Source organism: Cupriavidus yeoncheonensis (assembly GCF_905397275.1).
Classification (GTDB): Bacteria; Pseudomonadota; Gammaproteobacteria; order Burkholderiales; family Burkholderiaceae; genus Cupriavidus; species Cupriavidus yeoncheonensis.
On record NZ_CAJPUY010000006.1, the window covers coordinates 55325 to 109606 of the forward strand.

Below are 54282 nucleotides of genomic sequence, written 5' to 3' on the forward strand. Positions count from 1 at the left end.
TCGAAATCGAAGCGGCGGGTGTCGAGCACATTCGCGGCCGGGACCTTGCCGAAGCTCGCCGGGATGACTTCCGCGCGCGGGTTGAACGCGCGCAGGACGGCTTCGAGCCGTGCCAGCGCGTCCGCGCCGACGAGGTCCGCCTTGTTCAGCACGATCACGTCGGCGAACTCGACCTGGGCGATCAGCACGTCGACCACCGTGCGGTCGTCCTCATCGCTGTCATCGGCATGCGGCTGGACGCGGTCACGCAGGAATTCGGCGTCGTTGACGTCGCGCAGGAATGTCGACGCATCCACCACGGTGACCAGCGTGTCCAGGCGCAGCGCCGTGCCCGCGCCATGCTCGTCCTCGAACAGCACGGCCTCGGCGATTGCCATCGGATCTTCCGTGCCCTCGGCTTCCAGCAGCAGATGATCGAAACTGCCGCTGCCCGCCAGCCCGATGGCCTCCGGCAAATTGCCGGCCACCCCCACGCGCCTGTCGGCGCTGGCGGCAAGGAGATGCTGCAGCAAAGTGGACTTGCCGGCACCGGTGAATCCGGACAGCACGGTAACGGGCAGGCGATTGACCATGGGAAGGAACGCGCAAAGGGCGCGCCGTCTGGCGCTCCCGGTGTTAATGCAACAAAGTTGCGACTGTACCAGAAAGGCACTGCCGCCGACAGCCGGCAGGCCTACACCATAGTAATGTCGTCGTCGCGCCGCGACAAAGCAAAACGGCCCGGAGATCCGGGCCGTCAGGGTGCTGAGGGGCGGTGGGGCTCAGTCGCCGAACAGCTTCTGGCGCAGTTCGCGGCGCTGCTGCGCTTCGAGCGACAGCGTGGCGGTCGGACGGGCCAGCAGGCGCGGCACGCCGATCGGCTCGCCGGTTTCCTCGCACCAGCCGTAATCGCCGGACTCGATCCGGGTCAGCGACTGCTCGACCTTCTTGAGCAGCTTGCGCTCGCGGTCGCGGGTGCGCAGTTCCAGCGCGTGCTCTTCCTCGATCGTGGCGCGGTCCGCCGGATCCGGCACGATGACCGTTTCGCGCAGGTGTTCCGTGGTCTGATCAGCGTTCTTCAGGATTTCGTCACGCAGCTGCTCAAGGCGATGCTTGAAGAAGGCGAGCTGCGCTTCGTTCATGTAATCCTTGTCGCTCATCTTCAGGATTTCAGCTTCAGTCAGAAGTTTGTTGCTGCTCATGGTTGCTGCTGATTCTCTTGTTGATCCGACCGGCGGCGTCTGGGTCCGCTCGGGTGCTGTGTCCACGTGCTTGCGCGGGGCGGACGTTTCACTCTGGCTGGCTGCAGCCTTGCTGCTTCGCGGGCCTCCCTTGGCCTCAACCGCGCCGGCGTGAGCCGTACCGCCGCGGGGAGCCGGCGCAGCCTTCACAGACTGCGCCTTGAGCGTCTCTGCCGCGGCACTACCTGTCTTGCTGCGGCTTTCTTTCGTCTTTGTTGCGGCTGTCATGGGGACACCTCTCTCTCGCGTCGGTATGGAACGGCGCGTGCCAGGTACCCCAAGCGGAGGGCGGTCTCCGCACGAAGCCCTGCGACCGCACCTGCCGGCGGCCTGCCTCGTGCTGACGACAACCGCCGCCCTGCAGACACCGGCGGCGGGAAAAAGGTGCGCCGCCAGTATCAAATCCGGCCTATTGTACTTGAACAAATTTTTCCAAGATACGGAAAAGGCCTTGCCATAACTTCGGTGTTTCCCCGGTACCCCGAATGGGGGAGATGCCGGAGCCGACATGTAGCGAGGAGCCGCCATGATGCGGCTGCCGCACTCAGGCCAGGCAGTTGGCCAGGCCTTTCAGAATCGCATCCCGCGGCAGGTCCACGCCGATGAACACCATCTTGGTGCCGGGAGTCTCGTCCTCCCACTTGGCGCCGACGTCGCTGCCCATCAACTGGTGGACCCCCTGGAATACGACTTTCCGGTCCACACCCTCCATATATAGTACGCCCTTGTAGCGCAAGAGTTTTTCGCCATAGACGGCCAGGATTCCCGACAGGAATTCCTCCAGCTTGCCGTAGTGGAACGGCTTGTCGCTGCGGAAGACGAACGAAGCGATGTGGTCGGTGTGGTGGTGGTGATGGTGGTGGTCGTGGCTGTGGTCATGGCCACAATCGGTACCGCAGTGCTCGTCGTGCTCGTGGTTGTGATCATGGCCGTGGTCATGATCGTCGTCGTGGTCGTGATCGTCGGCGCTGAGGAATTCCGGGTCGATCTCCAGCTTGGCGTTCAGGTTGAAGCCGCGCAGGTCGAAGATGGTGTCGATCGGCGTATCGCCGAAGTTCGCCTGGCGAATCGGCGCGCGCGGGTTCATATGCAGCAGGCGGTGGCGCAGGTCGGCCACTTCGGCTTCGCTCACCAGATCCGACTTGGTGATGAAGATCGCGTCGGCAAAGCCGACCTGGCGCTGGGCTTCTTCCTGCTTGTCGAGCTGCAGGTGGGCGTGCTTGGCGTCGACCAGCGTGATCACCGCGTCCAGCAGGTAACGCGAGGCGATCTCGTCATCCATGAAGAAGGTCTGCGCCACCGGGCCCGGATTGGCCACGCCCGTGGTTTCGATGACCACGCGGTCGAAATTGACCTCACCGGCGTCGCGCCGGGTCATCAGGTCCGACAGCGCCTGTACCAGGTCGCCTCGGATGGTGCAGCAGATGCAGCCGTTGCTCATCTGCACGATCTGCTCGCGGCCGTCCTGCACCAGGATCTCGTTGTCGATGTTTTCTTCGCCGAATTCGTTCTCGATGACGGCGATCTTCATGCCGTGCTGCTCGGTGAGGATGCGCTTGAGCAGCGTGGTCTTGCCGCTGCCGAGGAAGCCGGTCAGGATCGTGACCGGGATCAGTTTGGACATGGGTGGGTTCTCCGGGGGAATAGGGGTCGTCTCAGGACGTGCTGCCTGGCGGCCGCGGCAAGCGCGCGCCGCAGTCGGCGCACACGCCGTTCACGGTCAGTTCGACATGTTCGATGGCGAAGCCGCTGGGCACGCGCGGCGGGGCGGGCTGTGCCGGCATGCTGGCGTCGTCCAGGCAGAATGTGCGGTCGCAGCGCGTGCAATGGAAATGGCTGTGCTGGCGATGCACCTCGGCGCGCGCCGCCTCATGCTCGATCAGGCTGAAGCGGAACACGCGGTCGTTGCCGGCGCGCTTCTGCGCGACGCCTTGTTCTACCAGCCAGTCCAGGACGCGGTACACCGTGACGCGGTCGATCGCCTCGCCCTGTCCGGGCAGGCGGTCGATCACGGCCTGGTGGGTCAGGGCCTCGTCGCTGCCGATCAGGCAGGCAAGGATGCACAGCCGCGGCTGCGTCACGCGGGCGCCGAGCCGGCGCAGGCGTTCCTGGGCTGCTTCGAAGATGGCCGGCGCCGGCGGGGTGTCGGGCTGGCTCGGGATGAGGCGGGTCATGCGGAGGATTTAACCATAGGCCCCGCGCTGTTGCAATTCAGTTGCGTGTGGACGGCCGGGCCGCGCGCAGGCATGGCAGGGTTGCCTGCGGCGCACACCGGACGCGAAGTTTGCGCCTATGATCGGCAAGGTCGTACGCCGCCACCAGTCCGCGCCCGCGGGCACAGAACGGAGACAAGCGATGCTGAACGATGCGAGCGCGCTGCTGTTCCCCAACTTCGAACCCTTCCGGCGACGGGTGGGCGAGATCGAGATCGCCGGCGTGCAGGGCGGCTCCGGGCCGCCGCTGCTGCTTCTGCACGGGCATCCGCAGAGCCACCTGATCTGGCACAAGGTTGCGCCCGCGCTGGCCGATCATTTCACCGTCATCGCCACCGACCTGCGCGGCTATGGCAGCAGTTCCGCGCCGGCCGGCAACGCCGGGCACGAGAACTACAGCAAGCGCGCCATGGCCCGGGACCAGGTCGACGTCATGGCCGCGTTCGGCTTCCATCGCTTCGCGTTGTGCGGCCACGACCGCGGCGCGCGCGTGGCGCATCGCCTGGCCGTGGACCATCCGCAGGCGGTCGAACGGCTGATGCTGCTCGACATTGCCCCGACGCTGGACATGTACGAGCGCACCAGCATGGCGTTTGCCTCCGCCTACTGGCACTGGTTCTTCCTGATCCAGCCCGCGCCGTTCCCCGAGACGCTGCTCAACGCGGAACCCGATTTCTATCTCGACAAGCTGCTCGGGCTGCGCCAGGCCGGCGCGTCGCCGTTCTCGCCGGACGCGATGGCGGCCTATGCCGCAGCCATGCGCGAGCCGGCGCGCGTGCATGCGATGTGCGAGGACTATCGCGCGGCGGCGAGCATCGACCTCGAGCACGACCGCGCCGACCGCGAGTCCGGGAGCCGGCTGGAAATGCCGCTGCGCGTGCTGTGGGGCGAACACGGCGTGGTGGCGCGCCACTTCGAGCCGCTGGCGCTGTGGGAGGCGCTCGGCAAGCGCGTCAGCGGCAAGGCGCTGGACTGCGGCCACTACATCCCCGAGGAGGCGCCGCAGCCCTTGCTCGAGGAGATGCTGGCCTTCTTGCGCTAGCCTCGTCCGCTCCTCCCACCGGTTGCATCAGGATGCAGGCGGGTTAGCCCTGATTCCGTTCGGATGTCTGCAATTGCTAACATCAACGCCCGGCCCGGGCCGCCATTCAGGCGAACAGGGCCGCGCTGCCAAAGCCATGGTCGATCGCGCAACGGGACCACCCCGCCTGATTGCGCACGGACCGCGTCATGACATGCGGCATCCGGCACCGGCGGCGCTTTGCAGACGGAACAGGAGAGCACTATGAATCGAGTTGCAAAATTGGTCGCCGCAGTCGCGGCAGTGGGCGCAATGGGCGCGTTTTCCGGCGCGCAGGCCCAGGAATATCCGGGCAGCAAGCCCGTTTCGGCAGTCGTGCCGTTCGCCGCCGGGGGACCGACCGACAAGGTCGCGCGCGAACTGACCATGATCATGTCCAAGCACCTGGGCACCCAGATCGTCATCGAGAACCTCGGCGGCGCGGGCGGCACCATCGGTGCCAAGAAGGTGGTGCAGGCCAGGAATGATGGCTACACCATCCTGATCCACCACATCGGCATGTCGACGGCGCCCGCGCTGTACCGCAACCTGGGCTTCGACCCGCTGAAGGACTTCGAGATGATCGGCGAGATCGCCGACGTGCCGATGGTGATGGTCGGCAACAAGCAGCTGCCGCCGAACACCTTCAAGGACCTGCTGCCGTACATCAAGACCAATGCCGCCAAGCTGTCGCTGGCCAATGCCGGCATCGGCTCGGCCTCTCATCTGTGCGGCCTGCTGTTCCAGAGCGCGATCCAGACCGAGCTGACCACCGTGCCGTACAAGGGCACCGCGCCGGCGCTGACCGACATCCTGGGCGGCCAGGTCAACCTGATGTGCGACCAGACCACCAACATCGCGGGCCAGCTGAAGGCCGGCGCGCTCAAGCCGTACGCCGCCATGCAAGCGCGCCGCGTCGAGGCGTTCAAGGACATCCCGACCGCGGGCGAGCAAGGCCTGCCGGGCGTCGAAGTGAAGATCTGGCACGCCATGTACGCGCCCAAGGGCACGCCCAAGCCGGTGATCGACAAGCTGTCGGCCGCCCTGCAGAAGGCCGTGGCCGACCCGAACTTCCGCGCCAAGATGGCCGAACTGGGCGCGGAAGCCGTGCCGGCGCAGCGCGCCACACCGGATTCGCTGCGCACGTTCCTGAGCGCGGAAATCAACAAGTGGACCCCGGTGATCAAGAAGGCCGGCGTCTATGCCGACTGAGTGATGCGAGAGGCCAGGGGCGCCGGTCGGTGCCTCCTGCCTCGAACCAGCAAAAAGGCCATGCCGCTGTGCATGGCCTTTTTGTTTTGCGGGCGACCGAACCGCACCGGGCGTGGCGGCGTCCTATATTTGTCTGACTGCGTTGATCCGGCTGCGCATCTGCCGGCCCGGTGGCGTGGCCGACGACCGGCCCTTGAAACCCGCCTGATGCGTCGCCACCTACCGTCCTGACATATTCACGGAAGCCACCATGGAACAGTATCACGGCACTACCATCGTCAGCGTCCGTCGCGGCAATCAGGTCGCGCTCGGCGGTGATGGTCAGGTCACTCTCGGCAATATCGTGATGAAGGGCACCGCCCGCAAGGTGCGCCGCATCTACAACGGCAAGGTGCTGGTGGGGTTTGCCGGCAGCACGGCCGACGCGTTCTCGCTGCTCGACCGCTTCGAGGCCAAGCTGGAAAAGTACCAGGGCAACCTGACCCGCGCCGCGGTCGACCTCGCCAAGGACTGGCGTTCGGACCGCGCGCTGCGCCGGCTGGAGGCCATGCTGATTACCGCCGACCGCGACACGACGCTGGTCATCACCGGCAACGGCGACGTGCTGGATCCCGAGGGCGGCATCGCCGCGATCGGTTCGGGTGGCGCGTACGCGCAGTCGGCCGCCAAGGCGCTGGTGGAGAACACCGAGCTCGCGCCCAAAGACGTGGTCGAGAAAGCGCTGACCATTGCCGGCGAACTCTGCATCTACACCAACACCAACTTCGTCATCGAAACGCTGGAATAAGCGCCGGCCGGCCCGCGCACGGGCCGGCACGCCCCCACTGAACGGATACCATGTCGCATACCATGACCCCGTCGGAAATCGTTTCCGAACTCGACAAGCACATCATCGGCCAGAACAAGGCCAAGAAGGCCGTGGCCGTGGCGCTGCGCAACCGCTGGCGCCGCCAGCAGGTGGAAGAGCCGCTGCGCCAGGAAATCACGCCCAAGAACATCCTGATGATCGGACCGACCGGTGTCGGCAAGACCGAGATCGCGCGCCGCCTGGCCAAGCTGGCCGACGCGCCTTTCATCAAGATCGAGGCCACCAAGTTCACGGAAGTCGGCTACGTCGGCCGCGACGTGGACACCATCGTGCGCGACCTGGCCGAGATGGCCATCAAGCAGACGCGCGAATCCGAGATGAAGAAGGTGCGCACCAAGGCCGAAGACGCGGCCGAGGACCGCATGCTCGACGTGCTGCTGCCGCCGCCGCGCGACATCGGCTTCTCGCAGCCGGAAGAGAAGGATTCCAACACGCGCCAGGCGTTCCGCAAGAAGCTGCGCGAAGGCCAGCTCGACGACAAGGACATCGAGCTGGAACTGGCCGCCGGCCTGCCGAGCATGGACATCATGGGTCCGCCGGGCATGGAGGAAATGACCGAGCAGATCCGCTCGATGTTCGCCGGCATGGGGCAGGGCAAGAAGCATCGCCGCAAGATGAAGGTGAAGGAAGCCTTCAAGCTGCTGATCGACGAAGAGGCCGCCAAGCTCGTCAATGACGAAGAGCTCAAGCACAAGGCCATCACCAACGTCGAGCAGAACGGCATCGTGTTCCTGGACGAGATCGACAAGATCGCCAACCGCAGCGAGCTGGGCGGCGGCGAAGTGTCGCGCCAGGGCGTGCAGCGCGACCTGCTGCCGCTGGTGGAGGGCACCACGGTGAGCACGAAGTACGGGATGATCAAGACCGACCACATCCTGTTCATCGCCTCGGGCGCGTTCCACCTGTCCAAGCCGAGCGACCTGATCCCGGAACTGCAGGGCCGCTTCCCGATCCGCGTCGAGCTGGAATCGCTGTCCGTGCAGGACTTCGAGGCGATCCTGACGCAGACCGACGCGAGCCTGACCAAGCAGTACCAGGCGCTGCTGAAGACCGAAGAGGTCGAGCTGCAGTTCGCGCCGGACGGCATCCGCCGCCTGGCCGAGATCGCGTTCTCGGTCAACGAGAAGGTCGAGAACATCGGCGCACGCCGGCTGTACACGGTGATGGAGAGGCTGCTGGAAGACCTGTCGTTCCACGCGACCAGGTCGTCGGGCGAGACGGTGACGATTGATGCCGCCTACGTGAACGAGCGGCTGGGCGAACTTGCTGTCAACGAGGATCTGTCCAGGTACGTGCTGTAAGCGGTTAGCCGGACGGCCATCGGAGAAGGGGCGCACGGAAGTGCGCCCTTTCTTCTTTGTGACGCATCTGGATCATGCCGGCCGGACCTTTCCTCGCGGCATTTCCTATGATGGAAAGGCGCCCGATCTCCGACACAGTGACGGCGCAGGCAATTGGGTCCAGCGGCAACCGGCCCGCCGGTAGCGTCGGGGTTCGCGAACGATGCATCCAGGGTCGGCAGTGCCGGGTGGCTCCCTCTTCTTGCGGAGCCTGGAAAATGACGGAAAGGCCGTTCTCCAGGCGTGTTGGGAGAATTCCATGGACGTCAATCAGAAACAAACCGTGATCGCCCTGAACCAGTTGATCGAGGTCGACAGGGACAGCGAACTGGCCTGCATGGCCGGTGCCCGCGAGGTGCGCAATGCGGAGCTTCGCGACATCCTTGCCAGTACCGCGGAAACCTGCCGCAGCTCGGCCAGGGAACTGCAATCGATGGTCAGCGCCATGGGCGGAGAACCATCGGACCGGGGCAGCATGAACGGCATGTTCGCGCGCAGCTGGATGGCCTTGCGCCATATGCTTTCGCCAAACGATGACGATGCGGTGCTGGGGCTGTGCGAACGTGAGGAAGAAGCGGCCAGGCGCCAGTACCAGTCCGTGCTGATGAAGGCGCTCCCGCCGGATGCTACGGCCGCGGTGCAGCGCCAGTATGACGCGCTGCGGCAGCACCACGACCGGCTTCATGCCATGCGCGGCATGCAGATCCATTAGCACCGGCACTACCGGCGGATACGGTCGTTCCAAATCGATATCTGGATGAAGAAGGGGCAGCCGGATGCTACGGCTGCCCCTTTTCATTTCGTGTGGAGCCCAAGCTGGGGGCCTGTTCACATCGGCGGGCGGACCCTAGTGCGAGTGTCCATGCGCATGTCCCGCCGGCGGCAGCACCTCCAGTTCGGCCGCGGGCGATTTCAGGTCGCGCGTGGTCTGCCCCTCTGCCGGCACCTGGGTCCATTCGGTCGTGCCGTTCTCGCACTCCTGCACCACCGGGAAATACAGCTTGCCGCCTTGCTCGGGCAGCTTCATCAGCATCACGAATTCATCGAAATGCGCGTCGGCCAGCGTGCCGCCGAACCAGCGCAGCGTGCGTACATCCTCGGTCATCAGCTTGCCGTGCGACTGGACGGGCCGGGCCAGCGGCGCGCGCCTGACCTCCAGTTGCCAGCCGGCCTTGGGCTGCGGGTGCGCGCCCTGCACGCCTTCGGGAATGGTGACGGTGATGGCGCGCGTGGCGCTGCCGTTGCAGCCGTGGCCGACCATCAGCGCGCCCTTGTAGTAGCTGCCGGCCGCGGCCTGCTTCTGTTCGAAGACGATGTGGGCCGATGCGGTGGCGGACAGCGCCATCAGTGCCGCGGGCAGCAGCCACTGGCGTGCATGCCGGCACGGGGAAAGCGGGAAATGCATGGAGTGCTCCTTGTCAGCCCGCCAGTCTAGCGTTGCGCGCGGCGCCGCGCGCCGAAGCCCGATGCGGCTTAGTGCCGCAGCCTGGTGCCGCGGCCGCATAGGACAGGGCTTCATGTCAGGGCGTATCGGGGTGCCACCTGCCGGTAAGGTTGGTAAGCATTGGTAAGCACACTGGCGCACACCCGTCGCGCAATGAGACGCTTGCGCACCTTGAGCCCAATGGCCGATGCGGGAGCCACCGCATTTCGAACTACCAACTGGCAGGAGGAAAATTTGGTGAAGACACAATTCAGCCGCGTCATGATCGCTACTGCCGGTCTGCTGGCCACGCTGGCAGCGGCAACTGCCTTCCTGTGCATGCGTCCGGCGGCCGCGGCCGCGCACTCCCACAAGCACGGCAGCCTGGGCGCCGCGGCGGTCGCCGCGGCCACCCTGGCACTGCAGTCCGGAGAGCTTTTCACGCTGGCGGACCGCCACGCGAGCGATGCCTTGCGCGTTGTCGCGCAGGGCGACGGCCCCGACGGCGACGCGCTCGAGTGGGACTACGTTCAGCTTCGCCTGTAACGGACCGCCGCCGGCTTAGGGATCGCCGCTGGTTTTTGGGGATCGCCGCTGGCTTTAGCGCGACACCGGGCGCTTGCCCAGCTTGCGCTGCAATGTGCGCCGATGCATGTTGAGCGCGCGCGCGGTAGCGGAGATATTGCCACCGTGTTCGTTCAGGACGCGCTGGATATGCTCCCATTCGAGCCTGGCTACGGACAGTGGCACCGGCTCTTCCAGCGCGGCTTCCGCAGCATCTTCCGAGATACCCGCCATCAGGGCCGTGAGGATCGAATCCACGTTCGCGGGCTTGGCCAGGTATTCATCCGCCCCTTGCTTGACCGCGGCGACCGCCGTCGCAATGCTCGCGTAGCCGGTCAGGACCAGGATGCGCGCGTCCGGCAGGGCCTGGCGCAGCGGCCCCACCAGTTGCAGCCCGGATTCTGCCGCGGCCGTGCTGCCCGCCTCGGGCGGCGGACCCAGGTGCAGGTCCAGCGTGACGTATGCGAACGCCGTGCGCGCGGCCAGCGCCAGCGCCGTGCTGGTGTTGTGCGCGACCTGCACGGCGTAGCCGCGGCGTGTCAGCGCGCGGGCCAGTGTGCCGGAGAAGACGGCATCGTCGTCGATGACCAGGAAGGGCGAGCCTGCCGGCGCGATCGACTCCGGAACCGGATGGTGGGTAACGGTCATGACGGATTGACTGCAAGGGAAGGAGAGGCCGGCACGTGCAGCTCGGCGATGGTGCCGCCGCCGGGGCGGTCCCGCCACGCGAGCCCGCCGCCCATCTGACGCGCACCGCTCTGCGCCAGGTACAGGCCAATGCCCTGGCCGCCATGCGGGCTGGCCACGGGCGCTTCGCCCAACTGCGCGCGCAGCACGGGCGGAATGCCGTCGCCGTGGTCGCTGACGCGGAACGCGAGGCCGCCCTGCTCGATTGCAATATCCAGCCGCAGCGGCATCTGCGCGTGTCCGGCCGATTGCTGGCTGCGCGCGGCGTTGTCGAGCAGGATGGTCAGGATCTGTCCCACGCGGGCGGGCTCGATGGCGAGTTCGCCCGCCTGCGGCGAGGCGCTGGCTTGCAGCGTGGCACTGGGGTGGCGCAGCTGCCAGCGCTCGGCGAAGCTGCCCAGCCAGGCGTCGATGCGCTGCGGCTCCAGCGTGGCCGGATCCTCGCGCAGGCGCGCCAGGATCGTGCGGCACAGGTCAAGTTGCTGCTCGACCGTCAGCAGGTCCGGCAGGTAGTCGGCCACCGGCGTGGCGCCGCGCGCGCGGTCCGAGGCATCGCCGCGCAGTTCGCCGGCGATGACGGCCAGCGTCGCCAGCGGCGTGCCGATCTCGTGGGCGACGGCCGCCGCCTGGGCATTGAGGTCTTCCACGCGCGCTTCGCGCAGCAGCTGCTCGCGCGCCAGGTGCAGTTGCGCCTCGCGTTGCCGCAGCACGCCGGAAAGCCGTGCCACGAACAACGCGATCATCACCGCGCTGGCCACGAAGTTCAGCCACATGCCGGCGAGGTGGTAGTTCACCGCCTTGTCCGGGTCGTGCAGGTCCAGCGGCAGGTACTCGAACAGCAGCACCGTGTAGCAGGCCAGCGCGTAGCACGCGAGCGCCACCACCTGCCGCCACGGCAGGATGGCCGCGGCGATGGCCAGGCCCGGCAAGTAGAACGAGACGAACGGGTTGGTGGCGCCGCCGGTATAGAACAGGATCGCCGACAGCGCGGTCAGGTCCACGAGGAACTGGCCCATCAGCTCGGCTTCGCGGGGCGCCGAGCCCTGGCGGGTGTGCAGCCGCAGGCGCAGGCCGGTCAGCACGTTGAACAGTGCCTGCAGGGCGAAGACCACCAGCAGCGGGCCGGTCGGCAGGGCGACGCCGATAATCGGCTCGCACGACATCAGGCCCAGTGCCTGCCCGGCCAGCAGGGCCCAGCGCAGCCAGAACAGCCGCCGCAGGCTCACCAGGCTGGGACGCGCGGCCGGGCCCGCCGGAAGCGGCGGCGAGGCGGTGAGGACTGGCGGGTGGGTCACGGCGGGGACGGCATGCATGCCGCGAGTGTATCAATGCGGCCCGCGGGCGCCGGCCAGTGCGACACCTTGCCGCATTGGTCGCGGTGCCGACACTGCCAGACTATCGGGTTATCCGCAGCGCCGGCACCAGCCTGCGGCGGCATGGTCTAATGTCTGCTTTCCGGGAGTCCTGTATGCAAGCCAAATTCCTGCAAGCCAAATTCCGCGCGGCCACGCTGGCCGCTTCGTTCGCCATGCTGGCCTCGGGCGCCGCGCTGGCGCAGGTCGACGTGAGCAACGCCTGGGTGCGCGGCACGGTGCCGACCCAGACGGCGTCGGGCGCCTTCATGGTGCTGCACGCGCATGAGAATGCAAAGCTGGTCGGCGTGTCGTCGCCGGTCGCGGCGGCCGAGCTGCATGAGATGAAGATGGAAGGCAACGTCATGCGCATGCGCCAGGTCCAGTCGCTGGACCTGCCGAAGATGCAGGACGTGGAACTCAAGCCCGGCGGCTACCACGTGATGCTGATGGGCCTGAAAGGCCAGCTCAAGAAGGGCGACACCGTGCCCATCACGCTCAGGATCGAGCAGGGCGGCAAGGTGATCGAGCAGAAGGTGAACGCCGAAGTGCGTGACATGACCGCCAGCGCCGCGAGCTCTGGCGGCCACGGCGACCACAAGCACTAGGCCCGTCCGGACGGCGGAGTCGCGATGGCCAACAAGCAACTCGGCACCCGCCAGAAGATGGTGTTCCGCGGCGGCACCGGCGCGCCGCCGCCGCGTGACAAGGGCGGCGGCCGCAAGCCAGGTCCGCTGCAGACCGGCACTGGGGCAGGCAAGGCGCCGGTGCGGCGTCAGCCGCGCAAGCTGATCGGTTCGTCCGATTCCTGAGTGGCCGCGGCGGCCTGCACGCGTTCGCGCAGCCAGGTATGGCCCGGATCGGCGTCCGTGCGCTCGTGCCAGATCATGCTGAAGGTGAAGTTCTCGAGCGCGAACGGCGGATCGAACACCGCGTAGCGCGGGTCCGCTTCCAGCGCGGCCAGGCTGCGGCGCGCGGTGGTCAGGACCAGGTTCGTCCCCGCGATCAGCGCCGGCGCCACGCTCCAGTGCGGCACCACGCAGGCGATCTTGCGCCGTCCGCCAATTCTGGCGACCGCTGCGTCGATGGCATCGACACGCTCGCTGTGCGTGGCTACCAGCACATGCGATCGCGCCAGGTAGGCCACCTGGTCCAGCCGGCCCGCGTCACGGACCGTGGCCGCATCGACCGCGCAGGCGTAGCTTTCCTCGAACAGGGCTGCCGCGTGCACGTCTTCCGGCTGGTGCGTGAAGACGCCCAGCGCCATGTCGATCTCGCCATCGGCCACCTGCGCCGTCATGGCTTCGCGGCTGGCCTGGGTCACCACCAGGTCGATATTCGGCGCGGCCTTGCGCACGGCGCGCAACAGCCGCGGGAGCACCACCAGCGCACCATAGTCCGACATGGCCAGGCGGAAGCTGCGGCGCGCCGTGGCCGGCTGGAAGCCACCCGGCCCGAGCAGGATGCGCACCTGCGCGAGCGCTTCAGCCAGGGGGCCGGCGATTTCATGGGCGCGGGCACTCGGTACCAGGCCGCCCTTGCCGCGTACCAGGATGGGGTCGTCCAGCAACTGGCGCAGGCGCCCCAGCGCATGGCTGACCGCGGGCTGGCTCAGGTGCAGGCGCAGCGCGGCACGGGAGATATGGCGTTCGGCCAGCAGGGCTTCCAGCACCACCAGCAGGTTCAGATCGATTCCGCGTAAGGTATTCATTCCGCGAATGTTAAACGTATGAAAGCAGAATTGGAAATTCATTCTGCGAAATTTCACACTATCGGGTATCGAATCTGCTACTTACCGGAGTGCGCCATGTCTGGCCCGACCTTGCCCGCGAACTTGCCCGCGAACTTGCCCGTGAACTTGCTTCTCCCGCTTGCCACCGCCGTGCTGGCCGGTGCCGCGATCCCGATCCAGGCAGGCGCCAACGCCACGCTTGGCCGTGCGCTCGGGCATCCGCTCTGGGCCACCGTGGTGTCGCTGCTGGTCAGCCTTGCGGTCATCCTGCCGCTGCTGTGGCTGCTCAAGGTGCCGCTGCCCGCGCTCCCGGCAGCGGGTCGTCAGCCGGCGTGGATGTGGATCGGCGGGGTGCTCGGCGTGTTCTATATCACGGCGGCGCTGCTTATGGCACCGCGTCTCGGCGCCGGCGGCTTTATCGCCGCGGTGGTCGCGGGCCAGGTGGCGGCGGCGCTGCTGGTCGATCACTTCGGGCTGGCTGGCTTCGCGGTGCGCGCGCTGACGCCGGCGCGCCTGGCCGGCGCGGCGCTGATCGTCGCCGGCATGGTGGTGATGCAGTGGAGTCCGGCGCACGAGGCGCGGCCGCACGCCGCGCCGCCGCTTCAGTCCGGCGCCTGAGTGGCCGCCTGCCTCTTTTTCAGGCAGGCGGGGCACAGGCAATGCTGGTCCGGCACGATCCTGCGCGCGGGCAGCAAGGGCTGGCTGGCGCACCAGCACCGGGGCAGGCCGGCCGCATAGCCGCACACGAAGCCCGCGCCGCATTCGCTGCAGTGTTCGACCGGGCGCAGCTGGCCGGTGAGGACGGTGGACGGATCGGTCATCGCCGGCTCCCCGGCGGCTCGTCATCCTCCTGGCCCATGTGGTGCATGGCCGAGCGCATCAGCCGCATCTGCGCGTCGAAGCGCGTGCAGGCCGCGCAGACCAGCAGATGGCCGCGCATGCGCACGCGCTCCGTCCAGCCGAGCGGGCGGTCCATGGCCTTCATCGTAAGGTGGTGGATCTCCTCGCAGTCGGGCAGCAGGCGGCGTGGGCGCGAGTCGGACATGGAGTCGGGCATGGGGTCGGACATGAGTTCCTCGGGGGCAGATCAGCGCGCCCTGGCGCCGGGCGGCAGCCCGAACCAGTTCAGCTCCAGGCATTCGCGCAGGCGCATGCGGGCGCGGTACAGGATGACCCATACATTGGTCGCGCTGAGCTGCAGTTCCTGACAGATTTCTTCGGTCTCCAGCTCCAGCCATTCGCGCATCATGAACACGCGCGCCGTCTTCGCCGGCAGGCGGTCGACGCAGGCCTGCAGTACCTCGAAGAACTCGCGCCGTTCCAGGGTCCGGTCGGGGTCGCCCCAGTCGGACGGCAAGTCCTGGTAGTGGCCGTTGCGGGTGAAGAGCGCGTCGAAGGCATCCTGTTCGGACTGGGGCTCGCCATCGTCGTCCGTGGTCAGGGCCAGCCGCACCTCGCGCCGGCCGCTGCGCAGCAGATCGATGATCTTGTGCTTGAGGATGCCGATCAGGTAGGTCTTCAGCGCCGACTGGCCGGTAAAGCGCTCCGGGTGTTCCAGCACGGCCAGCAGCGTGTCGGACACCGCATCCTCGGCCAGCGCCTCGTCGCGCAGCTGCAAGCGGGCGAAGCGCAGCAAGTGAGGGCGCAGGGACTCCAGGTCGGCGGTGTCGTGAGGCATCGGGGCGGCGGGACGGCGGGGGATCGGGAGCTGTTGCGCAAAGATGACGCCGGCGCGCCGAGCCGTGCGCCACGCGGCGCATCGGGACGGCTTATGCCGGGCCTCCGGGGCCGGCTGCCCGCGCGCCTCGCGGATTCTTGTAAAATCGGCGCCTGCCGTGGCCCTATGGTGCACTTTCGGGTGATCCCCGCGAGTTTCCCCGCCAGGACTGCGGCAGAATTGCCATCATACCTGTTGATTCTCACGGATGTCCCAAGCCATGAACGCCGACAACCCCGGACCTGCCGCGACTGCGGTGGCCGCCATTGCCCCCGCCCTCAAAGCCGAGATCCTCGCAGAGGCGCTGCCCTATATCCGCAAGTTCCACGGCAAGACCATCGTGGTCAAGTACGGCGGCAATGCCATGACCGAGGAAAAGCTCAAGCACGGTTTCGCGCGCGACGTGATCCTGCTGAAGCTGGTCGGCATGAACCCGGTGGTGGTGCACGGCGGCGGCCCGCAGATCGATGAAGCGCTGAAGAAGGTCGGCAAGGTCGGCACCTTCGTGCAGGGCATGCGCGTGACGGACGAAGAGACCATGGAAGTGGTCGAATGGGTGCTCGGCGGTGAAGTCCAGCAGGACATCGTGATGCTGATCAACCAGTACGGCGGCCAGGCCGTGGGCCTGACCGGCAAGGACGGCGGCCTGATCCGCGCCAAGCGCCTGCAGATGCCGGACCGCGAAAACCCGGGCGCCTTCATCGACATCGGCTACGTGGGCGACATCGAGGCGATCAACCCGGCCGTGGTCAAGGCGCTGCAGGACGACGCCTTCATCCCGGTGATCTCGCCGATCGGCTTCTCCGACGACGGCCAGGCCTACAACATCAACGCCGACGTGGTCGCCGGCAAGATGGCCGAGATCCTCAAGGCCGAAAAGCTGGTGATGATGACCAACATCCCCGGCGTGATGGACAAGAAGGGCAACCTGCTGACCGACCTGTCCGCGCGCGAGATCGAGGAACTGTTCGCCGACGGCACTATCTCGGGCGGCATGCTGCCGAAGATCTCGTCGGCGCTCGACGCCGCCAAGAGCGGCGTGCATTCGGTGCACATCGTCGACGGCCGCATCGAGCATTCGCTGCTGCTGGAAATCCTGACCGAACAGGCGTTCGGCACGATGATCCGCTCGCACTGAGCGGCATCCGCGGGGCGGCGCCCGATCTGGCGCGCCGCCCGCAGTCTTCTTCCCCCATTGCAATTCCAACAGCTCGGCGTGCCTTCCAGTCATTCCACTTCGCGCCGCGTGCAGGCGCGCCTGCGCCGCCGGCCGGCCGGCGACCAGTCCGGCGACACGGTGTGGCTGTTCGACCTGGACAATACGCTGCACGACGCCTCGCACGCGATCTTCCCGGCGATCAACCGGCTGATGACCGCCTACGTGGCGCGCGTGCTCGGCTGCGACGATGCCACGGCAAGCCGCGTGCGCGTGGACTACTGGCAACGCTACGGGGCCACGCTGCTCGGCATGATCCGCCACCACGGCGTGGACCCGGCGGATTTCCTGCGCGCCGCGCACGAGTTTCCGGAACTGGCCGAGATGGTGCGCGTGCGGCGCGGGCTGGCCGCGCACCTGCGCCGGCTGCCGGGGCGCAAGATCATCGTCACCAACGCGCCGCAGGACTACGCGCGCGCGGTGATCGATATTGCGGGCATCAGCCATTGCTTCGAGCGCGTGGTGGCGATCGAACACATGTGGGTGCACGGGCATCTGCGCCCCAAGCCTGACCGGCGCATGCTGCGCCGCCTGCTGACGCAGACCGGCATTGCGCCGCACCGCGCGGTGCTGGTGGAAGACACGCTGTCGCACCTCAAGCGCTACGCCGGCATGGGCATCCGCACCGCCTGGGTGACGGGCTACCTGCGCACCATCGCGCCGTCGCGCCCGCACGCGGTGCCCGCGCCGGAGACGGCCGGCAGCCGCGGCGATGCCGCGGTGCGCTCGACGCTCGATGCCGAGGACCGCCGGCACGCCAGCCATGCCGCGCAGGAGCATTCGGTCACGCTGGTCGCGGCCGAATCCCAGGTGCCGCCCGCCGCCGATGGCCCGGCGCTGGCCCCGCAGGCGCAGCCCGATCACGCGCCGCGCGTGCGTGCGCGCGTGCCGAACCGGCCGGCCTATGTGGACATAAAAGTACAATCCATGCATCAACTACAACGAAGAATGCGGAGAACCGGGTCATGACGGAAAGCAACGGAACCCCGCCCGAGGCGGTCCTGCCGGACGGGCAGGGCGAAGCGCAGGCCAGCGAGAGCGCGCCGCCGGCGCGCAAGCGCCCGCGTCCGGGCGAGCGCCGCGTCCAGATCCTGCAGACGCTGGCCGCCATGCTGGAGCATCCGCGCGGGGAAAAGATCACCACCGCCGCGCTGGCGGCGCGCCTGAGCGTATCGGAGGCGGCGCTGTACCGTCATTTCGCCAGCAAGGCGCAGATGTTCGAAGGGCTGATCGCCTTCATCGAGCAGACCGTATTCGGCCTGATCAACCAGATCACGACGAACGAAGAGCACGGCCTGCGCCAGGTGCAGGCCATCGTGCGCATGCTGCTGTCGTTCGCCGAGAAGAACCCCGGCATGACGCGCGTGCTGACGGGCGAGGCGCTCGTGGGCGAGCACGAGCGCCTGCAGGAGCGCATCAACCAGATGGTCGACCGCATCGAGGCGTCGCTGCGCCAGTGCCTGAAGATCGCCGTGACGCAGGGCGCGTTCCCGGCGGACGCCGATGTCGCGCTGCGCGCCGCGCTGGTCATGGCCTATGTCCAGGGCCAGTGGCACCGCTACGCCAAGAGCGGCTTGCGCAAGTCGCCCGGCGAGCGCGCGGAAGCGCAGTTGCGCGTCCTGCTTGGGTAGTTCGCGTCACGCCGCGCCGTTTGCTCTATAATTTGCCGGTCGCGCCGATTTGATGACTGGCTTGCGGGCGCGCGGCAGCCGGAATGTCCCCCAAGGGTCCCCATGGGTCCCGTAGTCCTCCGTCTGCGAATATAAATGCGGCTAAAGAAGTTGGGTCGGCGCCCCCCAGGCAGTATCGGGATTCACGCCGGCACGCGGAACACCGCGAATGCCCGACTTGGCTGCGACGCTTTACACGCACAGCCGGTCGGGTTTTTTTATGCCCGCTTTGCGCGGGTCGGATTCCATGACTGATGTCGCCTTGCCGCCTGCCGCGCTCACGCTGCCGAATGATTCCGTCGGCGTCGTCACGCCGCAGCGCATGCATTTCCAGGAGCCGCTGAAGCTGCGCAACGGCTCGTCGATCGCCGGCTACGACCTGATGGTCGAGACCTACGGCACGCTCAATGCCGACCGCTCCAATGCCGTGCTGGTCTGCCACGCGCTCAACGCGTCGCACCACGTGGCCGGCGTGTACGCGCACGATCCGCGCGACGTGGGCTGGTGGGACAACATGGTGGGCCCGGGCAAGCCGCTCGATACCAACCGCTTCTTCGTCATCGGCGTGAACAACCTGGGCTCGTGCTTTGGTTCCACGGGGCCGATGAGCAGCAACCCCGCCACGGGCGAGCCCTATGGCGCGATGTTCCCCGTGGTGACGGTGGAGGACTGGGTCAACGCGCAGGCGCGCGTGGCCGACGCGTTCGGCATCACGCAGTTCGCCGCGGTGATGGGCGGCAGCCTTGGCGGCATGCAGGCGGTGGCCTGGAGCCTGATGTATCCGCAGCGCCTGCGCCACTGCATCGTGGTCGCGTCCACGCCCAAGCTGTCCGCGCAGAACATCGCGTTCAACGAGGTGGCGCGCAGCTCCATCCTGTCGGACCCGGACTTCCACGGCGGCAACTACTACGCGCATGGCGTGAAGCCCAAGCGCGGCCTGCGCGTGGCGCGCATGATCGGCCATATCACCTACCTGTCGGACGAGGACATGGCCGAGAAATTCGGCCGCGAGCTGAAGTCCGACGACATCCGCTTCTCGTTCGACGTCGAGTTCCAGGTCGAGAGCTACCTGCGCTACCAGGGCGACAAGTTCGCCGAGTACTTCGACGCCAACACCTACCTGCTGATCACGCGCGCACTGGACTATTTCGACCCGGCCCTGGCCTACGGCGGCGACCTGACGCGGGCGATGGCGCAGACGCAGGCGAGCTTCCTCGTGGCGAGCTTCAGCACCGACTGGCGTTTCGCGCCGAACCGCAGCCGCGAACTGGTCAAGGCGCTGCTCGACAACAAGCGCCCGGTCTCGTACGCCGAGATCGACGCGCCGCACGGCCATGATGCCTTCCTGCTGGACGATCCGCGCTACCACAACCTGATGCGCGCCTACTACGACCGCATCGCAGAGGAGATCGGCGCATGAACGCCCTCGCCAATCCCAATATCCTGGCGTTGCGGCCGGACTTCCGCGCGATCGCGCGCTGGGTCGAACCCAAATCCACCGTGCTCGACCTCGGCTGCGGCGACGGCAGCCTGCTGCGCGTCCTGCAGGACGAACTCGAAGTGCAGGCCTACGGCATCGAGATCCGCGATGAAGGCGTGCTGGCCTGCGCGCAGAAGGGCGTCCACGTCATCCAGCAGAACCTGGAAGGCGGCCTGGCGCTGTTCGAGGACAAGAGCTTCGATACGGTGATCCTGTCGCAGACGCTGCAGACCATCCACAACACCGCGCAGGTGCTGCGCGACACGCTGCGTGTCGGGCGCGAGTGCATTGTCTCGTTCCCGAACTTCGGCTACTGGCCGCACCGCCTGTCGGTCTTCCGCGGGCGCATGCCAGTGTCGGAGTCGCTGCCGTACCAGTGGTACAACACGCCGAACGTGCGCGTGCTGACCATCAGCGATTTCGAGGCGCTGGCGCCCAAGGTGGGCCTGCGCGTGCTCGACCGCGTGGTCATGCACGAAGGCATCACCGTGAACTGGGGCCGGAACTGGCGCGGCAGCCTGGCCGTGTACCGCGTCTGCTCGACCTGACCGGACTGGCCGGACTGACCGGACTGACGTCAAGGGGCTGACGCCGTGTCGACCAGGTGGTCGACGAAGGCCCGTACCTTGGGCGGAACATGCCGCGTGGGGGTGTACACCGCACAGGCGGTGCCAACGTAGGGCTCCAGGATGTCCCAATCATCGAGCACCGTGACGAGCCGCCCCGCCGCCAGGCCGTCCGCGGCGGAGAAGTCGGGCACCAGCCCGATGCCCGCGTCGCGTTCGACCATGGCCACGATCGCTACGCTGTTGTTGAGCGTGAAGCGCGGCGGGATGCGCACCGTGACGCTATCGCGATCGCCCGCGCCCCTGTGCCGCAGCGACCAGCGCTCGCCGAACGCGCCATAGCCCAGATAGAGGCAGCGCGCGTGCGGCAGTTCTTCCGGCCGCGCCGGAGCCCCGTGCTCGCGCACCCACGCCGGTGACGCCACCAGGCGGTAGCGCACGTCGCGCAACGGCCGCGCCACCAGGCCAGGCGGCAGCTCGCGCGCGATGCGGATCGCCACATCCAGCCCTTCTTCCACCAGGTCGACCATGCGGTCGGCCAGCGTCAGCTGCAACTCCAGCGCCGGGTAGCGCGCCAGCAGGGCCGGCAGGCGCGGCGCCAGCCAGGTCTGTCCGAACACGACCGGGGCGCTGACTCGCAATACGCCGTGCGGTTCACCGGCATGGTCGGTGCCGAGCGCGGAAACCTCGCGCGCGGCTGCCGTCATGCGCGCGCAGGCCGCATAGACGGCGTGGCCGAGTTCGGTCAGTGCAAAGGCCCGTGTTGTGCGCTGCAGCAAACTGGCGCCGAGCGTGGCCTCCAGCCGCGAGACATGGCGGCTGACGGCCGACGGCGTCATGCCCAGGTCCTGCGCGGCGGCGGAAAAGCTGCCACATTCCACCACGCGCGCAAACACCGCCATCGCATTCAGTGAGGCAGCCTGCATGGCGGGCTCCGCTTTTTGTGACGTGAAGTCAAATACTAATTGAGTTCCGGCTGGATTGTTGACTGCATGGCATGGTGGAACAATGCCGTCACGGATTCACCGGAGCATTTCATGACCTCTCAACAAGCGGGCGCCGGCGGTACCTGGCGCATGGTCGCCGCCATGGCGCTGTCGGGCACCATCGGCTGGTTCGTGGTCACCAGTGGCCAGCCAACCCTCGACGTGGTGTTCTTCCGCTGCGTGTTCGGCGGCGCGTCGCTGCTTGGCGTGCTGACGCTGCAGCGTGGCTGGGTGCGGCTCGACCGGGCGCGCATGGGCTGGCTGGCGCTCGGCGGCGTGACGCTGATTCTCAACTGGCTGTGCCTGTTCTCGGCTTATGCCTACAGCGGGATCTCGATCGCCACCGTGGTCTATCACACCCAGCCGTTCTTCCTGCTGGTCCTGACAGCCCTGTTCCAGCGCGAGCCGTTCCCGTTCGCCCGGCTGCCGTGGCTGTTGCTGGCATTCGCGGGCGTGATGCTGATCACCGGCCTTGAACACGGGGCGCAGGGCATCTCGATGCTGGCCGGGATCGGGCTGGCCATGCTGGCGGCGTTGCTGTACGCCATCACCACGCTGGCCACGCGGCGGCTGAAGGGCATTCCGCCCGGGCAGATCGCCGGACTGCAGATGGTGATCGGCGTGCTGATGCTGGCGCCCCTGGCGCACCCGGCCGTGGCCAGCTTCGACGGGCGCGCCTGGGCGGCGCTGCTGGCGCTTGGCCTGGTGCATACCGGGTTCATGTACACGCTGCTCTATGGCGCCTTCCAGCGACTGAACGTGGTGTCGATCGCGACGCTGTCGTTCATTTACCCGCTGGTCGCCATTGTCATCGACGTGGCGGTCTTTCACGTCGTGCTGGGGCCGCTGCAGCTCGCCGGCATGGGGCTGGTCCTGCTCGGCGTGATCGCCAACCAGCTTGGCTGGACCGTGCCGCTGCGGATCCGCGCCAGGAGCTGACGGCGGATTGGCGTTGACGCGGACCCTGACTACGGTTAGTGTAGGCAGGATATCGAACGACCGTGCTATTTGCCATGACCCTCGCGCCCCAGACCGTTACCGCCGCTGCCGCTGGCACGCTGCTTCATCCCTTTGACGACGCGCTCGTGCTCGAGCCAGCCGGCGAGCATCGCTTCCTGGGCCGCACCACGCCGGCCTACTGGAACATGATCGGGCCATTCGGCGGCATTACGGCGGCCACGTTGTTGCAGGCCGCCCTGCAGCATCCCGAGCGCCTGGGCGATCCGCTCGCGCTGACGGTCAACTTCGCGGGGCCGATTGCCGAAGGGCCGTTCGAGATCGAGGCGCGACCCACCCGCACCAACCGCTCGACCCAGCACTGGCAGATCGAGCTGCGCCAGCGCGATGCGGTGGCCACCACGGCCACCGCGGTGTTCTCGCTGCGGCGCGAGACATGGTCGTGCGGGGAGGCGGTGCGGCCCGAGGCTCCCGCGGCGGACGAAGTCCCGGCCATGGCCGGATTTGCGCCGGTGCGCTGGCTCAAGTCCTATGACATGCGCCCGTTCCGCGGCGCCAGGCCGACCACGGAGCCGGGCACGGAACACCCGGACAGCCTGACGCAGTTCTGGCTGCGCGACGAGCCGGCGCGCACGCCGGACTTTCCGGCCATGGCCGCATGGTGCGACAGCTTCTACCCGCGCATCTTCCTCAAGCGTGCCGGTTTCGTGCCGGCTGGCACGGTGTCGCTGACCACGTATTTCCACGCCGATGCGGCCACGCTGGCCGCGCTGGGCGACAGCCACGTGCTGTGCAGCGCGCAGGCCCAGGTGTTCCGCCAGGGTTTTTTCGACCAGAGCGCGCAGGTCTGGAGCGCGGGCGGCGAACTGCTCGCCACGTCGCACCAGATCGTGTACTACAAGGAGTAAGGCAGGTCCGGGGACCGTGGCTCAGGCGATCGCCTCGCGCGCCTGGGCCTCGTAGCGATGGACGGTGCGGCGCATGGCCCAGAGCAGCAGCACGCCGGGCAGCGCCACCAGCACCGTGCCGAGATAGAAGGGCGCCCAGCCCCAGGCCTCCACCATATAGCCGGACGTCGGACCGACATAGACGCGGCCCACCGAGGCCAGCGCCGACAGCAGCGCGTACTGGGTGGCGGAGAACGAGCGGTTGCACAGCGTCATCAGCAGCGCCACGAACGCCGCCGTGCCCATGCCGCCGCACAGGTTCTCGATCGCGATGGTGGCGCCCATCGACCACAGGTGCGGCGGCGTCACCGACAGGATCCAGTAGCCCAGGTTGGACACCGCCTGCAGCACGCCGAACAGCATCAGCGAGCGGTACAGGCCCAGGCGCACCATCAGCGTGCCGCCGAACAGCGCGCCGACGATGGTCGCGGCCAGCCCCAGCGTCTTGTTGACGATGCCGACCTCGCCGGCGGAGAAGCCGACGCCGCGGATCAGGAAGGTCGTGGACAGGCTGCCCGCAAAGGCATCGCCGAGCTTGTAGAGCACGATCAGCAGCAGCAGCCACCACGCGCCGGGGCGCGAGAAGAAATCACGCAGCGGGCCGACGATGGCTTCTTCGAGCGAGCGCGGCGCGCGCGCCGGCACGTCGGGCTCGGGTGCCCACAGCAGCGTGACGATGCCAACGCCCATCAGCGCGGCCATCAGCAGGTACATCTGCGGCCAGCCCATCACGCGGTCCGCCAGCCACAGCGCAAGCCCGCCGGAAACCAGCATCGCCAGCCGGTAGCCCAGCACCTTGACGGCCGCCCCCACGCCACGTTCGGCCGGCCGCAGCACGTCGGTGCTATAGGCGTCGAACACGATGTCCTGAGACGCCGACAGGAAGGCCACCAGCGTGGCCAGGGCCGCCAGCGTCCAGAGCGCTTCGCGCGGCGGGCAGAACGCCATGGCGGCGATGCCCGCAACCAGCCCGAGCTGCGTGACCAGCAGCCAGCCCTTGCGCCGGCCCATGAGCGGCGGCGTGTAGCGGTCCATCAGCGGCGCCCACAGGAACTTGAAGATATAGGCCTGGCCCACCAGCGAGAAGAAGCCGATGGTCTTGATGTCGAGCCCTTCTACCGTCATCCAGGCCTGCAGCGTGCCGGATGTGAGCGCCAGCGGCAGCCCGGAGGCGAAGCCCAGCGCCAGCATGGCGCCGATGCGGCGGTTGCGGAAGATGTCGAGATAGTCCTGGAAAGTCATGGATGGCGTGGGCGGATGGCGCCGCGCGGCTGCGTGGGCGCCGTGTATTATTGCATCACCCGTTTGCCCGCTTAGTGTCCGGCTGCCCCCGGCTTTCCCTACTGCCCCCAAGGAACCGAAGATGTCCCGCCACCAGCCAGGTGTTCCGCGCCTTGTCCTGTCCCGCATGGCCTGCGCGCTGTCCGTGGGCGCGGCGATCACGGTGACACCGCTGGCGCTGGCGCAGCAGGGCGAAGACCAGGAAGGCGGCGTCCGCCTGGAGCGCAGCGCCTCCGCGGTGCGCAAGATCGTGCCGGTCGAGGTCATCGAGCAGCAGGCCGCGCAGGAATACGAGCAGATCAAGCAGGAGGCGATCGCCAAGCATGCGCTGGCCGGCGACAGCAATCCGCAGCTGCAGCGCCTGCGCGCAATCGGCAAGCGGCTGCTGCCGGAAACCGTGCGCTGGAACGAGCGCGCGCGCCAGTGGCAGTGGGAGATCAACCTGATTGGCTCGAAGCAGGTCAACGCCTTCTGCATGCCGGGCGGCAAGATCGCGTTCTACACCGGCCTGCTCGACCAGCTCAAGCTGACCGACGACGAGATCGCGATGGCAATGGGCCACGAGATCGCGCACGCGCTGCAGGAGCACGCGCGCGAGCGCGCCGCCAAGTCGGAGATCACCAATCTTGGGGCCAATGTCGTCTCGCAGCTGTTCGGCTTTGGCAATCTCGGCAATATGGCGCTGGGTACCGGCGCGCACCTGCTGACGCTGCGCTTCTCGCGCGCGGACGAGAGCGAGGCCGACCTGATCGGCATGGATATCGCCGCGCGCGCCAGCTATGACCCGCGCGCGGCCGTGACGCTGTGGCAGAAGATGGCCAAGGTCACGCAGTCCGGCTCCGAATTCCTGTCGACGCACCCATCCGGGCGCAGCCGCATTGCCGAGCTCGAGAAACACATGCCCGAGGTGCTGCCGCTCTACGCGCGGGCCATCAACACCACGGTGGATCACCTGCCGCCGTATCGCGCCAATATGGCCAACCTCGGCGACGCGCCGGTCGATTCCGGCGACGACGATCGCCAGCGGCCGCTGAAACGCTGAGCTTTCCCGGCAGCAAAAAAGCCGGCAATGCCGGCTTTTCTGTTTGAGCGGGAGGGCGGTCAGGCAGCGGTCAGGCCTGCAGACCGGTCGCCTCGTCGGCGCCCACATGCACGTTCATGCATTGCACCGCCGCGCCGGCCGCGCCCTTGCCCAGGTTGTCCAGGCGCGCGACCAGGTTCAGGCGCTCGGGCGTGCCGAACACGAACAGGTCGACCCGGTTGGTGTCGTTGTTGGCCTGCACGTCGAAGAAGCCGTCATCGAGATTGGCGTCGCTGTTGTACGGCAGCACGCGCACGAATTGCTCGCCTTCATAGTGCTGGCGATAGATGTCGACGATCTGTTCCGGGCTGACCTTGCGCGCGAGACGATCGGCAAAGACCGGCACCGTCACCGCCAGGCCCTTCAGGAAGTTGCCGACGATCGGGTTGAAGATCGGGTCCGACGCCAGGCCGCCCTGCACGCGCATCTCGGGCAGGTGCTTGTGCTGCAGGCCAAGCGCGTACGGGCGCGGGCTGTGCAGCTTCGGGTTACCGCCGGCCTCGAAGTCGGCAATCATCTTCTTGCCGCCGCCGCTGTAGCCGGTCAGCGAGAACGCCGACACCGGGTAGTCGCGCGGCAGCACGCCGGCATCCACCAGCGGGCGCACCGCCAGCACGAAGGCGCTGGCGTGGCAGCCCGGCACCGCGATGCGCTTGCTCGCGCGGATCCTCTCGCGCTGGCCGCGCACCAGTTCCGGCAGGCCGTAGGCCCAGTTGTCCGAGGTGCGGAACGCCGTGCTGGCGTCGATCACGCAGGTATTCGGGTTGGTCACCAGCGACACGGCCTCGCGCGAGGCCACATCCGGCAGGCACAGGAAGGCGACATCCGCGGCGTTCAGGAAGCGTGCTCGCTCAGCCGGGTCCTTGCGCTTGTCTTCTGCAATGCGCAGCAGTTCAACGTCGGAACGACCGGAAAGATAGTCAAGCAACCGGAGACCGGTAGTGCCTTCCTGACCATCGACGAACACTTTGAAAACCATGGCGGACTCGCTCTTTGAAATGCGGGAATGCGAAACATCTCCTGCCGGGCGCAGGGGCGAACCTGCATTGTAGCGGGCTTGGGGGCCGGTCGCAGGGGTTTGTACCGATTGGATTATTGCGATCTGGCATGGTCTGCCGCTTGCGGGTTTTAACCTAGTAGGTTAATGTGCATGGAGAAGGGGGTGGCGCACTATCCGCTCTGGCGGGGCAGGGAGCTTGTGACTGCGAAACGGGTCACGCTGACACGATCCGCGCGCGATGGGGCCCAAGCGCTGGGCTTTGACATGACGAGCCTGCTTGGGGTGATTGGAACGCTACAGCCGTCCGACTTCTACAAAAGCATGACCACATATTCAGATCACACCGTCTGGCACGACGTCTACCGTCCCGTCACGCGTCATGGTTGTGTCTACCTTAAGCTGACCGTGAGCGAAGGCCTGCTGGTCGTGTCATTCAAGGCGCGATGAATGGAGTTGCGTAATGAGATGTCCCACATGTGGCGGCGCCGAACTGGTGGCCGATGTCCGCAACATTCCCCACACCTATCGGGGTGAAACCACGCTGCTGGAGCAGGTGCGTGGCGAGTTTTGTCCGGTCTGTGACGAATACCTGACTGACTGTGAGGAGAGCGACCGGGTGATGAAGCTGATGAAAGCATTCAATCGAGAGGTCAATGCCGCATTCGTGGATCCGGCATATATCGTGGGCGTGCGCAAGAAACTCCGCCTTGATCAGCGCGAGGCGGCGGAGATCTTTGGCGGGGGCATCAACGGCTTCTCCCGCTACGAAACCGGCAAGACAAAGCCGCCGCTAGCCCTCGTCAAGCTCCTGAAGCTGCTCGACCGCCATCCCGAACTCCTCGCGGAAGTCCGGGCGGCGTGAAGCCCGCTGTCACAGGGGATAGTTGTAATCGATCGACAGCGGCGCGTGGTCGCTGAACTTCTCGTCCTTGTAGATCGAGCACAGATGCGCCGTGGTGGCGATCTTTGGCGTGGCCAGGTGGTAATCGATACGCCACCCGACGTTCTTGGCATAGGCCTGGCCGCGGTTGCTCCACCATGTGTATTGCTCGGGGCGCGGGTCCAGTTGGCGGAACACGTCGACATAGCCGTGCGTATCGAACAGCGCGCCGATCCACGCGCGCTCTTCCGGCAGGAAGCCCGAGTTCTTCAGGTTGCCCTTCCAGTTCTTGATGTCGATTTCCTTGTGCGCGATGTTGACGTCGCCGCACAGGACGATCTCGCGCCCGCTGGCCTTCAGCTGAAGCAGGTGGGGCAGGAAGGCCTCCATGAAGCGGAACTTTGCCTGCTGGCGCTCCTCCGAACTCGAGCCCGATGGCACATAGACGGAAATCACGGCAAGGTGCGGGTACTGCACTTCGACGTAGCGGCCCTCGCCATCGAACTCGGGATTGCCGAAGCCGGTAATCACGCGCTCGGGCTTGTGCCGTGTGTAGAGGCCGACACCGCTGTAGCCCTTCTTCTCGGCGTAGTGGAAGTATCCGTGGTAGCCATGTGGCGCCAGGAACGCCTCTGTCATGTCGGCGGCCTGTGCCTTGAGTTCCTGTACACAGACCATGTCCGCGTCCTGCTTGCCCATCCACTCGAAAAAGCCCTTCTTGGACGCGGAGCGGATGCCGTTGAGGTTGGCGCTGATAATCCGTAACATGCGGGAAATTTTTGAATTCAGAGAGAAAAGATGACGCAGCAGACGACGCCTTCCACCGCGCAGCAGGCCGGCCAGCCGGATCTCAGCCAGACCTTCATCCGCTTCGCGCTGGACGCCGGCGTGCTGTCCTTCGGCGAGTTCGTCACCAAGGCCGGACGCAAGTCGCCGTACTTCTTCAATGCCGGCTTGTTCAACCAGGGCGCCATGCTGGGCCAGGTGGCGCAATTCTATGCGAAAACCCTGCTGGCCTCGGGCGTGCAGTTCGACGTGCTGTTCGGGCCGGCCTACAAGGGCATCACGCTGGCCTCGGCCACTGCGGTGGCGCTGGCCGGCATGGGGCGTGACGTCGGCTTCGCCTATAACCGCAAGGAAGCCAAGGACCATGGCGAGGGCGGTACGCTGGTCGGCGCGAAGCTCCAGGGCAAGGTCGTCATCATCGATGACGTGATCTCCGCGGGCACCTCGGTGCGCGAATCGATGCAGCTGATCCGCGCCGCGGGTGCCGAACCCGCCGCCGTGCTGATCGCGCTGGACCGCATGGAGAAGAGCGGAACGGCCGAGCAGATCGGCACGCACTCGGCGGTGCAGGACGTGCAGCGCGAATACGGCGTGCCTGTGATCGCCATTGCCAGCCTGAAGGACCTGCTGGCCTATCTCGACGCATCCAACAATCCGTCGCTGTCGGCCTCGCGCGAGGCGGTGGCTGCCTACCGGCAGCGCTACGGCGTCTGACCTGAATCCCGGCGCATGGCCGCCCCTGGACCGGTCCTGGGGGCGCGGCGTCGCAGCAGGACTCTTCACTTGGCAAGGAGCATGGCGTGGCGGGCAAAGAGCGGCAGGAAACCCAGGAAGCCGGGGGACGGCGAGCAAAGCCCGTGCGCCAGCGCAAGGCGCCGGCGCTGGCGCCGGTAGAGCCTTGCGGGGCCGCCGAAGACCTGCCCAAGGGCCCCGAACCAGGCCGCCCACCCCATGAGGCCTACGCCGTGCGCGCGTTGGTGCTGCAGGGCGGCGGCGCGCTTGGTGCCTACCAGGCTGGCGTCTACCAGGGCCTTGCCGAAGGCGGCATCTACCCGAACTGGGTCGCCGGCATCTCCATCGGCGCGCTGAATGCGGCGATCATCGCGGGCAATCCGCCCGAGCGGCGCGTGGAGCAGTTGCGCGCGTTCTGGGAATACATCTGCGCGCAGCCGTGGCTGCCGAGCCTTTCGCATTCGGCCATGTTCGAGAACGCGGAGTCCTGGCCCGAACCGCTGCGCGTCTGGTTTGACGGCCTGCATGCCGCGCGCGCCATGTTCGAAGGCCAGCGCGGGTTCTTCATGCCACGCAACTGGCTTGAACTGGTCACGCGCTATTCCGATCCGACGCGCGCAAGCTACTACGACACCACGCCGCTCAAGGCCACGCTCGAGCGCTTTGCCGATTTCGACCTGATCAACCGGCCCAGGGAGATGCGGGTGTCGGTGGGCGCGGTCAATGTCCGGACCGGCAACTTCGCCTATTTCGACAATACGCGCGACACCCTGCGTCCCGAGCACTTCATGGCTTCCGGGGCGTTGCCGCCGGGTTTCCCCGCGGTGGAGATCGACGGCGAGTACTACTGGGATGGCGGGCTGGTTTCCAACACGCCGCTGGCCGAAGTGCTCACCGCCCAGCCCCGCCGCGACGCGCTGATCTTTCAGGTCGACCTCTGGAGCGCACGCGGCAAGCTGCCGCACGACCTCAGCGACGTGGCCGAGCGCCAGAAGGACATCCAGTACTCCAGCCGTACGCGCACGATCACCGACTACATGCGCGAGCAGCAGAACTTCCGGCGCATGCTCAGTGAAGTGATGGCGCTGGTGCCGGCGTCAAAGCGCGACAGCGACTGGTACCGCCGCGCGGCCGAGCATGCGTGCGATGCACGCCGCAACGTGATCCAGCTGATCTATCGCGACAAGTCCTTCGAAAACAGCGCCAAGGACTACCAGTTCGGCTCGCTTGCCATGCAAGAGCACTGGTCCAGCGGGCTCGACGATATCCGCGAAACGCTGCGCCATCCGCACTGGCTGGCCATGCCGACCCGCGAACATCCGTTCGTCACGCACGACGTGCATCGAGGCAACGGCGACCACCAGTGATGCGGCGGCGGCGCCACCGCGATCGCGCTATTCGATCTTGACCTTGGCCAGGTCGGGCTGCGGCGGCGGATAGGCCGGCTTGAGTTGGCGGAACACTGCGGACAGGATTTCGGCCACCATCAGGTTGCGATGCGTCTTGGAATCCGCCGGCACGATATACCACGGGCATTCCGGGGTGCTGGTGGCCGCAATGGCCGACTCGTAGGCGTCCATGTAGGCCTTCCAGTGCTTGCGCTCGGCCAGGTCGGTTGGATCGAATTTCCACTGCTTCTGCGGATCGGCCAGGCGCGCTTCGAGGCGCGCCTTCTGCTCGTCTTTCGAGATGTGCAGAAAGCATTTCACGATGGTTGTGCCGGTCTCGGTCAGAAGCGTCTCGAACGCGCGGATCTGCCGGTAGCGCCGCTCGCATTCATCGCCGTCGATCCAGCCGTGCACGCGCGTGATCAGCACGTCTTCGTAGTGGCTGCGGTTGAACAGCACGATCTCGCCGGCCCTGGGCACCTGCAGGTGCACGCGCCACAGGTAGTCACGCGCGAGTTCTTCCGGGGTCGGGGCCTTGAAGCTCACGACGCGGATGCCGAGGGGATCGAAGCTGCGGAACACCGAACGCACCGTGCCGTCCTTGCCGCTGGTGTCCATGCCCTGCAGCACCACCAGGATCTTGCGCCGGTGCTCGGCGTAGAAGATGTCCTGTTCGAGATCCAGTTCGCCGCTCAGTTGCGCAATGCGAGCCTGGTCGTCCTGCTTGTCGCCCTGCGTGAAGGGCTTGCTGCCCGGGTCGAAGCCGGCAAGGTTGAAGCGCTTGCCCGAGGTGATGCGGTAGTCGTCCAGCGGCATGGCTGCTCCATCGGTTTGGCCGGCGGCAAGGTGTCCGGCGGCTTGTTCTGGAAGCCCCGCCGCGGTCACGCAGCGATGAAGCGAAGCGGGGCGCACAGGCCCCTATGGTCACGCCGGCAGTGCGGCCAGGTCAATGGTGCCTTCGAACACCGTGGTGGCGGGGCCGGTCATGCGCACGGGCGTGGTGCCGCCATCCCAGGCAATGCTCAGGTCGCCGCCGTGCGTGTGGACCTTGACCGGCGAATCCAGCAGGCCCCGGCGGATGCCGGCCACGACGGCCGCGCACGCGCCGGTGCCGCATGCCAGGGTTTCGCCGGCGCCGCGTTCGTACACGCGCAGGCGGGCGGCATGGCGGTCGACCACTTCCAGGAAGCCGGCGTTCACGCGGTTCGGGAAGGTGGGGTGGTTCTCCACGATCGGGCCGTCCTGCAGCACCGGGAAGGCCTCGACATTGTCGACCACCTGTACGGCGTGCGGATTGCCCATCGACACGGCGGAAATCCACGCGGTGCGGCCGTTGACCTCCAGTCCGTAGAGGGTGTCCTCGCCCTGTGCGCGTGTCGGCAGGCCTTCGGCGCGGAACGGCACCCGGGCCGGCTCCAGTTCGGGTGCGCCCATGTCCACCGTGACCTGGCCGTCATCCTGCAGCGTCAGCGTGATGATGCCGTTCATGACCTCCACGCGCACCGAGCGCTTGTCGGTCATGCCCTTGTCGGTGACAAAGCGCACGAAGCAGCGCGCGCCGTTGCCGCAATGTTCCACCTCGCTGCCGTCGGCATTGAAGATGCGGTAACGGAAGTCGACATCGTCGCGCGTGGGTTTTTCCACGACGAGCATCTGGTCGGCGCCCACGCCGAAATGCCGGCTGGCGAGCGCGCGCCACTGCTCGGTGGTCAGGTCTAGCTTCTGGTGGATGCCGTCGAGCACGACAAAGTCGTTGCCGGCCCCGTGCATCTTGGTGAACTGGAGTTTCATGCTGCGCATTGTAGCCGTGCCAGGCCGGGCCTGCCGGACTGCGGTCAGTAGATCGGCGCTTCGCCGGGCGGGCGGTTCTTGAAGCGCTTGTGCACCCAGTAGTACTCGGCCACGCGCGGGCGGATGCAGTCCTCGAAGAAGGCGTTCATGCGGCGCGTGTCCTCGGCAACGCTGTCGCCGGGGTAGTTTTCCCAGGCCGGCAGGATGCGCAGCACATAGCCCTGGTAGTCGGGCAGCATCTCCGTGTAGATCGGCACCACCCTGGCCCCCGTCATGCGCGCCAGGCGCGACACCGAAGTCAGCGTCAGCGCCTGCACCCCGAAGAAGGGCGCGTATTCCGAATCGCGCTCGCCGAAGTCCATGTCGGCAATGAGCTGCAGCGCCTCGCCCTTCTTCAGGCAGCGCAGGATGTCGCGCGCGCTGTCGTTGCGCGAGATCATCTTCGCGCCAAAGCGGCCGCGCGCATGCTTGAGAAAGCCGTCGAACAGCTTGTTCTTCTGCGAGGTGTACAGCGAGGCACCAGAGCGGCCCACATGATCGCGCAGGTGGATGGTGAGCCGGATGGCGCCGGCTTCCACCCCCGACAGGTGCAGCGTAACCAGGATGTGCGGCGTGCCATCCATGGCGACCAGGTTCGCCTGGTCGTCAATCTGGACCCAGCGGCGCATCTGCGCCTCGCTGCCGGTCCAGAAAATGCCGCGCTCGGCAAAGCTGCGGAACACGGTGCGAAACGCCTCGCGCGACAGCGCGTCGATCTCGGCCTCGCCCTTGCCGGGAAAGCAGGCGCGCAGGTTCGCCTGCACGATGCGGCGCCGGCCGCTGGGTACGAGGTAAAGCAGGCTGCCCAGTCCTTCGCCGAAACGGGCAACCAGTGGATAAGGCAGCTTGCCCAGCACGGTCAGCAGACCGATGCCAAGCCACGTAAAGATACGGCTCATGAGTGGGAGGATTCGGTGGCCGGCAGCGCGTCCTGAGGCGGACGCTCTATGCCGGAGGGGGTCTTGTAGCGGTTGTAGCTCCAGAGGTACTGCGTTGGCGCAATGGCCACGAGTTCCTCGATGGTGCGGTTGATGACGGCGGCCGCCTCGGCGGGATCTTCCGGCAACATGCCGCCATCGTTGATGATGCGAAGGTGGCCGCGATAGCCGGCGCCGCGCGGCAGGCGTTCCCCGAAGATGGCGGCCACCGGGGCGCGCGTCAGTTGCTGCAGGCGGTGAACCAGCGCCATGGTGTAGGCCGGTTTGCCGAAGAAGGGGGCCCAGTTGCCTTCGCCGCCGCTTGGCACCTGGTCCGGCAGGATGCCGACGGCCTGTCCGCGCTTGAGCGCCTTGACCAGCATGCGCACGCCGCGTGGCGTGGCGGGGGCCATGGCCAGGTTGGGCCGGGTGCGCATGCGCTCGATCCAGTCGCGCAGCCATGTCTGGTGAGGAGGCTTGAACAGTGCCGTCACCGGGCGCAGCAATGCGTGCGATTGAGGCAGCACTTCGAAGCAGCCGAGGTGAGGCGTCAGGATAATGATGCCGTGGCCGCGAGCCTGCAGCTTTTCCAGTTCCGGCCACAGGTAATCGTCAAAGCCATACAAGCGGGCGCCGATGGTCTTGCGGCTCCAGAAGTACGGCATTTCCATTGCCATGCAGCCGGCTGACCGGGCCGCGTCCGCGATCATCTGTTCCGTGGCGTCGGGATAGGCCAGCAGGAAATTCTCCCGCAGGCGATTTCCGTAACGGCCCGGCATGCGGGCGGCCAGCAGTCCGAGTGCACCGCCGACCGCGTGGAGCAGGCGCAGCGGAAGGCGGGAAATCAGCCAGAACAGGAAAGTCATCGATCGTGGCGGTGGATGCTCCTCGCGGGAGCAGATCGGCGAAGCAGCCTCAAATATTCAAGCGGGATTCAGGATCGGGCGGTTTCTGCCGCTAACCATGGATCGGAGCGGCGTTTGCCAGCGCACGGTGGCCCGGGGCCACGGACTGCATTGTGCCGGCAGGCGCGTATAATAGCGTGTATCGCCGAGTTAACTGACAACTTGCGGGGCGATACCGCTCTAACCGAGCGGCCTGAAAATACCGCTAAAGCGTCGCCGCCATGATCCGACAGGCAGGCACGCAATAGCCAACCTGGAGAACAAGTTCGTGGCAAACGACTTCCTTTTCACTTCGGAGTCCGTCTCCGAAGGCCATCCCGACAAGGTCGCAGACCAGATTTCCGACGCGGTCCTGGACGCCCTCCTGGCGCAGGACAAGTACGCGCGTGTGGCTGCCGAGACGCTCTGCAACACCGGGCTGGTCGTGCTGGCCGGGGAAATCACCACCACGGCCAACGTCGACTATATCCAGGTCGCACGCGACACCATCAAGCGCATCGGTTACGACAACACCGACTACGGCATTGACTACAAGGGCTGCGCGGTGCTGGTCGCCTACGACAAGCAATCGCCCGACATCGCCCAGGGTGTGGACCGCGCGTCCGACGACTACCTGAACCAGGGTGCCGGCGACCAGGGCCTGATGTTCGGCTACGCCTGCGACGAGACCCCGGAACTGATGCCGTTCCCGATCTATTACTCGCACCGCCTGGTCGAACGCCAGTCGCAACTGCGCCGCGACGGCCGCCTGCCCTGGCTGCGTCCGGACGCCAAGTCGCAAGTCACGGTGCGCTATGTCGATGGCCGTCCGCACAGCGTGGACACCGTGGTCCTGTCGACGCAGCATGCTCCCGACATCACCCAGGCGCAGATCCGCGAAGCCGTGATCGAGGAGATCATCAAGCCGGTGCTGCCGCCCGAGATGCTCAAGGACACCAAATACCTGGTGAACCCGACCGGGCGCTTCGTGATCGGGGGCCCGCAGGGCGATTGCGGCCTGACCGGCCGCAAGATCATCGTCGACACGTACGGCGGTGCCTCGCCGCACGGCGGCGGCGCGTTCTCGGGCAAGGACCCGTCGAAAGTCGACCGCTCGGCTGCCTACGCCGCCCGCTACGTGGCCAAGAATGTGGTCGCCGCCGGCCTGGCGCGCCAGTGCCAGGTGCAGGTGAGCTACGCCATCGGCGTGGCGCGCCCGATCAACGTGACCGTCTACACGGAAGGCACCGGCAAGATCCCTGACGCCAAGATCGCCGAACTGGTGCTGGAGCATTTCGACCTGCGTCCGAAGGGCATCGTGCAGATGCTGGACCTGCTGCGCCCGATCTACGAAAAGACCGCTGCCTACGGCCACTTCGGCCGCGAGGAGCCGGAGTTTTCGTGGGAAGCGACCGACAAGGCCGCAGCCCTGCGGGCAGCCGCCGGCCTGTAACGCGCCGCCGCTCTGGCACGAAGCCCCGCCGGCCGTTGGCCCGCGGGGTTTTTTTGTGGGGGTTTGCGCTGCTCCGAGGTGCGCGGCGCCTTGATGTCCATCAAGAACAATTCCCCCTGCCAGCCTATCCTGTGCAGCGACCGTCACCGCAACAGCGCGTAAAATGCGTGCATCCGGCAAACCGAGAACGCCCATGCCATCCGCTTCTACATCCACAGCCCAACTCGACCTGATCCGCCCGCAGCCGTACACCGACTGGTCGCCCGAGGTGGATGGCGCGACGCGGGCGGACCTGCGCCGCCAGCTCGAACAAGGCGCGGTGCTTTATTTCCCGGATCTGCGCTTTCGCTTCGAGCCGGGCGAGGAGCGGTTCCTGGACAACCGCTATTCGGACGGCAAGTCCAAGAACATCAACCTGCGCGCCACTGACACCGCCGTGCGCGGCGCGCAGGGCAGCGAGCAGGACCTTGCCGACCTTTACCGGCTGGTCCGCCGCTATGCCGACTTCAGCGAAAAGCTGGTGCTCTCGCTGTTCCCGGAATACGGCCCGTACATGACGCGCGCCGGTACGTCACTGCGCCCGAGCGAGATCGCCGGTCGCCCGGTGAGCTGGCGCAAGGACGATACGCGCCTGCATGTCGATTCCTTCCCGTCCAACCCGCTGCTGGGCCAGCGCCTGCTGCGCGTGTTCCACAACATCGACCCTGCCGCGCCGCGCGTCTGGCGCGTGGGCGAGCCGTTCGCCGATTTCGCGCAGCGTTTCGTGCCGAAGACCCACGGCATGTGGCCGGGACAGGCGTGGCTGATGAAGCAGCTCCGCATCACCAAGCGCAAGCGCTCGGAATACGACCACCGCATGCTGCAGCTGCACGACCTGGCCAAGGCCGACCTGGACTACCAGGCCAACGTGCCGCAGCAGGAATTCCAGTTCCCGCCGGGATCGACGTGGATCGTGTTCAGCGACCAGCTCCTGCACGCGGCCATGCGCGGCCGCTCGATGATGGAACAGACCATCTACCTCGATCCGAAGGCGATTTCCGACCACACCCATTCGCCGGAAGCCGTGCTCTCACGCATGCTGGGCCGGCCGATGCTGGTCTCCTGACCGTCCACGGGCGTTCAGCGCAGCAGCATCTTCAGCATGGTCTCGAAGCGCTTGCCATAGGGCGGCGCGAGCAGGCCGGCGCCGTTCAGACGCGCCTGGCGGAACACGGGCTTGAGCTTGGAGAAAGTCTCGAAGCCGGCCTTGCCGTGATAGAAGGTTCCCTCCGGGCGAAGTGGGCGACAATGCCCTGGCATCCGGCGGCCGCCGGCCTTCACTTCACGCGGGAGCAGCGCCTACACTGATCTTCAGGCTTGCCATCCTCGGCAGCGGGCAGAGGGCGCACGCCCCGCCGCAATCTCCGGGGCCGCGGGGAGACAGATGGAAACCACGTATGACTATGTCGTTGTCGGCGCGGGTTCGGCCGGATGCGCGCTGGCCGGTCGGCTGGCCGACAGCGGCAGCGACAGCATCGCGCTGATCGAGGCAGGCCGTCACGACCACCATGTGCTGGTGCGCACACCCGCGGGCGCCGCGGCGATGCTGCCGCGCGCCGGCGCGCGCAATTATGCCTACGAGACCGTGCCGCAGCCCGGGCTGAACGGCAGGCGCGGCTTCCAGCCAAGGGGACGCGGGCTGGGCGGCAGTTCGTCGATCAACGCCATGATCTATACGCGCGGCCGGCCGGCGGATTACGACGCCTGGGCTGCCGCGGGCTGCGACGGCTGGTCCTGGGACGATGTCCTGCCGTACTTCCGCCGCGCCGAGTGCAACGCGCGCGTGGCCGGCAGCGACGACGATCCGCTGCATGGCGGCACGGGCCCGCTCCATGTGTCGGACCTGCGCACGCCCAATCCGTTCGGCCAGCATTTCATCGACGCCGCGCAACAGGCCGGCCATGTGCGCAACGACGACTTCAACGGCGAGGAGCAGGAAGGTGTCGGCTGGTACCAGGTCACACAGCACGAGGGCGAGCGCTGGAACGCCGCGCGTGCCTACCTGCATGGCGGCAACGCACGCGACAAGGCCTGTAACGGCGGACGTGCCGGCCTGCACGTGCTGACCGGCATGCAGGTGCAGCGCATTGTTTTCGAAGGCAGGCATGCGGTGGGCGTACTGGCTGTGCGCAATGGCCGCGAGCACCTGCTGCGCGCGCGCCGTGACGTGATCCTGTCAGCCGGCACCTTCGGCTCGCCACAACTGCTGATGGCATCGGGTGTCGGGCCCGCGGCGCACCTGCGCGAGCATGGCATAGCGGTGGTGCATGACCTGCCCGGCGTGGGCGGCAACCTGCAGGACCATCTCGACATCATCCTGCACAAGCGCCTGGCCGCGCCGGAACTGTTCGGGCTGTCGCTCGGCGGCGCCATGCACCTGTTGTCGGAGATGCTGCGCTACCGGCGCGAGCGCGCGGGCATGATGAGTTCGAACTTTGCCGAGGCGGGCGCGTTCCTGCGCAGCCGTCCCGAGTTGGCCGAGCCCGACCTGCAGCTGCATTTCGTGGTGGGCATGGCCGACGACCATATGCGCACGATCCGCTTCGGCCATGGCTATTCCTGCCACGTGTGCGTGCTGCGCCCGCGCAGCCGCGGCGAAGTGCGGCTCGATTCGCCCGACATGCGGCGGCCACCGCGCATCGACCCCGGCTATCTTTCCGATCCACGCGATCTCGACGACATGGTGGCCGGCGTGAAGATCGTGCGCCGGATCTTCGCCCAGCCGCAGCTTGCGTGCTTTGGCGGCCGCGAGCTGTATTCCGCGCACCTGCGTGCCGACGGCAGCGACGATGCGGCCGTGCGCGAGATGATCCGCGAACACGCGGACACCATCTACCACCCGGTGGGCACATGCCGCATGGGCATGGATGCGCTGGCGGTGGTCGATCCGCAACTGCGCGTGCGCGGGGTCGAGGGCCTGCGCGTGGTGGATGCCTCGATCATGCCGTCGCTGGTCGGCGGCAACACCAACGCGCCGGCCATCATGATCGGCGAGCGCGCGCACGACCTGATCCGCTACGCGCCGCGCGTGCTGCTGCGAATCCGCGAGACCATGGAAGCCTGAGGCGCAGGACTGTCCTCAGGCACTCCAGCCGCGCTCGAACACCCGCTTGAGGGCCTCGGCTTCGAGGTCGAGCGTGCCGAACACGCGCCCGTGCTGCCGGCCCAGCCGGCTCGCGACAAAGGCTTCGGCGTTTTCGGCGTCGGCATGCGCGAGCATCAAGGCGGCCTGTGCGGTCAGCACCAGTCCCTGCGCGAAGCGGCGGGCATTGGCTTCAAGCCGTTCCGCCGGTTCGCGCAGCATGGCCTGCAGCAAGGCCAGCTCCGCGCTCACGGCCGGGTGGGCCGTGGCGCGGCGCGACAGGTCCTGCAGCAGCAGCGCCGCGTCATCGGGCGTGCGCTGGATCGCGCGCAGCACGTCCAGGCACATGATGTTGCCCGAGCCTTCCCAGATCGAGTTGACCGGCGCTTCGCGATAGAGGCGCGCCATCGGGCCCTCTTCGACATAGCCGTTGCCGCCCCAGACTTCCATGGCCTCGCCGGTGGCCTCGATCGCGCGCTTGCACACCCAGAACTTGGCTGCGGGCGTTACCACGCGTTTCCACGCGGCGGCAAGCGGGTCGCTGTCGGCATGCTCGAAGGCATGGGCCAGTTCCATCATCAGCAGCGTGGCGGCCTCGCTTTCGAGCGCCAGGTCGGCCAGCACGTTGCGCATCAGCGGCTGGTCGGCCAGCAGGCGGCCGAAGGCGCTGCGGTGGCGCGTGTGGTGCAGGGCCTGGACATAGGCGGCGCGCAGGATCGCGGCGCTGCCGATCACGCAGTCGAGCCGCGTGCTCGTCGCCATCTCGATGATGGTCGGGATGCCGCGGCCTTCCTCGCCGATCAGGATGCCGCTGGCCTCGCGGAATTCGACTTCGCTGCTGCTGTTGGAGCGGTTGCCGAGCTTGTCCTTCAGGCGCTGGATCAGGATCGGGTTCTTGCTGCCGTCGTCCCGGAAGCGCGGCACGAAGAAGCACGACAGCGGCCCGTCTTCGGCGCCCATGCGCGCGACCACCAGGTGCGCATCGCACATCGGCGCCGAGAAGAACCACTTGTGGCCCGTCAGCAGGTATTCGGCGCCACGGCCCTCGCCGCGCACGGGGAGGGCCACCGTGGAGTTGGCGCGCACGTCGGAACCGCCCTGCTTCTCGGTCATGCCCATGCCGATCATGATGGCGGTCTTGTCGCGCCACGGCAGGTCGCGCGCATCATGGTCCTTCGCATACAGGCGCGGCCCGAGTTCGGCGAACAGCGCGGTTTCCTTGCGCAGGACGGGAATGCTCGCGAACGTCATGGTGATCGGGCACAGCGACCCCGATTCGACCTGCGCCTGCAGGAAATAGCCCGCCGTGCGCGCCGTCCACGCGCCCGGGCGCGGTTCGGCGAACGGCAGTGCCTGCAGTTGCTGGCCGCGCAGCAGCGCCAGCAGCGCATGCCAGCTCGGGTGGAAAGTGACCTGGTCGACGCGCTCGCCGGTGCGGCTGTGCGTATGCAGCTCGGGCGCATAGCGGTTGGCATCGGCGCCCCAGGCCTGTACCTCGGGCTCGCCCAGGCGCGCGCCATAGCCGGCCAGCGCCGCGGCATGCCAGCCGCCGCCCAGGCGCTCCAGTGCGTCGCTGACGATCGGGTCGCAGCCAAAGAGGTTGTAGTGCGCGAGATCCGGCACCTGGTTGAAGACGCGGTGCGTGGCGGCGTCGGTCATGATGTCTCCTCGATCGGCTTGCCGTTTGATTGCATGGTAGAGCACGCAGCTTGCCATCAGAGTGCGCCGTCGTGCCCGTTTGGTCGGTTCTTGCGGTGCAGCATCGGGAATTCGATACTCCTGCGCACAGCTGTGGCACCACCAATGACTGGAAACTGGCACTGGCGCCGGCCGGGTGCTTGTGCTTAAATTCACCCCGTTGGATGAAACAGGGGTGCCGTACGGATGGGCCGTGCGAGCTGAGAGAGTCCCTTCGAACCCGATCCGGTTAGTACCGGCGTGGGAAGTTTCTAGAAAGACCAAACGCTCTTGTCCCTCCGGGACTCGCCTCCTGGCCTCAGGCCCCGGCGGCGCTCACAGGGCTCCTGGTTTCGTCCACCCCCGCAAGAGAGAGGACGACACCCATGGCCCGTACTGCCCCCGCTGCTTCCTTCGAATCGCTCGAGAGCGACCTCGACCAGAAATTCGCCTACCCGGCTTCCAGCAAGACCTACCTGACCGGCAGCCGCCCGGACATTCGCGTGCCGCTGCGTACCATCCTGCAGACGTCCACGCGCACCGACAAGGGCGATATGCCCAATCCGCCGATCCCGGTGTACGACACCTCGGGTCCGTACAGCGACCCGGACGTGCACATCGACCTGAAGGCCGGCCTGCCGGCGCTGCGCGCGAAGTGGATCGACGATCGCGGCGACACCGAAGTGCTGCGCGGATTGTCGTCGGAATACGGCCGCGACCGCGCCAACGACCCGGCTACCGCGCACCTGCGTTTTGCCCAGCTGACCAACCCGCGCCGTGCCAAGGCCGGCGCCAACGTGTCGCAGATGCACTATGCGCGCAAGGGCATCATCACGCCGGAAATGGAATACGTGGCGCTGCGCGAATCGCTGAACCTGCAAGCGCTGTACGACAAGCCGGAATACAAGGCGCTGCTGCGCCAGCACCCGGGCAACGCGCTGGGCGCCGGCCTGCCGCTGCGTCCGGAAGACATCACGCCGGAATTCGTGCGCCAGGAAATCGCCTCGGGCCGCGCGATCATTCCCGCCAACATCAACCACACCGAGCTGGAGCCGATGGCGATCGGGCGCAATTTCCGCGTCAAGATCAACGGCAACCTGGGCAACTCCGCCGTGACCTCGTCGCTGGCCGAGGAAGTGGAAAAGATGGTGTGGTCGATCCGCTGGGGCGCCGACACCATCATGGACCTGTCGACCGGCAAGCACATCCACGAAACGCGTGAATGGATCCTGCGCAACTCGCCGGTACCCATTGGCACGGTGCCGATCTACCAGGCGCTGGACAAGACCGGCGGCATCGCCGAGGACCTGACCTGGGAAATGTTCCGCGACACGCTGATCGAGCAGGCCGAGCAGGGCGTGGACTACTTCACGATCCACGCCGGCGTGCTGCTGCGCTATGTGCCGATGACAGCCGATCGCGTGACGGGCATCGTCTCGCGCGGCGGCTCGATCATGGCCAAGTGGTGCCTGGCGCACCACAAGGAAAACTTCCTGTACACGCACTTCGACGAGATCTGCGAAATCATGAAGGCGTACGACGTGTCGTTCAGCCTCGGCGACGGCCTGCGTCCGGGTTGCATCGCCGACTCGAACGACGATGCCCAGTTCGGCGAGCTGCGCACGCTCGGCGAGCTGACCGCCAAGGCATGGAAGCACGACGTGCAGGTCATGATCGAAGGCCCGGGCCACGTGCCGCTGCAGCGCATCCAGGCCAATATGGATGAAGAGCTGAAGCACTGCTACGAGGCGCCGTTCTATACGCTCGGGCCGCTCGTGACGGATATCGCCCCGGGCTACGACCACATCACCAGCGGCATCGGCGCGGCCAACATCGGCTGGATGGGCACCGCCATGCTGTGCTACGTCACGCCGAAGGAACACCTAGGCCTGCCGGACAAGGAAGACGTGCGCGAGGGCATCATCACCTACAAGATTGCCGCCCACGCCGCCGACCTGGCCAAGGGCTGGCCCGGCGCGCAGCTGCGCGACAACGCGCTGTCGAAGGCACGCTTCGAGTTCCGCTGGGAAGACCAGTTCAACCTGGGCCTGGACCCCGAGCGCGCGCGTTCGTACCACGACGCCACGCTGCCGGCCGAAGGCGCCAAGATTGCCCACTTCTGCTCGATGTGCGGGCCGAAGTTCTGCTCGATGAAGATCACGCAGGAAGTGCGCGACTACGCGGCGTCGTTGCCGAAGGAAGCGCAGCAGGGCATGGAAGAGAAGTCGATCGAGTTCCTGAAGAAGGGCAGCAAGATCTACTCGTAAGGCAGTACGGGCATGGTTCGCAGCCATGCCCGCGTTTCTTCGCCTGTCGCGCAGCGCCCCGCGCGCGGGCAACGGATAACAGGAGTCCGGAGGCGGCGCGCCCGATGCGCCGTGCGCCGGCACGCAACCCATGACAGCAGTGCAGTCCTTTGATGTCGCCATCCTCGGTGCCGGCCTGGCCGGGCGCCTGGCCGCGTGGCAGCTGGTGCGCCAGGGCGCGCGCGTGGCGCTGGTCGAGCGCGGCAGCCCGGATGGTTCCGGCTCCGCCGCGTACGTGGCCGCCGCCATGCTGGCGCCGCTGGCGGAGTCCGCCATCGCCGAGCGCCGCATCGTCGACCTTGGCATCGCCAGCGTCGACCTGTGGCGCGCCTGGCTCGCGCAGTTGCCCGAGCCGGTGTTCTTCCAGGAGGACGGCACGCTGGTGGTCTGGCATGCGCGTGACCGCGCCGAGATGTCGCTGTTTACCAGCCGGGTGCGCGCGGTGTCGCCGCCGGAACTGGTGGCGCAGCGGATGCGCGCGCTGGATGGCAAGGGCGTGGGCGAAGTCGAGCCCGCGCTGGCGGGCCGCTTCCCGCAGGGCCTGCTGCTGGCCGGCGAAGGCCAGCTCGACAACCGCGGCGCGCTGCGCGCGCTGCTGTCGTGCGCGGTCAGCGAAGGCGTGCATTGCGTCTGGGAAGCCGGTGAGGTCGACGTTGCGTCGCTGCCGTCGCACGGCATCCGCGCACGCGTGGTGCTTGATTGCCGCGGCCTGGGCGCGCGCGCCGCGTGGCCGGCCGAGCCCGGCAAGGACGGCCACGGCGCCATGCCGGGCCTGCGCGGGCTGCGTGGCGAGGTCGTGCGCGTGCATGCGCCCGACGTGAAGCTGCACCGCCCGGTGCGCCTGCTGCATCCGCGCTATCCGATCTATATCGCGCCCAAGCCCAACGACCTGTACGTGATCGGCGCCACCGAACTGGAGAGCGAGGACGACTCTCCGGTGAGCGTGCGTTCCGCGCTGGAGCTGCTGTCGGCGGCGCACTCGCTGCATCCGGCGTTCGGCGAGGCACGCGTGCTCGAACTGAACGTGCAGCGCCGCCCCACGCGTCCCGACCACCTGCCCGCGATCCGCGTGGACCAGCAGGCGCGCGTGGTGCGCGTGAACGGCCTGTACCGGCACGGCTTCCTGATCGCGCCCGCGGTCACCGAAGCGGCCTGTGCCGTGGTCAGCGCGCTGCTCAATGATGAACCGGCCGCGCATGCGGTGCCGGCCGCGCTGCGCTGGCCCGGCATGATCGAGGCCGTGACGGAAACACCCGCGCTCGCCGAGGCCCCCGTGGGCCACACCGGCCTGCTGCACTGATGCTGAACCCATGGATATCCTGCTGAACGGCCGCCCCCTCGTTGTCGCCGACGCCGCCACGCTGGCGGACGCGGTGGTCGCGGCCAAGATTGCCCCGCCGTTCGCCGCGGCGGTCAATGGCCAGTTCGTGCCGCGCGCGGCGCACGCGGCCACGCCACTCGCGGCCGGCGACCGCATCGACCTCGTCCAACCCGTGACGGGAGGCTGACCCCCATGACATTCGAACCGACAGAAACCCTGCGCGACCCGTTCGTGCTCTATGGCGAGTCCTTCGACTCGCGCCTGCTGCTGGGCACGGCCCGCTACCCGTCGCCGGCCACGCTGCAGGCGGCCGTGGAAATCTCGCGCCCGGCCATGGTGACCGTGGCGCTGCGCCGCCAGGGCGCGGTGGGCGAAGGCGAGGGCGGCCAGGCCTTCTGGCAGATGCTCAAGGGGCTGGGCGTGCCGGTGCTGCCCAACACCGCCGGCTGCTTTGCTCCGCAAGAGGTCATCACCACCGCCATGATGGCGCGCGAGGTGTTCGAGACCGACTGGATCAAGCTGGAGCTGATCGGCGATGACTACACGCTGCAGCCCGACACGCTGAACCTGCCCGCCGTGGCGGAAACGCTGATCAGGGAAGGCTTCAAGGTGCTGCCGTATTGCACGGAAGACCTGGTGCTGTGCCGCCGCCTGCTCGACGTGGGCTGCCAGGCGCTGATGCCATGGGCCGCGCCGATCGGCACCGGCCGCGGCGCCATCAACCCGCATGCCATGCGCGTGCTGCGCGAGCGCCTGCCCGACACCCCGCTGATCGTCGATGCCGGCCTGGGCCTGCCGTCGCATGCGGCGCAGGTGCTGGAGTGGGGCTATGACGGCGTGCTGCTGAATACCGCCGTGGCGCAGGCCGCCTACCCGGTCAACATGGCGCGCGCTTTCGCGCAGGCCGTGGAAGCGGGCCGGACTGCCTATCTGGCGGGGCCGATGCCCGAGCGCGAAGTCGCGCAGGCCAGCACCCCGGTGGTCGGCATGCCGTTCTGGCACGCCGAAGGCGCGGAGCATCGCGCATGACCCGCCACGCGGTACATGCCGCAAGCGACGGCCCGCTGCGCCTGGCCGTGCTGGAGCACTACGGCGAGACCTTTGGCGTGTCCGAACACCCGTGGCAGGCATGGCGGCTCGCCGACGCGCCCGCCAGCCCCGGCGCGCACGACGTGCTGCTGTCCGATGGCGAGGCCGATGCCGATGTCATCGCACGCGTGGCCGCCGCCGGCGCCACGCTGATCGAGACCGACCGCGAAGGCGGGCACTGGATCGATACCGTGCGCTCGCCGATGGGCACGTGGGTGCTTTCCGTTCGTGCGGACGATGACCATGCACACTCGCCGGCGTTCGTCGCGGTGCTGCTGGCCAGCCTGTCGCTGCATTTCCCCGCGCATGACGCGCTGTGCCTGGCGCGTGCGTGGCGTCCGGGCTCGGCCGAGTGGCCGACGGAGTTCGAGCGCTTCCCGCGCGTGCGCCATGCCGCGCTGGTGGCGCCGGAAGCCGCCGTGCCGGCTTTTGCGCCTTGCCCGCCGGCGCTTGGCCTTTACGCCGTGGTGCCCAGTGCCGAATGGATCGAGCGACTGGTGCCGCTCGGCGTGCCGACGGTGCAGTTGCGCTTCAAGTCGGATGATCCCGCCGCGGTGCGCGCCGAAGTGGCGCGCGCTGCGCAGGCGGCAAAGGGGTCGCAGTCGCGGCTGTTCATCAATGACCACTGGCGGGTAGCCGTCGATCTGCATGCCGCCAGCGGCGGCGACAGCGGCATCTATGGCATTCACCTCGGCCAGGAAGACCTGGATGAGGCCGACCTCGATGCCCTGCGTGCATCTGGCCTGCGTCTGGGCGTGTCCACGCACGGCTATGCGGAGATGGTGCGCGTGGCGGCGATCCGGCCGAGCTACCTTGCGCTGGGAGCGATCTTCCCGACCACCACCAAGGTCATGCCGACTGCGCCACAGGGAATGGGGCGCTTCCGGGCCTATGTGAAGCTGATGCAGCCCGTGATTCCGTCGCTGGTCGGCATTGGCGGCGTCAACGGGTCGAACATGCGGGAAGTGCTCGCCGTCGGCGTCGGCAGCGCCGCCGTGGTGCGGGCGGTTACCGAGGCGGATGACGTGGCCGCGGCGGTGGCGCAGTTGACAGGGGTGTTCGCGCAGGTGTAATGGCAGTAATGGCATACCGGTGGCTTGTCCTGCCTGGCAAGCCACCGTCATCCATGCCAGCCGCGCTGCGAGGCGGGAGGAAACAGCGGCACATGCCACAAGATTTGTGCGACATTCGCCCAGCCACGGGAACCTGATCTGACCCCGCCGCTATCATGGCGTGCAGCATCCCCGGCCCATCATCCAGCGCTCCTCATCATGTCCAGCCAGCCCGTTTCCGAAATCGTCCCCGCCGCGCCCGGCACGCCCGAAAAGCCGTACTTTGGCATCGACATCCCGCTGATGCGCTATTTCGGCCTGCAGCCGGAGCTGATTGAAGAGGGCTATTGCCGCACGCGCCTGCCGGCGCACCCGCAGCTCGTGAACAGCCGCGGCGACGTGCATGGCGGCACGCTGATGGCAACGCTGGACTTCACGCTGAGCGGCGCGGCGCGCTCGCACGCGCCCACGGAAACCGGCGTGATCACGATCGACATGTCCACGCATTTCCTGGCCGCGGCGCGTGGCGAGCTGACGCTCGAGGCCCGCTGCCTGCGCCGTGGCGCCCGCATCGCCTTCTGCGAAGGCGAGGTGAAGGACGCCTCGGGCACGGTGGTGTGCGTCGCGCGCGCGGCGTTCAAGCTGGTGCCGCTGTCCAGCGGCGGCAACTGATTTAGAACCCATTTCAGCATGAGGAAGGGGCGCGAAGGCTGTTGCCGGGCCGCAGGGCTAGGCGTGGCCGACGCCGCGTGGCATTCCACGCAAGGAGGCCACAACGACGCCTTGCGGCCCGGCAACAGCCTTCCCTTCGGGTTCCATCCTGGCGTGGCGCATGCGTCGTTGCGGGCCTTGACCTTGGAATGACCAAGGCCGGCGGCCCACGCCTAGCCTGCGCCACGCCTGGATGGAACGCGTCCCCTTCCTCATTCTGAAATGGGTTCTTAGTCTGGCAGGCGGCGGTACACCGCCGCAAAACGCGCCTGCTCGGTGATGCCGTAGTCGCCGGGCGCGTATTGCATCAGCCAGTCGCCGGGCTTGCCGTGCAGCATATCGCCGCCATCCGAACGCGCGATGCTGAAGGCCTCTTCCATGCGCCGCGCCAGCACGGGTACCGGCTTGTTGCGGTAGGGTCCGTCCTCGCCGTGCGCGGACGGCGCCAATGCCACGTACTTCGGGTCGAAGCGCTCGCGCGAGACGACCCAGCGGTCGCCGGTCGCGCCCGTGACGATGGCGTCCCCGACGCGGTAGCGGTTGGGGCCTTCGCGGCTCTCCAGTTCGCCGGCATTGGCGGCAAACATCACCTGTACCTGCTCTTCCTTGACGTAGCGCGCGGCAGCGGGGTCCTCGCGCAGGTCGATGTCGGTCAGTTGCTGCATATCGGCTCCGTTCAGCCCAGCACGCGCGGTGCGAAGGCGTGGTTGAGCGGGCCGTTGCCCGCACCAAGTCTCAGGCTGGCGCCGGCGGCAATCGCCTGCGCCACAAAGTCCAGTCCCTTGCTGACCGCGTCTTCCAGCGTGTCGCCGCGCGCCAGTTGCGACGTGATGGCGGCAGCCAGCGTACAGCCGGTGCCATGCAGGTTGTTCGTGTCGATGCGCGGATGCGTGAACACGCGCACGGTGCCGTCGGCAAGCATCAGCAGGTCGTCCAGCGCGCCGTTCGCACTCGCCGGACCATCGTCGTCGAGGTGGCCGCCCTTGAGCAGCACTGCGGCACAGCCCATCGCGATCAGGTCGGCGGCGGCCTGCTCCATTTCGGCGCGGCGCGTGATCGGCCGGCCCAGCAGGTAGGAGGCTTCGGGCAGGTTGGGCGTCACCAGCACGGCGCGCGGGAACAGCAGGCGCACCATGGCCTGGCTGGTGGCGTCATCCGACAGCGTCGCGCCCGAGGTGGAGATCATCACCGGGTCGACCACCAGCTTGCGGATGCCGTGGCGGTCCGCCGCGGCGGCCACGGCTTCGACGATGGCCGCGGTGCCCAGCATGCCGGTCTTGGCCGCATCGACGCCGATATCGCCGGCCACCGCGTCGATCTGCGCAGCCACCATGTCGGCGGGAATCGCATGCACGCCGGTGACGCCCAGCGTGTTCTGGGCGGTGATGGCAGTGATGGCGCTCATGCCGAAGCAGCCCAGCGCCGAGAACGTCTTGAGGTCGGCCTGGATGCCGGCGCCGCCGCCCGAGTCGGAACCTGCGATGGAAAGGGTGCGGGGTGGTGTCGGGGTCATGTCAATAAGTGAGCCGAAAAAAAGCCAGGCGGCGTTGGTACGGGTGGACGCCGGGCAGGCTACAATACCGCCACTCCGAGGAGCGTTGCAACGGATCGTGGCGTAACATGCCCTCCGCCAGGCTCGGACTGTCTTCAACGGCGCTCGCTGATCCGTGGTCTGCACGGTGGCGAGTCGACCTATCCGCCCGCTTCACCCATGTTGCGCGCATGTTACGCATATGCTACGCATATCGTTTCATGCCGATGTGGAGCGCGGCCTGATTTCCCGCCCGTCACCGTCGTCCACTCTTCACCGGGAGTGAAACATGAACGCTGTGACCGACCTGAAGCAAGACTACCTCGTGGCCGACATCGGCCTGGCCGGCTGGGGCCGCAAGGAAATCGCCATCGCCGAGACCGAAATGCCGGGCTTGATGGCGATCCGTGACGAATTCGCCGCCGCGCAGCCGCTCAAGGGCGCGCGCATCGCCGGCTCGCTGCACATGACCATCCAGACCGCCGTGCTGATCGAGACGCTCGCGGCGCTGGGCGCCGACGTGCGCTGGGCCTCGTGCAACATCTTCTCGACGCAGGACCACGCCGCTGCCGCGATCGCCGCGGGCGGCACCCCCGTGTTCGCATTCAAGGGCGAGTCGCTGAAGGAATACTGGGACTTCACGCACCGCATCTTCGACTGGGCCGACGGCGGCACCCCGAACATGATCCTGGACGACGGCGGCGATGCCACGCTGCTGCTGCACCTGGGCGCCAAGGCCGAGAAGGACGCTTCGCTGATCGCCAATCCGGGCAGCGAGGAAGAGACCTTCCTGTTCGCCGCGATCAAGGAAAAGCTGGCCAGGGACCCGGGCTGGTACAGCCGCAACCTGGCCGCCATCCGCGGCGTGACCGAGGAAACCACCACTGGCGTGCACCGTCTGTACCAGATGGCGCAGAAGGGCGACCTGAAGTTCCCGGCCATCAACGTCAACGACTCGGTCACCAAGAGCAAGTTCGACAACCTGTACGGCTGCCGCGAATCGCTGGTGGACGGCATCAAGCGCGCCACCGACGTGATGATCGCGGGCAAGGTCGCCGTGGTGGCCGGCTACGGCGACGTCGGCAAGGGCAGCGCGCAGGCACTGCGCGCACTGTCCGCACAGGTGTGGGTCACCGAGATCGACCCGATCTGCGCGCTGCAGGCCGCCATGGAAGGCTACCGCGTCGTGACCATGGACTACGCCGCCGAGCACGGCGATATCTTCGTCACCTGCACCGGCAACTACCACGTCATCACGCATGACCACATGGCCAAAATGAAGGACCAGGCCATCGTCTGCAATATCGGCCACTTCGACAACGAGATCGACATCGCCTCGATCGAGAAGTACGAGTGGGACGAGATCAAGCCGCAGGTCGACCACGTCAAGTTCCCGGACGGGAAGAAACTGATCATCCTGGCCAAGGGCCGCCTGGTGAACCTGGGCTGCGCCACGGGCCACCCGTCGTACGTGATGAGCAGCTCGTTCGCCAACCAGACCATCGCGCAGATCGAACTCTGGCAGGAACGCGACAGCGGCAAGTACCCGGTGGGCGTCTACACGCTGCCCAAGCACCTGGACGAGAAGGTCGCCCGCCTGCAGCTCAGGAAGCTGAACGCGCAGCTGACCGAGCTGACCGAGCAGCAAGCCGCCTACATCGGCGTGAAGAAGGAAGGCCCGTACAAGGCCGATCACTACCGCTATTGATCGGAAGAAGCTCCCCTCTCCCATGAACGGGAGAGGGGGAAAAACCGCTTTCAAGGAGCCGTCATGAGACTGCTGATCGTCTGGATCATCAATGCCGTGTCGCTGTTCATGCTGCCGTACATCCTGCCGTCGATCCATCTCCAGAGCTTCGGCTCGGCGATGCTGGCCGCGCTGGTGCTGGGCCTGGTCAATACGCTGATCCGGCCGATCCTGGTGATCCTGACGCTGCCGGTGACGGTGCTGACGCTCGGGCTCTTCATTTTCGTGATCAACGCGCTGCTGTTCCTGTTCGTCGGCAACCTGCTGTCGGGCTTTTCGGTCGGCGGCTTCGGGGCGGCCCTGCTGGGCTCCATCCTGTACAGCGTGATCTCGTGGCTGCTGTCCAGCCTGCTGCTGGGCGAACGCGCGGCCTGACGGCCACGCACTGCCGCGGGTCCTACCTTGCGCGCCGCGCCAACGCGGCGCGCCACTATCATGCAAGACCGCTACTACAGCTTTGAATTCTTCCCGCCCAAGACGGCGGAGGGCGCCGAGAAGCTGCGCAACACGCGCGCGCAGCTCGCTCCGCTCAACCCGAAGTACATCTCGGTGACGTTCGGTGCCGGCGGCACCACGCAGCAGGGTACGCTCGACGCCGTGCTGGAAATCCAGCGCGAAGGCATCGAGGCCGCGCCGCACCTGTCGTGCGTCGGCTCCTCGCGCGAGAGCATCCGCGCGATCCTGCAGCAGTATCGCGACGGCGGCATCCGCCATATCGTCGCGCTGCGCGGCGACATGCCCTCGGGCATGGGCGAGATCGGTGAATTCCGCTACGCCAACGAGCTGGTCGAGTTCATCCGCGCCGAGACCGGCGACTGGTTCCAGATCGAAGTGGCGGCCTATCCGGAATATCATCCGCAGGCCAGGTCGCCGCGCCACGACCTGGAGAACTTCGTGCGCAAGGTGAAGGCCGGCGCGAACTCCGCCATCACGCAGTATTTCTTCAACGCCGACGCGTACTTCCGCTTCCTCGATGATGCGCGCGCCATGGGCGTGGACGTGCCGATCGTGCCGGGCATCATGCCGATCACGAACTACTCGCAGCTGATGCGCTTCTCCGAGATGTGCGGCGCCGAAGTGCCGCGCTGGGTGGCCAAGCGGCTCGAGGGCTTCGGCGACGACCGCGAGTCGATCCGCGCGTTCGGCCTGGACGTGGTCACGGCGCTGTGCGAGCGCCTGCTGGCCGGGGGCGTGCCGGGCCTGCATTTCTATACGCTCAACGCGGCCGGCGCCACCAAGGCGATCTGGCAGCGCCTGAAGCTCTGAGCGTGGCCGCGCGCCGACCCGATCCATTCATCGAGCACCTGCTCGAACTGATGGGGCCGCTGGCGGCGCGCATCGGCCCGATTTCCGCGCGCCGCATGTTCGGCGGGCACGGCCTGTTCTACGACGGGCTGATGTTCGCGCTGGTCAGCGACGGGCAGTGCTATCTCAAGGCCGACGACAAGACCCTGGCGCGCTTCGAAGCCCAGGGCAGCCATGCGTTCAGTTACCAGTCGTTGAGAGGTGATGTGACCTTGCGCCACTACCTGGCGCTGCCGCCGGAATGCCTGGAATCGCCGGCGGCGATGACGCCGTGGGCGCAGATGGCGGTGGAAGCGGCGCTGCGGCTGGCGAACCAGAAGGGCTGAGTTCCGACACAGCGCCAACGGTGTCATACTCGGCGCCATGGTCACCGCCACTTTCCGCTTCTACGAGGAGCTGAACGACTTCCTCGCGCCGGACCAGCGCGGGCGTGACCTGTCGTGCCCCTGCGCGCGCGCCGCCACGGTCAAGCACATGATCGAGGCGCTCGGCGTGCCGCATACCGAGGTCGAACTCATCCTGGTCAACGGCGAATCGTCAGGTTTCGACCGCATGCTGAGCGATGGCGACCGCGTTTCGGTCTATCCCAAGTTCGAATGCCTCGATGTCTCCACGCTGCTGCGGGTACGCGCACACCCGCTGCGGATCATGCACTTCGTGGCCGACGCGCACCTGGGCGGCCTGGCGCACCTGCTGCGCATGATGGGCTTCGACACCCTCTACGACAACCACTTCGAAGACAGCGAGATCGAGCGTATCGCCGCGCAGGAAGGCCGCATCGTGCTGACGCGCGACCGCGAACTGCTCAAGCGCCGCGGCATCACCCACGGCTGCTACGTGCGCGCGATCAAGTCCACGCCGCAAGTGCGCGAGATCTTCAGCCGGCTCGACCTGGCCCGCAGTGCGCGGCCGTTCTCGCTTTGCCTGGACTGCAACGCACCGCTGCAGCACGTGGCGCGGGAGGCCGTGACGGGGCGCGTGCCGCCCGCGGTGCTGGAGCGCCATGAGCGCTTTGTCACCTGCGAGCAGTGCCGGCGCGTGTTCTGGGAAGGTTCGCACTGGCGCTGCATGCGCACGCTCGTGGACGAACTGGTCGGCGCCGGCTGAGGCCGTCCTCAAGCCTCGCGCGATTTCACCGTTAGTGCTGGCGTCAGAACACGCCGGCTTCGCTGACGATCCAGTCCATCGGCAAGTCATGCTCGCGCGCCTGCAGCGCGATGCGGCAGGCCTCGAAGCCAATGCCGATGGCGACTGGCGGCGTCGGCATTGCCGCCAGCGTGCGGTCGTAGAAGCCGCCGCCGTAACCGAGACGGAACTTGTCGGGGCTGAAACCGACACAGGGAATGAGCAGGGCATCGGGCTGTGCCGCGTCGGTGCCGTCCGGTACCGGAATGCCGTAGTGCCCGCTGGTCATCGGGGTCTGCGGGGTCCAGAGATGGAAGTCGAGCGGCACGCCGGGGCGGCTGACTGCCGGCAGCGCGGCATGGCGGCCGGCGTCGGCGGCCAGCCACCGCGTCACGACGGCTCGGGCATCGAATTCCTGCTGGATGGGCCAGTAGAAACCGAGGCAGCGGATCGCCAGCCGTTCGAGCAGCGGCAGCAGGCTGGCGGCGATGCGGGCTTCGGCGCCGGCGCGGTCGGGCACGGCCGCGCGCTGCGCGAGCAGGCGCGTGCGCAGGGCGCGGCGATCTTCGTCGGCGCCGGTGCCGGGTGGCGGCGAAGGCGGATGGGCGGCTGACATGGCGTGGGATAATGTCTGCGAACAAACCAACACTGACGGCGGCTGCGCGCAGGCGGGGCGATGTCCCCGGCATGCGCGGCGCGGCTTGGCGTCAATAACAAGGAAGCAAAGAATGCTGAAGGGAGTATATCTGCGGCGTGCCGGCCGGGCCGCATGGGTCGCCGTGGCGTGTGCCTTGCTTGCCACCCCCGTGCTGGCGCAAAAGCGCCCGCAGCAACCGGCTGTGCGCGCGCCCCAGCCGCCGGTCATTCCGTCCGACCCGGATGACGCCTTCACCGCGCTGCGCGAAGCGGCCCGCAAGAACGATGCGGACCGCGCCTATGCGATCTCGGCGACGCTGGTGGACTACCCGATCCCGTCGTACGTCGAGTACTTCCGCATCAAGCCGCAGATGTTCGACGGCAGCGGCCTGGCGCGCATCGATGCGCCCGACGACCAGGTGCGCGCCTTCCTGCAGCGCTACAAGGGCGAGGCCATCGCCGACCGCATGCGCAACGACTGGCTGCTGGTGCTCGGCAAGAAGCGCGACTGGGCCAACTTCGACGCGGAGTACCCGCAGTTCGTGCTCAAGGACGACACGCAGGTCGAGTGCTACGCGCTGCTGTCGCGCGCGCTCAAGGGCCAGAACGTGGCAGCCGACACGCGCAACGTGCTGAGCGATGTGCGCTACTACGGCGAAGGCTGCGTCGACCTGATCGGCTACCTGGCGCAGAGCCAGCAGATCCAGCGCAGCGATGTCGCCTTCCAGGCGCGCCAGGCGCTGGAACAGAACCTGGTTTCGCTGGCCGGCCGGATCGCGGCCACGGTGCCCGATGCGCGCGTGGACAGCGACACGCTGGCCACCGTGGTCAAGATGGCGCGCAATGATCCGTCCCAGGCCGCGGCCTACCTGGGCGCCAGCGCCGGCAGCCTGTCGCGCGACGAGCAGGGCGCGGCGTGGGGCGTGGTGGGGCAGTATGCCGCCAAGAAGCTTTTGCCGGACGCCGCCGGCTACTACCGCCGCCAGATGGACCTGGGCGGCAACCAGTGGCTGTCCGACGAATCGCAGGAATGGCGCGTGCGCGCGGCGCTGCGCCAGGGCGACTGGAAGCAGGTGCGGCAGGCCATCGAGATAATGCGCCCCGAACTGCGCGCCAAGGATCCGGCCTGGACCTACTGGTACGGCCGCTCGCTGAAGGCTGACGGCCGCGACGCCGAGGCCCAGCAGCAGTACCAGCAGATCGCCGGCCAGTTCAATTT

Annotated in this window: 60 protein-coding genes and 2 riboswitches (2 of these 62 only partly in view); of the genes, 36 read left to right on the forward strand and 24 right to left on the reverse strand. The window is 67.3% G+C overall.

The window, feature by feature from the left end; translation table 11 throughout:
• The 4 genes from KHO22_RS09655 to KHO22_RS09670 form a co-directional block, all read right to left on the reverse strand.
• Window positions 1-572: the 5' portion of a GTP-binding protein gene (locus KHO22_RS09655; protein WP_211946913.1), read on the reverse strand. 616 nt of this gene lie to the left of the window's left edge; the window shows 572 of its 1188 coding nt (coding positions 1-572); its start codon is at window positions 570-572; its stop codon lies beyond the left edge, outside the window.
• A 189-nt stretch (window positions 573-761) separates the two neighbouring features.
• On the reverse strand, window positions 762-1448 hold the full coding sequence (gene dksA, locus KHO22_RS32450; RefSeq protein ID WP_230426816.1) for an RNA polymerase-binding protein DksA: 687 nt from the start codon (window positions 1446-1448) through the stop codon (window positions 762-764).
• Between the two features lie 316 nt (window positions 1449-1764).
• Complete coding sequence (locus tag KHO22_RS09665) at window positions 1765-2844, reverse strand: CobW family GTP-binding protein (RefSeq protein WP_211946914.1); 1080 nt, start codon at window positions 2842-2844, stop codon at window positions 1765-1767.
• Between the two features lie 31 nt (window positions 2845-2875).
• Window positions 2876-3394 (reverse strand): Fur family transcriptional regulator, encoded by a 519-nt coding sequence (locus tag KHO22_RS09670; RefSeq protein ID WP_211946915.1) that lies wholly within the window; start codon window positions 3392-3394, stop codon window positions 2876-2878.
• A 181-nt stretch (window positions 3395-3575) separates the two neighbouring features.
• On the opposite strand from KHO22_RS09670, the gene KHO22_RS09675 reads away from it, so the two are divergent.
• The 5 genes from KHO22_RS09675 (at window position 3576) to KHO22_RS09695 (ending at window position 8625) form a co-directional block, all read left to right on the forward strand.
• Entirely contained in the window at window positions 3576-4475 is a 900-nt protein-coding gene (locus tag KHO22_RS09675) for an alpha/beta fold hydrolase (protein WP_211946916.1), read from the forward strand.
• Window positions 4476-4718: 243 nt separating this feature from the next.
• Entirely contained in the window at window positions 4719-5705 is a 987-nt protein-coding gene (locus KHO22_RS09680; RefSeq protein ID WP_211946917.1) for a tripartite tricarboxylate transporter substrate-binding protein, read from the forward strand.
• Window positions 5706-5955: 250 nt separating this feature from the next.
• A complete protein-coding gene (hslV, locus tag KHO22_RS09685) occupies window positions 5956-6492 on the forward strand; it encodes an ATP-dependent protease subunit HslV (protein WP_211946918.1) in 537 nt (178 codons plus the stop codon).
• Between the two features lie 50 nt (window positions 6493-6542).
• Window positions 6543-7874: an ATP-dependent protease ATPase subunit HslU gene (gene hslU, locus KHO22_RS09690; protein WP_211946919.1), complete on the forward strand. Its 1332-nt coding sequence runs from the start codon at window positions 6543-6545 to the stop codon at window positions 7872-7874.
• A gap of 298 nt (window positions 7875-8172) precedes the next feature.
• A complete protein-coding gene (locus KHO22_RS09695; protein WP_211946920.1) occupies window positions 8173-8625 on the forward strand; it encodes a PA2169 family four-helix-bundle protein in 453 nt (150 codons plus the stop codon).
• 135 nt (window positions 8626-8760) lie between these two features.
• Here the strand turns inward: KHO22_RS09695 and KHO22_RS09700 are convergent, their stop codons facing one another.
• Window positions 8761-9258, reverse strand: coding sequence for a YcnI family copper-binding membrane protein (locus tag KHO22_RS09700; RefSeq protein ID WP_230426829.1), 498 nt, complete (start codon window positions 9256-9258; stop codon window positions 8761-8763).
• A gap of 333 nt (window positions 9259-9591) precedes the next feature.
• Here KHO22_RS09700 and KHO22_RS09705 point away from each other — a divergent pair, with 333 nt between their 5' ends.
• Window positions 9592-9882: a hypothetical protein gene (locus KHO22_RS09705; protein ID WP_230426817.1), complete on the forward strand. Its 291-nt coding sequence runs from the start codon at window positions 9592-9594 to the stop codon at window positions 9880-9882.
• 54 nt (window positions 9883-9936) lie between these two features.
• Here KHO22_RS09705 and KHO22_RS09710 read toward each other — a convergent pair whose 3' ends face one another.
• Both KHO22_RS09710 and KHO22_RS09715 read right to left on the reverse strand, forming a co-directional pair.
• Complete coding sequence (locus KHO22_RS09710; RefSeq protein WP_211946922.1) at window positions 9937-10548, reverse strand: response regulator transcription factor; 612 nt, start codon at window positions 10546-10548, stop codon at window positions 9937-9939.
• Window positions 10545-11900: an ATP-binding protein gene (locus KHO22_RS09715; RefSeq protein ID WP_211946923.1), complete on the reverse strand. Its 1356-nt coding sequence runs from the start codon at window positions 11898-11900 to the stop codon at window positions 10545-10547. Before KHO22_RS09715 ends, KHO22_RS09710 begins: the two co-directional genes overlap by 4 nt.
• Before the next feature lie 170 nt (window positions 11901-12070).
• Here KHO22_RS09715 and KHO22_RS09720 point away from each other — a divergent pair, with 170 nt between their 5' ends.
• Window positions 12071-12547 (forward strand): copper chaperone PCu(A)C, encoded by a 477-nt coding sequence (locus KHO22_RS09720; protein WP_211947142.1) that lies wholly within the window; start codon window positions 12071-12073, stop codon window positions 12545-12547.
• Between the two features lie 24 nt (window positions 12548-12571).
• The gene (locus tag KHO22_RS09725; RefSeq protein ID WP_211946924.1) at window positions 12572-12751 is read left to right on the forward strand and encodes a hypothetical protein; all 180 of its coding nucleotides are present in this window, start codon (window positions 12572-12574) and stop codon (window positions 12749-12751) included.
• Here KHO22_RS09725 and KHO22_RS09730 read toward each other — a convergent pair.
• Complete coding sequence (locus KHO22_RS09730) at window positions 12715-13650, reverse strand: LysR family transcriptional regulator (protein ID WP_211946925.1); 936 nt, start codon at window positions 13648-13650, stop codon at window positions 12715-12717. The two genes, KHO22_RS09725 and KHO22_RS09730, sit on opposite strands and share 37 nt — an antisense overlap.
• A 96-nt stretch (window positions 13651-13746) precedes the next feature.
• On the opposite strand from KHO22_RS09730, the gene KHO22_RS09735 reads away from it, so the two are divergent.
• Window positions 13747-14289: a DMT family transporter gene (locus tag KHO22_RS09735; protein WP_211946926.1), complete on the forward strand. Its 543-nt coding sequence runs from the start codon at window positions 13747-13749 to the stop codon at window positions 14287-14289.
• Here KHO22_RS09735 and KHO22_RS09740 read toward each other — a convergent pair.
• From KHO22_RS09740 to KHO22_RS09750, 3 genes are read right to left on the reverse strand one after another with little or no spacing between them, the layout of a single operon-like run.
• Window positions 14274-14492 (reverse strand): cysteine-rich CWC family protein, encoded by a 219-nt coding sequence (locus KHO22_RS09740; RefSeq protein WP_211946927.1) that lies wholly within the window; start codon window positions 14490-14492, stop codon window positions 14274-14276. The two genes, KHO22_RS09735 and KHO22_RS09740, sit on opposite strands and share 16 nt — an antisense overlap.
• Window positions 14489-14740, reverse strand: coding sequence for a zf-HC2 domain-containing protein (locus KHO22_RS09745; protein WP_420839585.1), 252 nt, complete (start codon window positions 14738-14740; stop codon window positions 14489-14491). Before KHO22_RS09745 ends, KHO22_RS09740 begins: the two co-directional genes overlap by 4 nt.
• Window positions 14741-14758: 18 nt before the next feature.
• A complete protein-coding gene (locus KHO22_RS09750) occupies window positions 14759-15349 on the reverse strand; it encodes a sigma-70 family RNA polymerase sigma factor (protein WP_211946928.1) in 591 nt (196 codons plus the stop codon).
• Between the two features lie 259 nt (window positions 15350-15608).
• Between KHO22_RS09750 and argB the strand changes: the two genes are divergently transcribed.
• From argB to metW, 5 genes are all read left to right on the forward strand, one after another.
• Window positions 15609-16526 (forward strand): acetylglutamate kinase, encoded by a 918-nt coding sequence (gene argB / locus KHO22_RS09755; protein WP_211946929.1) that lies wholly within the window; start codon window positions 15609-15611, stop codon window positions 16524-16526.
• Between the two features lie 78 nt (window positions 16527-16604).
• On the forward strand, window positions 16605-17573 hold the full coding sequence (locus KHO22_RS09760; RefSeq protein WP_211946930.1) for a pyrimidine 5'-nucleotidase: 969 nt from the start codon (window positions 16605-16607) through the stop codon (window positions 17571-17573).
• Window positions 17570-18235 (forward strand): nucleoid occlusion factor SlmA, encoded by a 666-nt coding sequence (gene slmA, locus KHO22_RS09765; RefSeq protein ID WP_211946931.1) that lies wholly within the window; start codon window positions 17570-17572, stop codon window positions 18233-18235. The genes KHO22_RS09760 and slmA overlap by 4 nt, the downstream gene beginning before the upstream one ends.
• Window positions 18236-18521: 286 nt before the next feature.
• On the forward strand, window positions 18522-19694 hold the full coding sequence (gene metX / locus KHO22_RS09770) for a homoserine O-succinyltransferase MetX (RefSeq protein WP_211946932.1): 1173 nt from the start codon (window positions 18522-18524) through the stop codon (window positions 19692-19694).
• Entirely contained in the window at window positions 19691-20302 is a 612-nt protein-coding gene (metW, locus tag KHO22_RS09775; protein WP_211946933.1) for a methionine biosynthesis protein MetW, read from the forward strand. The genes metX and metW overlap by 4 nt, the downstream gene beginning before the upstream one ends.
• A 29-nt stretch (window positions 20303-20331) precedes the next feature.
• Here metW and KHO22_RS09780 read toward each other — a convergent pair whose 3' ends face one another.
• Window positions 20332-21246: a LysR family transcriptional regulator gene (locus KHO22_RS09780; protein ID WP_211946934.1), complete on the reverse strand. Its 915-nt coding sequence runs from the start codon at window positions 21244-21246 to the stop codon at window positions 20332-20334.
• Window positions 21247-21357: 111 nt separating this feature from the next.
• On the opposite strand from KHO22_RS09780, the gene KHO22_RS09785 reads away from it, so the two are divergent.
• Both KHO22_RS09785 and KHO22_RS09790 read left to right on the forward strand, forming a co-directional pair.
• On the forward strand, window positions 21358-22245 hold the full coding sequence (locus KHO22_RS09785; protein ID WP_211946935.1) for a DMT family transporter: 888 nt from the start codon (window positions 21358-21360) through the stop codon (window positions 22243-22245).
• Between the two features lie 74 nt (window positions 22246-22319).
• Window positions 22320-23171, forward strand: coding sequence for an acyl-CoA thioesterase (locus tag KHO22_RS09790; RefSeq protein ID WP_211946936.1), 852 nt, complete (start codon window positions 22320-22322; stop codon window positions 23169-23171).
• 21 nt (window positions 23172-23192) lie between these two features.
• Here KHO22_RS09790 and KHO22_RS09795 read toward each other — a convergent pair whose 3' ends face one another.
• The gene (locus KHO22_RS09795) at window positions 23193-24452 is read right to left on the reverse strand and encodes a muropeptide transporter (protein ID WP_211946937.1); all 1260 of its coding nucleotides are present in this window, start codon (window positions 24450-24452) and stop codon (window positions 23193-23195) included.
• 121 nt (window positions 24453-24573) lie between these two features.
• On the opposite strand from KHO22_RS09795, the gene KHO22_RS09800 reads away from it, so the two are divergent.
• Window positions 24574-25533, forward strand: a complete 960-nt coding sequence (locus KHO22_RS09800; RefSeq protein WP_211946938.1) for a M48 family metallopeptidase — start codon at window positions 24574-24576, stop codon at window positions 25531-25533.
• Window positions 25534-25603: 70 nt separating this feature from the next.
• Here the strand turns inward: KHO22_RS09800 and argC are convergent, their stop codons facing one another.
• Window positions 25604-26551, reverse strand: a complete 948-nt coding sequence (gene argC / locus KHO22_RS09805) for an N-acetyl-gamma-glutamyl-phosphate reductase (RefSeq protein WP_211946939.1) — start codon at window positions 26549-26551, stop codon at window positions 25604-25606.
• A gap of 171 nt (window positions 26552-26722) precedes the next feature.
• On the opposite strand from argC, the gene KHO22_RS09810 reads away from it, so the two are divergent.
• Both KHO22_RS09810 and KHO22_RS09815 read left to right on the forward strand, forming a co-directional pair.
• Window positions 26723-27019, forward strand: coding sequence for a type II toxin-antitoxin system MqsR family toxin (locus tag KHO22_RS09810; RefSeq protein ID WP_211946940.1), 297 nt, complete (start codon window positions 26723-26725; stop codon window positions 27017-27019).
• A gap of 13 nt (window positions 27020-27032) precedes the next feature.
• Entirely contained in the window at window positions 27033-27434 is a 402-nt protein-coding gene (locus tag KHO22_RS09815; protein ID WP_211946941.1) for a type II TA system antitoxin MqsA family protein, read from the forward strand.
• A 9-nt stretch (window positions 27435-27443) separates the two neighbouring features.
• Here the strand turns inward: KHO22_RS09815 and KHO22_RS09820 are convergent, their stop codons facing one another.
• A complete protein-coding gene (locus KHO22_RS09820) occupies window positions 27444-28220 on the reverse strand; it encodes an exodeoxyribonuclease III (protein ID WP_211946942.1) in 777 nt (258 codons plus the stop codon).
• Window positions 28221-28250: 30 nt separating this feature from the next.
• Between KHO22_RS09820 and pyrE the strand changes: the two genes are divergently transcribed.
• Window positions 28251-28952, forward strand: coding sequence for an orotate phosphoribosyltransferase (gene pyrE / locus KHO22_RS09825; protein ID WP_211946943.1), 702 nt, complete (start codon window positions 28251-28253; stop codon window positions 28950-28952).
• A gap of 86 nt (window positions 28953-29038) precedes the next feature.
• Window positions 29039-30337, forward strand: a complete 1299-nt coding sequence (locus tag KHO22_RS09830; RefSeq protein WP_211946944.1) for a patatin-like phospholipase family protein — start codon at window positions 29039-29041, stop codon at window positions 30335-30337.
• 27 nt (window positions 30338-30364) lie between these two features.
• Here KHO22_RS09830 and KHO22_RS09835 read toward each other — a convergent pair whose 3' ends face one another.
• From KHO22_RS09835 to KHO22_RS09850, 4 genes are all read right to left on the reverse strand, one after another.
• Entirely contained in the window at window positions 30365-31174 is an 810-nt protein-coding gene (locus KHO22_RS09835) for a polyphosphate kinase 2 family protein (protein WP_211946945.1), read from the reverse strand.
• A 108-nt stretch (window positions 31175-31282) separates the two neighbouring features.
• Entirely contained in the window at window positions 31283-32149 is an 867-nt protein-coding gene (gene dapF / locus KHO22_RS09840; protein ID WP_211946946.1) for a diaminopimelate epimerase, read from the reverse strand.
• Window positions 32150-32193: 44 nt separating this feature from the next.
• The gene (locus tag KHO22_RS09845; protein ID WP_211946947.1) at window positions 32194-33087 is read right to left on the reverse strand and encodes a lipid A biosynthesis lauroyl acyltransferase; all 894 of its coding nucleotides are present in this window, start codon (window positions 33085-33087) and stop codon (window positions 32194-32196) included.
• Window positions 33084-33971 carry a lysophospholipid acyltransferase family protein gene (locus KHO22_RS09850; protein WP_211946948.1) on the reverse strand — a complete coding sequence of 296 codons (888 nt, stop codon included), beginning with the start codon at window positions 33969-33971 and terminating at the stop codon, window positions 33084-33086. Before KHO22_RS09850 ends, KHO22_RS09845 begins: the two co-directional genes overlap by 4 nt.
• Window positions 33972-34278: 307 nt before the next feature.
• Here KHO22_RS09850 and metK point away from each other — a divergent pair, with 307 nt between their 5' ends.
• Both metK and KHO22_RS09860 read left to right on the forward strand, forming a co-directional pair.
• Window positions 34279-35442, forward strand: coding sequence for a methionine adenosyltransferase (gene metK / locus KHO22_RS09855; RefSeq protein ID WP_211946949.1), 1164 nt, complete (start codon window positions 34279-34281; stop codon window positions 35440-35442).
• A gap of 193 nt (window positions 35443-35635) precedes the next feature.
• Complete coding sequence (locus tag KHO22_RS09860; RefSeq protein WP_230426818.1) at window positions 35636-36547, forward strand: Kdo hydroxylase KdoO; 912 nt, start codon at window positions 35636-35638, stop codon at window positions 36545-36547.
• A 14-nt stretch (window positions 36548-36561) separates the two neighbouring features.
• Here the strand turns inward: KHO22_RS09860 and KHO22_RS09865 are convergent, their stop codons facing one another.
• Window positions 36562-36741 (reverse strand): hypothetical protein, encoded by a 180-nt coding sequence (locus KHO22_RS09865; protein WP_211947157.1) that lies wholly within the window; start codon window positions 36739-36741, stop codon window positions 36562-36564.
• Window positions 36742-36865: 124 nt separating this feature from the next.
• Between KHO22_RS09865 and KHO22_RS09870 the strand changes: the two genes are divergently transcribed.
• On the forward strand, window positions 36866-38545 hold the full coding sequence (locus tag KHO22_RS09870) for a GMC family oxidoreductase (protein ID WP_211946951.1): 1680 nt from the start codon (window positions 36866-36868) through the stop codon (window positions 38543-38545).
• A 15-nt stretch (window positions 38546-38560) separates the two neighbouring features.
• On the opposite strand, the gene KHO22_RS09875 is transcribed toward KHO22_RS09870, so the two are convergent.
• Entirely contained in the window at window positions 38561-40222 is a 1662-nt protein-coding gene (locus tag KHO22_RS09875; protein WP_211946952.1) for an acyl-CoA dehydrogenase family protein, read from the reverse strand.
• A 200-nt stretch (window positions 40223-40422) separates the two neighbouring features.
• Window positions 40423-40525, forward strand: a riboswitch (TPP riboswitch).
• A 101-nt stretch (window positions 40526-40626) separates the two neighbouring features.
• Here KHO22_RS09875 and thiC point away from each other — a divergent pair.
• The 6 genes from thiC (at window position 40627) to KHO22_RS09905 (ending at window position 46680) form a co-directional block, all read left to right on the forward strand.
• Complete coding sequence (thiC, locus tag KHO22_RS09880) at window positions 40627-42507, forward strand: phosphomethylpyrimidine synthase ThiC (protein ID WP_211946953.1); 1881 nt, start codon at window positions 40627-40629, stop codon at window positions 42505-42507.
• Between the two features lie 130 nt (window positions 42508-42637).
• Window positions 42638-43846, forward strand: coding sequence for an FAD-dependent oxidoreductase (locus tag KHO22_RS09885; RefSeq protein ID WP_211946954.1), 1209 nt, complete (start codon window positions 42638-42640; stop codon window positions 43844-43846).
• A gap of 10 nt (window positions 43847-43856) precedes the next feature.
• Window positions 43857-44054, forward strand: coding sequence for a sulfur carrier protein ThiS (gene thiS, locus KHO22_RS09890; RefSeq protein WP_211946955.1), 198 nt, complete (start codon window positions 43857-43859; stop codon window positions 44052-44054).
• A gap of 5 nt (window positions 44055-44059) precedes the next feature.
• Entirely contained in the window at window positions 44060-44896 is an 837-nt protein-coding gene (locus KHO22_RS09895; protein WP_211946956.1) for a thiazole synthase, read from the forward strand.
• Window positions 44893-46029 (forward strand): thiamine phosphate synthase, encoded by a 1137-nt coding sequence (locus KHO22_RS09900; protein ID WP_211946957.1) that lies wholly within the window; start codon window positions 44893-44895, stop codon window positions 46027-46029. Before KHO22_RS09895 ends, KHO22_RS09900 begins: the two co-directional genes overlap by 4 nt.
• A 198-nt stretch (window positions 46030-46227) precedes the next feature.
• On the forward strand, window positions 46228-46680 hold the full coding sequence (locus KHO22_RS09905) for a PaaI family thioesterase (protein WP_211946958.1): 453 nt from the start codon (window positions 46228-46230) through the stop codon (window positions 46678-46680).
• 269 nt (window positions 46681-46949) lie between these two features.
• Here KHO22_RS09905 and KHO22_RS09910 read toward each other — a convergent pair whose 3' ends face one another.
• Together KHO22_RS09910 and thiD are read right to left on the reverse strand one after the other, a co-directional pair.
• Window positions 46950-47384 (reverse strand): PGDYG domain-containing protein, encoded by a 435-nt coding sequence (locus KHO22_RS09910; protein ID WP_211946959.1) that lies wholly within the window; start codon window positions 47382-47384, stop codon window positions 46950-46952.
• Window positions 47385-47395: 11 nt separating this feature from the next.
• Window positions 47396-48232 carry a bifunctional hydroxymethylpyrimidine kinase/phosphomethylpyrimidine kinase gene (gene thiD, locus KHO22_RS09915; protein ID WP_211946960.1) on the reverse strand — a complete coding sequence of 279 codons (837 nt, stop codon included), beginning with the start codon at window positions 48230-48232 and terminating at the stop codon, window positions 47396-47398.
• Window positions 48233-48303: 71 nt separating this feature from the next.
• A riboswitch (S-adenosyl-L-homocysteine riboswitch) is annotated at window positions 48304-48385 on the forward strand.
• Window positions 48386-48539: 154 nt separating this feature from the next.
• On the opposite strand from thiD, the gene ahcY reads away from it, so the two are divergent.
• The 5 genes from ahcY (at window position 48540) to KHO22_RS09940 (ending at window position 52409) form a co-directional block, all read left to right on the forward strand.
• Entirely contained in the window at window positions 48540-49958 is a 1419-nt protein-coding gene (gene ahcY / locus KHO22_RS09920) for an adenosylhomocysteinase (protein WP_211946961.1), read from the forward strand.
• Window positions 49959-50021: 63 nt separating this feature from the next.
• A complete protein-coding gene (locus KHO22_RS09925) occupies window positions 50022-50372 on the forward strand; it encodes a phage holin family protein (protein ID WP_211946962.1) in 351 nt (116 codons plus the stop codon).
• A gap of 60 nt (window positions 50373-50432) precedes the next feature.
• Window positions 50433-51263, forward strand: coding sequence for a methylenetetrahydrofolate reductase [NAD(P)H] (gene metF, locus KHO22_RS09930; RefSeq protein WP_211946963.1), 831 nt, complete (start codon window positions 50433-50435; stop codon window positions 51261-51263).
• 2 nt (window positions 51264-51265) lie between these two features.
• On the forward strand, window positions 51266-51628 hold the full coding sequence (locus tag KHO22_RS09935) for a TfoX/Sxy family protein (RefSeq protein WP_211946964.1): 363 nt from the start codon (window positions 51266-51268) through the stop codon (window positions 51626-51628).
• A gap of 37 nt (window positions 51629-51665) precedes the next feature.
• Window positions 51666-52409, forward strand: a complete 744-nt coding sequence (locus KHO22_RS09940; RefSeq protein ID WP_211946965.1) for a Mut7-C ubiquitin/RNAse domain-containing protein — start codon at window positions 51666-51668, stop codon at window positions 52407-52409.
• A gap of 43 nt (window positions 52410-52452) precedes the next feature.
• Here the strand turns inward: KHO22_RS09940 and KHO22_RS09945 are convergent, their stop codons facing one another.
• A complete protein-coding gene (locus tag KHO22_RS09945; RefSeq protein ID WP_211946966.1) occupies window positions 52453-53043 on the reverse strand; it encodes a 5-formyltetrahydrofolate cyclo-ligase in 591 nt (196 codons plus the stop codon).
• Between the two features lie 112 nt (window positions 53044-53155).
• On the opposite strand from KHO22_RS09945, the gene KHO22_RS09950 reads away from it, so the two are divergent.
• A protein-coding gene (locus tag KHO22_RS09950) for a lytic transglycosylase domain-containing protein (protein WP_211946967.1) crosses the window boundary here: on the forward strand, window positions 53156-54282 show its 5' portion. The gene runs 832 nt beyond the window's last position; 1127 of the gene's 1959 nt are visible here — the first part of the coding sequence; it begins with the start codon at window positions 53156-53158; the stop codon falls past the right edge of the window.

Coding starts and splice junctions, on each gene's coding strand:
- KHO22_RS09860 (WP_230426818.1), top strand. CDS start 35,636: ATGCCATCCGCTTCTACATCCACAGCCCAACTCGACCTGATCCGCCCG.
- KHO22_RS09865 (WP_211947157.1), bottom strand. CDS start 36,741: ATGCCAGGGCATTGTCGCCCACTTCGCCCGGAGGGAACCTTCTATCAC.
- KHO22_RS09730 (WP_211946925.1), bottom strand. CDS start 13,650: ATGAATACCTTACGCGGAATCGATCTGAACCTGCTGGTGGTGCTGGAA.
- KHO22_RS09715 (WP_211946923.1), bottom strand. CDS start 11,900: ATGCATGCCGTCCCCGCCGTGACCCACCCGCCAGTCCTCACCGCCTCG.
- KHO22_RS09845 (WP_211946947.1), bottom strand. CDS start 33,087: ATGAGCCGTATCTTTACGTGGCTTGGCATCGGTCTGCTGACCGTGCTG.
- KHO22_RS09695 (WP_211946920.1), top strand. CDS start 8,173: ATGGACGTCAATCAGAAACAAACCGTGATCGCCCTGAACCAGTTGATC.
- KHO22_RS09750 (WP_211946928.1), bottom strand. CDS start 15,349: ATGCCTCACGACACCGCCGACCTGGAGTCCCTGCGCCCTCACTTGCTG.
- KHO22_RS09740 (WP_211946927.1), bottom strand. CDS start 14,492: ATGACCGATCCGTCCACCGTCCTCACCGGCCAGCTGCGCCCGGTCGAA.
- KHO22_RS09785 (WP_211946935.1), top strand. CDS start 21,358: ATGACCTCTCAACAAGCGGGCGCCGGCGGTACCTGGCGCATGGTCGCC.
- KHO22_RS09675 (WP_211946916.1), top strand. CDS start 3,576: ATGCTGAACGATGCGAGCGCGCTGCTGTTCCCCAACTTCGAACCCTTC.
- slmA (WP_211946931.1), top strand. CDS start 17,570: ATGACGGAAAGCAACGGAACCCCGCCCGAGGCGGTCCTGCCGGACGGG.
- pyrE (WP_211946943.1), top strand. CDS start 28,251: ATGACGCAGCAGACGACGCCTTCCACCGCGCAGCAGGCCGGCCAGCCG.
- KHO22_RS09780 (WP_211946934.1), bottom strand. CDS start 21,246: ATGCAGGCTGCCTCACTGAATGCGATGGCGGTGTTTGCGCGCGTGGTG.
- KHO22_RS09815 (WP_211946941.1), top strand. CDS start 27,033: ATGAGATGTCCCACATGTGGCGGCGCCGAACTGGTGGCCGATGTCCGC.
- KHO22_RS09725 (WP_211946924.1), top strand. CDS start 12,572: ATGGCCAACAAGCAACTCGGCACCCGCCAGAAGATGGTGTTCCGCGGC.
- KHO22_RS09810 (WP_211946940.1), top strand. CDS start 26,723: ATGGAGAAGGGGGTGGCGCACTATCCGCTCTGGCGGGGCAGGGAGCTT.
- KHO22_RS09905 (WP_211946958.1), top strand. CDS start 46,228: ATGTCCAGCCAGCCCGTTTCCGAAATCGTCCCCGCCGCGCCCGGCACG.
- KHO22_RS09665 (WP_211946914.1), bottom strand. CDS start 2,844: ATGTCCAAACTGATCCCGGTCACGATCCTGACCGGCTTCCTCGGCAGC.
- argB (WP_211946929.1), top strand. CDS start 15,609: ATGAACGCCGACAACCCCGGACCTGCCGCGACTGCGGTGGCCGCCATT.
- KHO22_RS09945 (WP_211946966.1), bottom strand. CDS start 53,043: ATGTCAGCCGCCCATCCGCCTTCGCCGCCACCCGGCACCGGCGCCGAC.
- dksA (WP_230426816.1), bottom strand. CDS start 1,448: ATGACAGCCGCAACAAAGACGAAAGAAAGCCGCAGCAAGACAGGTAGT.
- thiC (WP_211946953.1), top strand. CDS start 40,627: ATGGCCCGTACTGCCCCCGCTGCTTCCTTCGAATCGCTCGAGAGCGAC.
- KHO22_RS09875 (WP_211946952.1), bottom strand. CDS start 40,222: ATGACCGACGCCGCCACGCACCGCGTCTTCAACCAGGTGCCGGATCTC.
- hslU (WP_211946919.1), top strand. CDS start 6,543: ATGTCGCATACCATGACCCCGTCGGAAATCGTTTCCGAACTCGACAAG.
- KHO22_RS09700 (WP_230426829.1), bottom strand. CDS start 9,258: ATGGCGCTGTCCGCCACCGCATCGGCCCACATCGTCTTCGAACAGAAG.
- ahcY (WP_211946961.1), top strand. CDS start 48,540: ATGAACGCTGTGACCGACCTGAAGCAAGACTACCTCGTGGCCGACATC.
- KHO22_RS09735 (WP_211946926.1), top strand. CDS start 13,747: ATGTCTGGCCCGACCTTGCCCGCGAACTTGCCCGCGAACTTGCCCGTG.
- thiS (WP_211946955.1), top strand. CDS start 43,857: ATGGATATCCTGCTGAACGGCCGCCCCCTCGTTGTCGCCGACGCCGCC.
- metF (WP_211946963.1), top strand. CDS start 50,433: ATGCAAGACCGCTACTACAGCTTTGAATTCTTCCCGCCCAAGACGGCG.
- hslV (WP_211946918.1), top strand. CDS start 5,956: ATGGAACAGTATCACGGCACTACCATCGTCAGCGTCCGTCGCGGCAAT.
- KHO22_RS09925 (WP_211946962.1), top strand. CDS start 50,022: ATGAGACTGCTGATCGTCTGGATCATCAATGCCGTGTCGCTGTTCATG.
- dapF (WP_211946946.1), bottom strand. CDS start 32,149: ATGAAACTCCAGTTCACCAAGATGCACGGGGCCGGCAACGACTTTGTC.
- KHO22_RS09850 (WP_211946948.1), bottom strand. CDS start 33,971: ATGACTTTCCTGTTCTGGCTGATTTCCCGCCTTCCGCTGCGCCTGCTC.
- KHO22_RS09870 (WP_211946951.1), top strand. CDS start 36,866: ATGGAAACCACGTATGACTATGTCGTTGTCGGCGCGGGTTCGGCCGGA.
- KHO22_RS09670 (WP_211946915.1), bottom strand. CDS start 3,394: ATGACCCGCCTCATCCCGAGCCAGCCCGACACCCCGCCGGCGCCGGCC.
- KHO22_RS09710 (WP_211946922.1), bottom strand. CDS start 10,548: ATGACCGTTACCCACCATCCGGTTCCGGAGTCGATCGCGCCGGCAGGC.
- KHO22_RS09940 (WP_211946965.1), top strand. CDS start 51,666: ATGGTCACCGCCACTTTCCGCTTCTACGAGGAGCTGAACGACTTCCTC.
- KHO22_RS09910 (WP_211946959.1), bottom strand. CDS start 47,384: ATGCAGCAACTGACCGACATCGACCTGCGCGAGGACCCCGCTGCCGCG.
- KHO22_RS09790 (WP_211946936.1), top strand. CDS start 22,320: ATGACCCTCGCGCCCCAGACCGTTACCGCCGCTGCCGCTGGCACGCTG.
- argC (WP_211946939.1), bottom strand. CDS start 26,551: ATGGTTTTCAAAGTGTTCGTCGATGGTCAGGAAGGCACTACCGGTCTC.
- KHO22_RS09745 (WP_420839585.1), bottom strand. CDS start 14,740: ATGTCCGACCCCATGCCCGACTCCATGTCCGACTCGCGCCCACGCCGC.
- KHO22_RS09885 (WP_211946954.1), top strand. CDS start 42,638: ATGACAGCAGTGCAGTCCTTTGATGTCGCCATCCTCGGTGCCGGCCTG.
- KHO22_RS09795 (WP_211946937.1), bottom strand. CDS start 24,452: ATGACTTTCCAGGACTATCTCGACATCTTCCGCAACCGCCGCATCGGC.
- metW (WP_211946933.1), top strand. CDS start 19,691: ATGAACGCCCTCGCCAATCCCAATATCCTGGCGTTGCGGCCGGACTTC.
- thiD (WP_211946960.1), bottom strand. CDS start 48,232: ATGACCCCGACACCACCCCGCACCCTTTCCATCGCAGGTTCCGACTCG.
- KHO22_RS09835 (WP_211946945.1), bottom strand. CDS start 31,174: ATGCCGCTGGACGACTACCGCATCACCTCGGGCAAGCGCTTCAACCTT.
- KHO22_RS09900 (WP_211946957.1), top strand. CDS start 44,893: ATGACCCGCCACGCGGTACATGCCGCAAGCGACGGCCCGCTGCGCCTG.
- KHO22_RS09895 (WP_211946956.1), top strand. CDS start 44,060: ATGACATTCGAACCGACAGAAACCCTGCGCGACCCGTTCGTGCTCTAT.
- metX (WP_211946932.1), top strand. CDS start 18,522: ATGACTGATGTCGCCTTGCCGCCTGCCGCGCTCACGCTGCCGAATGAT.
- KHO22_RS09820 (WP_211946942.1), bottom strand. CDS start 28,220: ATGTTACGGATTATCAGCGCCAACCTCAACGGCATCCGCTCCGCGTCC.
- KHO22_RS09680 (WP_211946917.1), top strand. CDS start 4,719: ATGAATCGAGTTGCAAAATTGGTCGCCGCAGTCGCGGCAGTGGGCGCA.
- KHO22_RS09800 (WP_211946938.1), top strand. CDS start 24,574: ATGTCCCGCCACCAGCCAGGTGTTCCGCGCCTTGTCCTGTCCCGCATG.